This window comes from Ornithinibacillus californiensis, assembly GCF_001038485.1.
Taxonomy (GTDB): Bacteria; Bacillota; Bacilli; order Bacillales; family Amphibacillaceae; genus Ornithinibacillus; species Ornithinibacillus californiensis.
This window is the reverse complement of record NZ_LDUE01000022.1, coordinates 1-57671: the sequence shown is the minus strand read 5'-3', so window position 1 is coordinate 57671 and position 57671 is coordinate 1. Positions and strand designations below refer to the sequence as shown.

Annotated in this window: 57 protein-coding genes and 1 riboswitch (1 of these 58 running past the window's edge); of the genes, 3 read left to right on the top strand and 54 right to left on the bottom strand. The window is 36.4% G+C overall.

Annotated elements, in window-relative coordinates; genetic code table 11:
- The 47 genes from TE34_RS06370 to TE34_RS06150 all read right to left on the bottom strand — a co-directional run.
- Positions 1 to 128, bottom strand: partial view of a lasso peptide biosynthesis PqqD family chaperone gene (locus TE34_RS06370; protein WP_047983999.1) — the 5' portion only. It extends 163 nt beyond the left edge of the window; only the first 128 of its 291 coding nucleotides appear in the window; the start codon lies at positions 126 to 128; the stop codon falls past the left edge of the window.
- A complete protein-coding gene (locus tag TE34_RS06365) occupies positions 109 to 1056 on the bottom strand; it encodes a phosphoenolpyruvate carboxykinase (ATP) (protein WP_236687115.1) in 948 nt (315 codons plus the stop codon). Before TE34_RS06365 ends, TE34_RS06370 begins: the two co-directional genes overlap by 20 nt.
- Positions 1057 to 1123: 67 nt before the next feature.
- Positions 1124 to 1282: a paeninodin family lasso peptide gene (locus TE34_RS21615; protein WP_157037594.1), complete on the bottom strand. Its 159-nt coding sequence runs from the start codon at positions 1280 to 1282 to the stop codon at positions 1124 to 1126.
- A 22-nt stretch (positions 1283 to 1304) separates the two neighbouring features.
- Complete coding sequence (locus TE34_RS06360) at positions 1305 to 3227, bottom strand: asparagine synthase-related protein (protein ID WP_047983998.1); 1923 nt, start codon at positions 3225 to 3227, stop codon at positions 1305 to 1307.
- 303 nt (positions 3228 to 3530) lie between these two features.
- Positions 3531 to 3662 carry a paeninodin family lasso peptide gene (locus TE34_RS20965; protein WP_047983997.1) on the bottom strand — a complete coding sequence of 44 codons (132 nt, stop codon included), beginning with the start codon at positions 3660 to 3662 and terminating at the stop codon, positions 3531 to 3533.
- Positions 3622 to 5592, bottom strand: coding sequence for an asparagine synthase-related protein (locus TE34_RS06350; RefSeq protein WP_064971725.1), 1971 nt, complete (start codon positions 5590 to 5592; stop codon positions 3622 to 3624). The genes TE34_RS20965 and TE34_RS06350 overlap by 41 nt, the downstream gene beginning before the upstream one ends.
- A gap of 12 nt (positions 5593 to 5604) precedes the next feature.
- Entirely contained in the window at positions 5605 to 6324 is a 720-nt protein-coding gene (locus TE34_RS06345; RefSeq protein ID WP_047983996.1) for a metallophosphoesterase family protein, read from the bottom strand.
- Positions 6321 to 7406 (bottom strand): acyltransferase family protein, encoded by a 1086-nt coding sequence (locus TE34_RS06340; protein ID WP_047983995.1) that lies wholly within the window; start codon positions 7404 to 7406, stop codon positions 6321 to 6323. Before TE34_RS06340 ends, TE34_RS06345 begins: the two co-directional genes overlap by 4 nt.
- 60 nt (positions 7407 to 7466) lie before the next feature.
- Positions 7467 to 8621 carry an NAD(P)-dependent oxidoreductase gene (locus TE34_RS06335; RefSeq protein WP_047983994.1) on the bottom strand — a complete coding sequence of 385 codons (1155 nt, stop codon included), beginning with the start codon at positions 8619 to 8621 and terminating at the stop codon, positions 7467 to 7469.
- A gap of 53 nt (positions 8622 to 8674) precedes the next feature.
- The gene (locus tag TE34_RS06330) at positions 8675 to 9730 is read right to left on the bottom strand and encodes an NAD-dependent epimerase/dehydratase family protein (RefSeq protein WP_047983993.1); all 1056 of its coding nucleotides are present in this window, start codon (positions 9728 to 9730) and stop codon (positions 8675 to 8677) included.
- A 10-nt stretch (positions 9731 to 9740) separates the two neighbouring features.
- On the bottom strand, positions 9741 to 10310 hold the full coding sequence (rfbC, locus tag TE34_RS06325; RefSeq protein ID WP_047983992.1) for a dTDP-4-dehydrorhamnose 3,5-epimerase: 570 nt from the start codon (positions 10308 to 10310) through the stop codon (positions 9741 to 9743).
- A gap of 24 nt (positions 10311 to 10334) precedes the next feature.
- Positions 10335 to 11234 carry a glucose-1-phosphate thymidylyltransferase RfbA gene (gene rfbA, locus TE34_RS06320; protein ID WP_047983991.1) on the bottom strand — a complete coding sequence of 300 codons (900 nt, stop codon included), beginning with the start codon at positions 11232 to 11234 and terminating at the stop codon, positions 10335 to 10337.
- A gap of 76 nt (positions 11235 to 11310) precedes the next feature.
- Positions 11311 to 12306, bottom strand: a complete 996-nt coding sequence (locus tag TE34_RS06315; RefSeq protein ID WP_053074986.1) for a glycosyltransferase family 2 protein — start codon at positions 12304 to 12306, stop codon at positions 11311 to 11313.
- 24 nt (positions 12307 to 12330) lie between these two features.
- The gene (locus TE34_RS06310; RefSeq protein WP_047983990.1) at positions 12331 to 13512 is read right to left on the bottom strand and encodes an acyltransferase family protein; all 1182 of its coding nucleotides are present in this window, start codon (positions 13510 to 13512) and stop codon (positions 12331 to 12333) included.
- A gap of 24 nt (positions 13513 to 13536) precedes the next feature.
- Positions 13537 to 14646: a polysaccharide deacetylase family protein gene (locus tag TE34_RS06305; protein ID WP_047983989.1), complete on the bottom strand. Its 1110-nt coding sequence runs from the start codon at positions 14644 to 14646 to the stop codon at positions 13537 to 13539.
- Between the two features lie 22 nt (positions 14647 to 14668).
- Positions 14669 to 15751 (bottom strand): ATP-grasp domain-containing protein, encoded by a 1083-nt coding sequence (locus tag TE34_RS06300; RefSeq protein ID WP_047983988.1) that lies wholly within the window; start codon positions 15749 to 15751, stop codon positions 14669 to 14671.
- A 32-nt stretch (positions 15752 to 15783) separates the two neighbouring features.
- A complete protein-coding gene (locus TE34_RS06295) occupies positions 15784 to 16374 on the bottom strand; it encodes a sugar transferase (protein ID WP_047983987.1) in 591 nt (196 codons plus the stop codon).
- 14 nt (positions 16375 to 16388) lie between these two features.
- Positions 16389 to 17192 carry a tyrosine-protein phosphatase gene (locus tag TE34_RS06290; protein ID WP_053074985.1) on the bottom strand — a complete coding sequence of 268 codons (804 nt, stop codon included), beginning with the start codon at positions 17190 to 17192 and terminating at the stop codon, positions 16389 to 16391.
- A gap of 25 nt (positions 17193 to 17217) precedes the next feature.
- Positions 17218 to 18273, bottom strand: coding sequence for a lipid II:glycine glycyltransferase FemX (locus tag TE34_RS06285; RefSeq protein WP_047983986.1), 1056 nt, complete (start codon positions 18271 to 18273; stop codon positions 17218 to 17220).
- 28 nt (positions 18274 to 18301) lie between these two features.
- Positions 18302 to 20083 carry an ABC transporter ATP-binding protein gene (locus tag TE34_RS06280; protein WP_236687114.1) on the bottom strand — a complete coding sequence of 594 codons (1782 nt, stop codon included), beginning with the start codon at positions 20081 to 20083 and terminating at the stop codon, positions 18302 to 18304.
- Positions 20084 to 20094: 11 nt separating this feature from the next.
- Positions 20095 to 21042 (bottom strand): glycosyltransferase family 2 protein, encoded by a 948-nt coding sequence (locus TE34_RS06275; protein WP_047983984.1) that lies wholly within the window; start codon positions 21040 to 21042, stop codon positions 20095 to 20097.
- A gap of 31 nt (positions 21043 to 21073) precedes the next feature.
- The gene (locus TE34_RS06270; RefSeq protein WP_047983983.1) at positions 21074 to 22078 is read right to left on the bottom strand and encodes a glycosyltransferase family 2 protein; all 1005 of its coding nucleotides are present in this window, start codon (positions 22076 to 22078) and stop codon (positions 21074 to 21076) included.
- Between the two features lie 44 nt (positions 22079 to 22122).
- On the bottom strand, positions 22123 to 23232 hold the full coding sequence (locus tag TE34_RS06265) for a glycosyltransferase (protein ID WP_047984009.1): 1110 nt from the start codon (positions 23230 to 23232) through the stop codon (positions 22123 to 22125).
- A gap of 23 nt (positions 23233 to 23255) precedes the next feature.
- Complete coding sequence (locus TE34_RS06260) at positions 23256 to 24446, bottom strand: glycosyltransferase (protein ID WP_047983982.1); 1191 nt, start codon at positions 24444 to 24446, stop codon at positions 23256 to 23258.
- A 16-nt stretch (positions 24447 to 24462) separates the two neighbouring features.
- Positions 24463 to 25455: a glycosyltransferase gene (locus tag TE34_RS06255; RefSeq protein ID WP_201777679.1), complete on the bottom strand. Its 993-nt coding sequence runs from the start codon at positions 25453 to 25455 to the stop codon at positions 24463 to 24465.
- Entirely contained in the window at positions 25452 to 25868 is a 417-nt protein-coding gene (locus tag TE34_RS06250) for an adenylyltransferase/cytidyltransferase family protein (RefSeq protein ID WP_047983981.1), read from the bottom strand. Before TE34_RS06250 ends, TE34_RS06255 begins: the two co-directional genes overlap by 4 nt.
- Entirely contained in the window at positions 25855 to 27030 is a 1176-nt protein-coding gene (locus TE34_RS06245; RefSeq protein ID WP_047983980.1) for a CDP-glycerol glycerophosphotransferase family protein, read from the bottom strand. Before TE34_RS06245 ends, TE34_RS06250 begins: the two co-directional genes overlap by 14 nt.
- A 12-nt stretch (positions 27031 to 27042) precedes the next feature.
- On the bottom strand, positions 27043 to 28074 hold the full coding sequence (locus TE34_RS06240; protein ID WP_047983979.1) for a glycosyltransferase family 2 protein: 1032 nt from the start codon (positions 28072 to 28074) through the stop codon (positions 27043 to 27045).
- A 12-nt stretch (positions 28075 to 28086) separates the two neighbouring features.
- Complete coding sequence (locus TE34_RS06235) at positions 28087 to 29277, bottom strand: glycosyltransferase (protein ID WP_047983978.1); 1191 nt, start codon at positions 29275 to 29277, stop codon at positions 28087 to 28089.
- Positions 29249 to 30403 carry a glycosyltransferase family 1 protein gene (locus TE34_RS06230; protein WP_047983977.1) on the bottom strand — a complete coding sequence of 385 codons (1155 nt, stop codon included), beginning with the start codon at positions 30401 to 30403 and terminating at the stop codon, positions 29249 to 29251. Before TE34_RS06230 ends, TE34_RS06235 begins: the two co-directional genes overlap by 29 nt.
- 11 nt (positions 30404 to 30414) lie before the next feature.
- A complete protein-coding gene (locus tag TE34_RS06225) occupies positions 30415 to 30765 on the bottom strand; it encodes a helix-turn-helix domain-containing protein (RefSeq protein ID WP_047983976.1) in 351 nt (116 codons plus the stop codon).
- 4 nt (positions 30766 to 30769) lie between these two features.
- The gene (locus tag TE34_RS06220) at positions 30770 to 31924 is read right to left on the bottom strand and encodes a DegT/DnrJ/EryC1/StrS family aminotransferase (RefSeq protein WP_047984007.1); all 1155 of its coding nucleotides are present in this window, start codon (positions 31922 to 31924) and stop codon (positions 30770 to 30772) included.
- A gap of 57 nt (positions 31925 to 31981) precedes the next feature.
- Complete coding sequence (locus TE34_RS20955) at positions 31982 to 32134, bottom strand: hypothetical protein (RefSeq protein WP_157037592.1); 153 nt, start codon at positions 32132 to 32134, stop codon at positions 31982 to 31984.
- 2 nt (positions 32135 to 32136) lie between these two features.
- Entirely contained in the window at positions 32137 to 33225 is a 1089-nt protein-coding gene (gene galE / locus TE34_RS06215; protein WP_084710638.1) for a UDP-glucose 4-epimerase GalE, read from the bottom strand.
- A gap of 14 nt (positions 33226 to 33239) precedes the next feature.
- Positions 33240 to 34322: an EpsG family protein gene (locus TE34_RS06210; protein ID WP_047983975.1), complete on the bottom strand. Its 1083-nt coding sequence runs from the start codon at positions 34320 to 34322 to the stop codon at positions 33240 to 33242.
- Positions 34323 to 34343: 21 nt separating this feature from the next.
- Positions 34344 to 35234, bottom strand: coding sequence for a glycosyltransferase family 2 protein (locus TE34_RS06205; RefSeq protein WP_047983974.1), 891 nt, complete (start codon positions 35232 to 35234; stop codon positions 34344 to 34346).
- A gap of 1 nt (position 35235) precedes the next feature.
- Positions 35236 to 36348, bottom strand: coding sequence for a glycosyltransferase family 1 protein (locus TE34_RS06200; RefSeq protein WP_047983973.1), 1113 nt, complete (start codon positions 36346 to 36348; stop codon positions 35236 to 35238).
- Positions 36333 to 37487: a glycosyltransferase family 4 protein gene (locus TE34_RS06195; protein ID WP_047983972.1), complete on the bottom strand. Its 1155-nt coding sequence runs from the start codon at positions 37485 to 37487 to the stop codon at positions 36333 to 36335. Before TE34_RS06195 ends, TE34_RS06200 begins: the two co-directional genes overlap by 16 nt.
- 16 nt (positions 37488 to 37503) lie before the next feature.
- Positions 37504 to 38382, bottom strand: coding sequence for a UTP--glucose-1-phosphate uridylyltransferase GalU (galU, locus tag TE34_RS06190; protein ID WP_047983971.1), 879 nt, complete (start codon positions 38380 to 38382; stop codon positions 37504 to 37506).
- A gap of 17 nt (positions 38383 to 38399) precedes the next feature.
- Positions 38400 to 40220 carry a polysaccharide biosynthesis protein gene (locus TE34_RS06185; protein ID WP_047983970.1) on the bottom strand — a complete coding sequence of 607 codons (1821 nt, stop codon included), beginning with the start codon at positions 40218 to 40220 and terminating at the stop codon, positions 38400 to 38402.
- A 223-nt stretch (positions 40221 to 40443) separates the two neighbouring features.
- Positions 40444 to 41091: a CpsD/CapB family tyrosine-protein kinase gene (locus TE34_RS06180; RefSeq protein WP_047983969.1), complete on the bottom strand. Its 648-nt coding sequence runs from the start codon at positions 41089 to 41091 to the stop codon at positions 40444 to 40446.
- Entirely contained in the window at positions 41081 to 41827 is a 747-nt protein-coding gene (locus tag TE34_RS06175; RefSeq protein ID WP_047983968.1) for a YveK family protein, read from the bottom strand. Before TE34_RS06175 ends, TE34_RS06180 begins: the two co-directional genes overlap by 11 nt.
- 302 nt (positions 41828 to 42129) lie before the next feature.
- Positions 42130 to 43680, bottom strand: a complete 1551-nt coding sequence (locus tag TE34_RS06170) for a polyamine aminopropyltransferase (protein WP_047983967.1) — start codon at positions 43678 to 43680, stop codon at positions 42130 to 42132.
- A 210-nt stretch (positions 43681 to 43890) separates the two neighbouring features.
- Entirely contained in the window at positions 43891 to 44286 is a 396-nt protein-coding gene (locus TE34_RS06165; RefSeq protein ID WP_047983966.1) for a DUF350 domain-containing protein, read from the bottom strand.
- A gap of 19 nt (positions 44287 to 44305) precedes the next feature.
- Entirely contained in the window at positions 44306 to 44917 is a 612-nt protein-coding gene (locus tag TE34_RS06160; RefSeq protein ID WP_047983965.1) for a DUF4247 domain-containing protein, read from the bottom strand.
- Positions 44918 to 44981: 64 nt separating this feature from the next.
- Positions 44982 to 45653 carry a PspA/IM30 family protein gene (locus tag TE34_RS06155; protein WP_047983964.1) on the bottom strand — a complete coding sequence of 224 codons (672 nt, stop codon included), beginning with the start codon at positions 45651 to 45653 and terminating at the stop codon, positions 44982 to 44984.
- A gap of 67 nt (positions 45654 to 45720) precedes the next feature.
- Complete coding sequence (locus TE34_RS06150) at positions 45721 to 46233, bottom strand: DUF4178 domain-containing protein (protein ID WP_047983963.1); 513 nt, start codon at positions 46231 to 46233, stop codon at positions 45721 to 45723.
- Positions 46234 to 46461: 228 nt separating this feature from the next.
- Between TE34_RS06150 and speD the strand changes: the two genes are divergently transcribed.
- On the top strand, positions 46462 to 46857 hold the full coding sequence (gene speD, locus TE34_RS06145; RefSeq protein ID WP_047983962.1) for an adenosylmethionine decarboxylase: 396 nt from the start codon (positions 46462 to 46464) through the stop codon (positions 46855 to 46857).
- Between the two features lie 223 nt (positions 46858 to 47080).
- On the opposite strand, the gene TE34_RS06140 is transcribed toward speD, so the two are convergent.
- From TE34_RS06140 to TE34_RS06125, 4 genes are all read right to left on the bottom strand, one after another.
- The gene (locus TE34_RS06140; protein WP_047983961.1) at positions 47081 to 48244 is read right to left on the bottom strand and encodes a M20 metallopeptidase family protein; all 1164 of its coding nucleotides are present in this window, start codon (positions 48242 to 48244) and stop codon (positions 47081 to 47083) included.
- Between the two features lie 50 nt (positions 48245 to 48294).
- Positions 48295 to 49698, bottom strand: coding sequence for a YfcC family protein (locus tag TE34_RS06135; protein WP_047983960.1), 1404 nt, complete (start codon positions 49696 to 49698; stop codon positions 48295 to 48297).
- Between the two features lie 182 nt (positions 49699 to 49880).
- Positions 49881 to 50058, bottom strand: a riboswitch (Lysine riboswitch).
- 103 nt (positions 50059 to 50161) lie between these two features.
- Entirely contained in the window at positions 50162 to 50584 is a 423-nt protein-coding gene (locus tag TE34_RS06130) for a hypothetical protein (RefSeq protein WP_047983959.1), read from the bottom strand.
- Positions 50585 to 50642: 58 nt separating this feature from the next.
- Positions 50643 to 51230, bottom strand: a complete 588-nt coding sequence (locus tag TE34_RS06125) for a vWA domain-containing protein (RefSeq protein WP_236687113.1) — start codon at positions 51228 to 51230, stop codon at positions 50643 to 50645.
- 98 nt (positions 51231 to 51328) lie between these two features.
- Between TE34_RS06125 and TE34_RS06120 the strand changes: the two genes are divergently transcribed.
- The gene (locus TE34_RS06120; RefSeq protein WP_084710637.1) at positions 51329 to 51802 is read left to right on the top strand and encodes a hypothetical protein; all 474 of its coding nucleotides are present in this window, start codon (positions 51329 to 51331) and stop codon (positions 51800 to 51802) included.
- Positions 51803 to 51887: 85 nt separating this feature from the next.
- Here the strand turns inward: TE34_RS06120 and TE34_RS06115 are convergent, their stop codons facing one another.
- The 3 genes from TE34_RS06115 to TE34_RS06105 all read right to left on the bottom strand — a co-directional run bounded on the left by TE34_RS06115 (position 51888) and on the right by TE34_RS06105 (position 56395).
- Positions 51888 to 52331: a hypothetical protein gene (locus TE34_RS06115; RefSeq protein ID WP_047983956.1), complete on the bottom strand. Its 444-nt coding sequence runs from the start codon at positions 52329 to 52331 to the stop codon at positions 51888 to 51890.
- Positions 52332 to 52576: 245 nt separating this feature from the next.
- Positions 52577 to 52966, bottom strand: a complete 390-nt coding sequence (locus TE34_RS06110) for a TcaA NTF2-like domain-containing protein (RefSeq protein ID WP_047983955.1) — start codon at positions 52964 to 52966, stop codon at positions 52577 to 52579.
- Positions 52967 to 53002: 36 nt separating this feature from the next.
- Positions 53003 to 56395, bottom strand: coding sequence for a phosphodiester glycosidase family protein (locus TE34_RS06105; protein ID WP_047983954.1), 3393 nt, complete (start codon positions 56393 to 56395; stop codon positions 53003 to 53005).
- 364 nt (positions 56396 to 56759) lie between these two features.
- Between TE34_RS06105 and TE34_RS06100 the strand changes: the two genes are divergently transcribed.
- Positions 56760 to 57407, top strand: a complete 648-nt coding sequence (locus TE34_RS06100; RefSeq protein WP_047983953.1) for a hypothetical protein — start codon at positions 56760 to 56762, stop codon at positions 57405 to 57407.
- The last annotated feature ends 264 nt before the right edge of the window (positions 57408 to 57671 follow it).

Here is a 57671-nt window from a genome sequence, read left to right as displayed (position 1 = left end):
CCAACTTCACCAAGGTTATAATATTTTCCGTTAGTAATGCTTAACATAACCTTCTCTCCTGCCATATCACTAGTGATATTTCCAGTTACCTGACTTACCACTTTAAATCTAGAAATGGTTTGTATCATTTGGTTCACTCCTCTTTTGGTACTCTAACAGTAAATCTACAATTTCAAATGCTGTAAAACGGGAACTTGGCCTTTCAATCTGATAAAAATCTAATTTCCTAGCAATAGTAGTCGTCAAATGAAAGTGCCATTCCATTAAACCGGAACGAGGGACTAAAAAGTTTCGATAGGTATGATAGTAGAGCTTGTGTAGGCGTTCAAGCTTAGAAATAGGTGTTACTTGAATAGCATTACAATCTCCTTTTGTTAGCTCTAATACTCCCGCCAGTGGAACTTGACTACTAATAAACTGATTTCTCACAGAAATTGCATATTTATCCTCTCTATCAATAATTGGACGTAGATGTTTTGAATTCATTCCAAAGTGATTTAAACTCTCTATCCATAATTTTTGTTGTGGATACCCAGGTATTACCATGGGATAACCATCATCCGAAAGAGTCACTGGAACAATGTCATCCGTTAATAATTGATACCCTCTTTGCAAAAAGGCTGATGCAAGTGTTGATTTTCCTGCTCCAGAATCGCCAACTATGGCATATGCCTTTCCATCGATTACAACAGCACTCCCGTGTAAAGGAAGAACCTTACGTTGAAATAGCAAGGCTCCCATACAAGTACCTAACAGGTATAACCGAATTTGATCTTCCTTAGCTCCTGGCATCGGTGAAATAGTAATTGTAGAACCTTTTTCAACCATGTATATGGCTACGTTGGGAATTTCAAACATGCAGAAGTCTTCTTTTACAGTGAAATATCGGTTAGGTTCAGCTGTTATTGACCATAGCCGTGATAAGTCTTCAATTTTTATATAAACCTCTGCAGTACTAGAACCCTCTCCTTTTTGAAGCTCCGGTAGAATAGCATCACTAAGAATGGAAAGGCCAAATGCTTTATATAAGGTTCTTTTTAACGCTTTTATACTCAACCTGTTCACCTACTTTTTTATAAAAAAGGCCCTTTCATTATCATAGAAGGGCCGAGTTATTAATAATCTAGCTACCGCCTAGACAACTTGCATTTGACCTTCCCTCATGAGTTTCTTCCTTCCCATCTGAAACATCAAAACAATCGGCATTTGCATTTCCTGGTCCGTTCATCGTCATTCTAATATCTAGTGTTTCTAAGATAGGTATTTTCCAGGATTTCTTCATTTTCGGTTCACCTCCTTCTGTTTTATATAGATTTCAAAAACCGCTGAACAATAAGACACCGATTTAATATCTTAAAATCATCCGAAAACAATAACTCTGGTTCTGGTCCATTTCTTACTTTATTGAAGGCCATTCTAATAACCCCATAATCAACATAATCCTCTAGTATTTTGCTATCTAACATTTCTTGTATTTCACTAAGATAGGAACCCCAGTCTGAACTCATCCGTTGAACTACATCAGCTCCCTGTAATCCTCTAGTTTTATGGTTAAGTCTTACTTTATCTGGGAGATACCCTTTCATTGCCCTCCTAATAATCGATCTATCCATCCCACTTGTTACATACTGTTCTTTCGGTATAGATAAACAAAAACGAATGACATTTATATCATTAGTTGGATCTCTGTCCCATAGACCATATCGTAATGATAACTTTGTACCTGCTACACCGCTTTTATTCCATACGTATAACTGTTTGTAATAGAGGTTTCTATAGTCATTTAGATTAGTTGGCTTAGAGATATCCCGAAACCCATAAACCTCCATTTTTTCGTAAACATTAGTTTTTTCAGCAAAGCTAGGATTAATAATCGGTTGATCTTGATAGGGCTGTTGTTGCTTACTTTTCATTATTTTATTAACCAGAAATGGCACCACTACCCGTTTACCTGTATGATAATTAGTACAGTAATTATTCAATTCCCTATTCAAAGAGATCCATCTCAACTTTTTCATTAACTCCATATAATACGTATACGTAAGGTTTAGTGACCCCCATGAGATTGAATGGTTTCCTCTTGCACCATTTAATAAAACTTTAATACCTTTCTTACTAGCAACTTCACTAATCCCTTTTAACCAAAATGAGTTTTCAAAGAACTTATACGGCATCTCCATTATTTCAAGAAACTCTTCTACATCATTTAATGGACTTTTATCAGGAAAACGTAAACAGTTATCTTTAATATTTCCTACATAATTAACGATTTCTTTGATAAGCGGACCCTCATCCGCAACATAATAATATGGTGTCCAATCTTGAAAACTTTCAAGGGGAACATAACTAAAAGTATGTAGAACTTTATCTTGTTTTCGTAATTCCTTTGAAGCCAAACTAACGACAGAACCTGAATCTAGTCCTCCACTCAAATGAGAGCCAACATTCCCATTGGTTCTAAGCCGAACTTTTATTGCCTTCCCAAGTACATCACGAAATGCCTCTTCATATTCTTCATTGGAACCTAATTTCAACTTTTCCTTCACTTCCATAGTGAAGTAACGCTTTAACTTAACTCTTCCATCATGAACAGTAATACTGTGAGATGGAGGTAATTGACTAATTCCTTTATAGACTGTTGACCCCATATCCACCGCTTCAACCATAGAAGGAATCGCTAGAAATTCAGCTAACCACTCTTCGTTGATCTGCTTTTTAATATACGGTAACGTAAAAAGAGGTTCAATAATTGTAGAAAAGGTAAAGCGTCGATAATCGTGATAGTAATATAATGTCCTTGTTCCAGAAAAGTCCCTTGCCCCAAACAGTTTTTCTTCCTTTTCATCCCAAATCATGAATGCAAAATCACCTTGCAAGTATTTAGGAGTATCCTCGCCCCATTTTGCGTATGCCAGCAATATCAGTAGACTATCTGGCAGACAATTCTTTTCCTTGGGAATGTTAAGAATCTGGAATAATTCTTCTCTATTATCAATTATGGCATCAGCAGTAATAGCGAGCTTCTTTTCTGCATCGTAATAAGGCAGCTTTTCCTCGATTGATTCTGGGGTTATCCATTGGGCGTGACACCCCATAAATATTTGATGTTCATGCCAAATTGCTCGCTCATCAGAAGGAAACCTGGTCAATGATTCCATTAAACTATTGCTATGTTCTAAAGGAACTAAATCCTTATCTAAACAATAAATACCTACAATTGCACTCATCATACCCTCCTAAACGAACAACAAAACGCAGTAACAGTTCTAAATAAAGAACAATTAAGGCATAACCAATCATTTAACAAGAAAAGAATCACCTTGTTAATCTTTATAAAGTATTGATTCGGACTTTATAAAGAACGATTACAGTTAAAATACCACCTTTTCTACTATGTGTCAATTGTATTTACTAATTTAAAAAAGTTTTATTTTGAATTATTTATATATGATTGCTAAACTAAAATCTTACCAACATACAAAAAAATTAGCCCTTATACTAGGTAAGCATAAGGGCAATTTGAAGCGAATTTAGCTTTTATGAAGATGTGCTACCTCATCCTCATCTTCGTAAGTAAAATCAACATCTCTTATTCCAGGACCCATTAATGTATAACGAAAATCAAGGATTTCTAATGCCGGCTGCTTCCATTCTTTCTTCAACGATTCCACCTCCTTTCAGATCAATGTTTTTTAAGAATCGATAAAGAATTATGATTCGCATTAAAATCCTCAACTCAGGATTAGATGCTTGATTGTTACTCGGTTCCATTCTATATTTATCAGCTATTTGTTTTACTACCTTTGTATCTAGATAATTACTTACAACTGGATCTTGTATTAGTTCTTGCACTTCAGCCTGAAGCTTCCCCCATTCAGGTATCACACGTTGTACCCAATCGACACCTTGAATTCCGCGTACACGCTGGTTCAACCTCACTTTATCAGGCAAGAATCCCATTGTAGCTCTTCGAATCAATGCACGATCAAGACCTTGTTGGACAAATTGTTCTTCTGGAAGAGATAAACAATATTGGATTACCCGATAATCATTAGTAGGATCTCTGTGCCATAAAGAATATTTCATGGATAACTTTGTATTCGAAGTTCCCGTTGCATTCCACATATATGGCTCTCGAAAGTGTTGCTTACGTAATTCGCCCATACCTTTGGGCTTATTATAGAAGTCATACTGTTCGAGCTTCCGATAAATATCAGTACGTCTAGCAAATTTAGCATTAATTATTTCAGGTAAGCGATAACCTTCTAATCTAGCATTTCGAAAAGCCTTATTAAAAATGATAGAAAAAACACGCGAATTGTCTACATCCATATTTTTGCTGTAGCTAGTCATTTCGCGATACAACGTCATCCACTTAACTCGCCTTAATAGATTCGCGTGGTAATCTAAAGCTCTCCCCCAAGAAATACCAAAGTTTCCTCTCGCGCCATTTAACATGACCCGTATTCCACTCTCCTGTGCTTTCTCACTAAATCCTTTAACCCACACGGAGTTCTCAAAAAACTTATAAGGCATTTCCATCATCTCTAACCAGCCATCTATTTCAGAGTAAGGATTTTTTCCATTAAAGCTTAAATAGTTAGCATGGATATTCCCCACATATTTTTCTGTTTCCTTCATAAATGGTCTTTCATCCGCCATGCGGTGCCTCGGTGTCCAATCCTCAAATCCCTCTTCAGGAATCGAACTAAATGTATGTAATATCTTATTTTCCTTACGCAACGAATGAGCAGCAAAACTAACCACTGATCCGGAGTCCAACCCTCCACTTAATTGTGCTCCAACTGGAAAGGCTGAACGTAACCTTGCATCTACAGCTTCCTTGAATATTTCTTGAAAAGCCTCTACATAATCGGAATCTTTCTTATACCGAATTGTACGCTCCGCTTCGAGTGTACAGTATCTAGAAATAGTGACCCTGCCATTCTTTACAGTTATCGAATGTGCTGGAGGAACCTGATTGATGTCTTCAAAAACACTCTGTGAAACATCTATCGCATCAATCATATTGGGTATCGCTAGATATTCTGCTAGCCACATATCATTTATTTTTTTACTCACGTTGGGTAATAGAAATAATGGGTGTATGACAGTACAAAAGGCAAATTGTGTTGAGTTGTTCGTATAATATAGTGTTCTAGCCCCAGAGAAATCCCTGGCCCCAAATAGCCTTTGTTCTTTTTCATCCCAGATCATAAAAGCAAAATCACCAACAAGGTGCTTAGGTAGTTCTTCCTTCCACTTATCATAGCCCAGTAAAAGCAACTGACTGTCGGTTATATATTTTCTATCAGCCATTTCAATCTGCAATTTTTCGAACAATTCACTACGGTTATCAATTATCGCATCAGCTGTAATAGCTAACTGTCTATCGCCATCAACATAAGGTAATCTCTCACCAATAGATTCAGGAGTAATCCATTGGTGATGGCAACCTAAAAAAACATGATTCCCCGTCCAAACCTGACTATCATCGGATGGATACTTTTGGAGGTCTTCCATCATTTTATGAACTACCTCACATGAAATGGATCTCTTATCACTTTGTAAAACACCAACAATTGCACTCATAATATCGACCCATTACCCATTCGAAGATCTTTTCAATAATGAATTTAATAGAGTTTTGTTTGGATAATCAGAATTCCGCAGTTGATTTAAAACATCCTCTATGTTGTAGTTAACCCTTCGAATCGAAACTTCAAATTCATCCTCCCCAAGCTCTACTAATGCATAGGATGCTTTACCTAGCCCATCAAATGGTAGCCCAACACTGCCTGTATTAATAAAACATTTTCCATTTATGTATCGAACAAATGCCTTATGTATATGTGCGTAAATATAAATATCTGAATCTGATTTCACCAATTTTTCTCTAAGTGTTTGATCACTTTCAAAAGGCTGAACAACATCAAACAAATCATTAGGAGTTGCGTGAAATGCATGGATCCTAGTTCCGCTAAACTCTAAACGCAACTCAGTTGGAAGTGAACGAAGATACTCTATGTCATTTTGTGTAAGCTTGGATACACCCCACTCACGTTCCGTATTCATCATGTCCAGTGCGTCAACTGGGACCTCTCCCTCAAGCACACCACGTACAATCCATTCATCTGCATTGCCCTTAATAACTTCTGCATCCAGTCCTTTAACCAACTCTAACGATTCCTTTGGTTGTATCCCACGATAACAGAGGTCCCCTAAAACCATTATTTTATCTACATTTAATTTTTGAATATCATGAAGAACTGCTTTTAGAGCAATTGAGTTCCCATGTATATCGGATAGAAATGCAAGTTTCACAACGTAACCTCTTTTCTGTTCATTAATAAATTTTTAAAATGGAACAAGAAAGTATTTATCAGTATATAGGTGTAATAAGAGATGTATATTACTATCAGTACTAACACAAGATTGACGATATAATTTTCTCTCCAATGATCAATGTTTAAAAACTGCATAAGTAAGATAACCGTACTGAGGATTACCATGTGAGCAACATAAATCCCTACTGCAGCCCCTCCCAGATCAGCAATAATATTATTTTTACCCAAGTAACGATATTTCAGTACAAGAATAAAAAGACTGACCGTCATCGGTATAGTAGAAAGATAGTATTCGCCTATTCCGTCAGTTGCTGCAAACCAATGATAAATGGAAACTTTTTCTGTTACTTGCATGATAGAAGATAAGATAAAGATTAGAATTAAATACCGCGATTTCACCTTTTCACACTTATTTATTATTGCATCGTTGTTGCTACCTATGTAATATCCAAGTGTAATATAAAACAGTCCAAAGAACAGGGCATCTCTAGTATCAAAAGACACCTGAAAAATACTTCCATATGTCTGGCCAAATAGGCCAATGATATTTAATAGAAAGCCTAATAACAGAATAAAATGCACTCTATCAAGATAAATAAAAATATATAAAATTAAAATGGACCATATAAGTGCAGTTAAGAACCAAAGATGGAAACCTGTTCCTATAACACCATCGTATAGGAGAGTAACCCTAAAGAAGTCATGAAAATAATTCATTATCTCTAACCAAATATTCTTATCAAAATATATGGAGTATACAACACGATTCATGAGATCAAAGAGTACATATATAAAGAACCACGTAACGAATAATTTAACTAACTTAAACAAGTACTGATTTAAATAGTCTTTTCTCTGCTTTAAAAAAGAGATTTTCACCCCTAATAGATACCCTGAAACTATAAAAAAATAGGGAATAACCCATCTTGGAAAGTAATGTATTAATCCATAAATAAACAGATTATCTTGCCAGTTTATGTTGTAAGTAAACGTATGAACACCAACCACTAATACCACAGCAATGAACTTTACATAGTCTATTGTATAGTTTCTTTCCAAGATGGTCCCCCTCCGAATCTGTTTCTTTCTTTGTTTCCCCCTTGTTTTGACTACTGCCAATCAAATATTTAGTGGTGCTTTTTCCACTATCTCAAGCCAAGCCTGTAATGCTAGACTTTCTGGCAATTCGACATCTTCAAATGAAATGATTTCACCTGCTTCCACTTTGTTCTTCATCATCGCACCAACTAATAATCCAATTGGGACATGGTCTTTATTAGAACCAATCTTTACAGCCTCTCCCCTTACTTGGAAGCTACCAATTCCCTTATCGATTTTCTCCCCTGGTAGAAGTGTCTGCTTTGCAATTGCAGCAACACTTATCTTTGGATACTTTCCGTTATTCAATAACACTCCCCCACCATGAATAACTCGCTTAATAGTCTTCACTACCTCTAGGTGGCAAAGGTGATAGTTTTGGAGAATCGTATAATAAGGACCTTCACCCATCTTAAAATATCTCAAGGCATCCTTTTGACGCTCGTCATGCTCAGCTGTAATAAACACACCAGGAGGAGCCTTCGGTGCTAGAACAAACTCTGAGATTGGATGTCTCAATCGTTTTGCCACTTCCGCCAGTTCTTCTCCAGTTTTATTTAAATCATCAGAGCTTGGTGCAATCAACCCATCCTTCGCAATACCCACTCCTAACCCATTAGCAACTAACGCCTGTTCGACATGAACCTTTGTACCATCAGTAAAAGAAGTAGTCATATCGATTCGCACTCCGTTTCTATTCGACCAATATTCCATATCCTCCGGAGTTGGATCTAGATTTAAAAAGCCCTTAATATTCCCATAAACTAACGGTTTAAATCCCATTGCAATTACGTTTTCATGTAAAGAAGCTAAACATCCTGGTTGGTCTCCTTCAGCCTCCGTTATAAATCCTTTCCGGGCGAAATAAGAGCCAGTAGTCACTTGTAACTCAGCATTCATTGTAATAATAGGTATGGAATGATTCATCGCTCTATCAATAATCTCTGTTCCATAAAGTACATCACCACTGCATTCGACTAGTAAATCAATATCTACTAAAAACTCTTTAATTGAGTTAGTCAAAACATCTTGAAAAGGATAGTCACTCATCTTCCCAATATCCCGACGAGTTAGAACCTTCGCTAACCTCATTTCAGGTTGTTTACTAACCTCAATTGCTATTCCTTTCCCAATAAGCCCAGTTCCAACAATTCCAATTCGAGCTGTCTTTGTCATATGAATTCCCCCAGTTCATTGAAGACAAAATAAAAAGTCCGAAGTCATTCGTTTTAGACGAATTGCTCCGAGACCCTTTTATTGTCTATTTCCAATAAGCCACCATACATATTTGTTTCTTGAATGATTCTCTCCCATTCAATTAACTTCTTATACCAGTTCAACGTAATCGTTTCCTCCGTCTTTTGGAGCATACCACTCTCTAATTTTTCAAAGATTTGCATTGCTCCGTCCGCTGCAGTATAACGCGCTTCCCAGTTCAGCGCTTCTTCTATCTTGTCAAAACTCACTCGGTAGGACCGATGATCTGGATCGCCATACCATTCAATTTGGACATCCTTTGGTAAGGATTCTGCAATCTCATTGGCGAGTGCTCCTAATTGATAATTATTCCGATTTGAACCCACATTATAAATCTCACCATTTATAACGAATGGGTCTGCTTTTAACAACAAACACATTACATCCGTAGTATCATCTACATGAACCATAGGTCTCCATTGGTCACCATTTCGCATAAGTGGAATCACACCATTCTCCCAAGCACCGTAGGTCATGCCATTGATAGCTAAATCAAAACGCATCCGCGGAGAAAAACCATATACAGTCGCTTGGCGCATGACAGTAACAGAGAACGATTCATCCGCTAGGGGAAGAACTCCCTGTTCAGCTTTTTCATTAGCTTTTGCATAAACTGTTAGTGGATTAGTTTTTGACTTTTCATCTACAACAGTATCCATATCCTGGAACCCATAAATGCTACAAGAAGATGGCAGAATATATCGTTTTACACCCATCCGTTTCGCTAATTCAGCTGTATTCACTCTTGCTAAATGATTTATTTCATAGGTTACCTGTTGAAATAGCTCTCCACTTGGGTCATTAGAGATTGCAACTAAGTCAATTACCGCTTCAACATCTCTGAAGTGTGCTTCTGTTAAACGACGGCAATCTTCTTGAACAATAGTTAAATGTGGATGTGGCTTAATTTTATCTCTTCCAAAGAAGAAACGATCTACAGCTATTACCCAATAACCCTCTTCAAGTAGTTTTGGTACTAATACACTCCCGATATAACCACCAGCACCCGTAACTAATACACGTTTCATAAAAAGCCCCCTAAGAAATAAATTCTTTTACAAACGAAAAATTAATCTCGGCTTCCTTTAAGAATGGCTGTTTTTGATCTTTCTCAGATAATATTGGTGTAGTTGTTGGCCAATCAATTGCTAGCTCTGGGTCATTCCACCTTATCCCTTTGTCATGCTCTACCGAATAATAATCATCCACTTTATATTGGACATGGGTATTATTGGTTAGAGTGCAGAAACCGTGGGCAAAGCCTTTCGGTACCAGAAGCATTCGATGATTAGCAGCACTAAGTGTTACTCCAACCCATTTCCCAAATGTAGGAGATCCTACTCGGATATCTACCGCAACATCATAGATTGCACCTGTAATAACACGTACTAACTTAGTCTGTGCTTTTGGTTCCAATTGATAATGTAGACCACGTATGACGTCTTTATCTACAGACAAGGAATGATTATCTTGGATAAAATCGAACCTTAATCCTAGGTCTGAAAATCGTTCAAGATTATAACTCTCCATGAAGAAGCCACGATTATCTTCAAATACTTGTGGTTCAATAATTCTCACTTCAGGTAATTCTGTATCAATAACTCTCATTGTATCCCTCCTCGGAACTTGGTATTAACCATTAATTAAGGCTGCTTCTTTTCCTTTCTTCATCTCTACAATTCGATTTAAGTATTTTCCGTAGTCACTCTTTTTTAATGGCTTTGCAAGCTCTAGTAACTTTTTCTCCGAAATATACCCTCGGTTAAAAGCAATCTCTTCTAAACAGGCAACCTTTAAACGCGTTCGCTTCTCAATGATTTCAATAAATTGAGATGCTTCTAGAAGTGATTCATGTGTCCCTGTATCTAACCACGCGAATCCTCTTCCCATAAGCTCAACTTTCAACTGATTCCTCGCCACATACTCATTTAATATGTCTGTAATTTCTAATTCTCCCCTAGTAGACGGTTTCACCCTTTTAGCTATATCTATTACTTGGTTATCGAAGAAATACAAGCCTGTGATAGCAAAGTTAGATTTTGGCACAATAGGTTTTTCCTCAATAGATAACACCTTACGTCTTTCATCAAATTCTACTACCCCAAATCTTTCAGGATCATTGACGTTGTACCCCAAAATTGTTGCACCTGTTAACTCTCTCCTTACTCTCTCAAGAAGAGATATAAAGTCATGCCCATAGAAGATGTTATCTCCTAGTATAAGAGAGACATCATCTTCCCCAATAAACTCTTCCCCAATGATAAATGCTTCTGCCAATCCATTAGGTTTTTCCTGAACTGCATAAGATAATTGAATCCCGAGCTCTTCTCCGCTTCCTAGTAATTGCTCAAATCTCGGCAAATCTGTAGGAGTTGTAATTATAAGAATTTCCTTTATACCAGCAAGCATGAGAACGGATAAAGGATAGTAGATCATTGGTTTATCGTAGATCGGTAGCATTTGTTTAGAAATAGATCTTGTTAAGGGGTATAGTCGGGTTCCACTTCCGCCTGCTAAAATAATGCCTTTCATTGGATCACCTCTTTGCAATATGATAAAAAAACAAAAAAATAAAGCTCCATTTAAGGACCCTTTTATTTTTGAACTATTACACACTTTGTTGTCGTGCTTTACTTCTATCTCCTACGTTTTTAATAAATCCAAATAATGTAGGACTTACCCTGAATACAAATAACATAATTTTATGCTTAAAACTAATTTCTCGAAGCTTTAATAAATGGATTAAACTTTGATCAAACGTTCTTTTTAACTCTCTTAATTCTTTCTTTGCCCCTTCTATGCCCGTTCCCTTAAAGTAATACCAGAAAAATATTTCCATATAATGTTTCAGTGCTTTTTGTTGTAAGTCCATCAACTTATTTTTACGAAAAAACTCTTCCCTGTCCTTAAGTGCATAAACCCTACCAAATTTTTTCGTACTAAAATTTGAATTAACCATGCTTCCTTTACGTGTCACATAATAATATAGTGGCAATTTGATATACGTTATTTTCGTAGATTTAAACAATATCTTGTGAACTACTGACTCGTCGTCGAACGGATTTCCATGTTCATAAACAACATTGTTAAAAACTTCTTTTCGGTAAAGTTTATTCCACGGATAAATGAAAGTACCAGCGTTTTGATAATAGATCTCATTTAATGCTTCCAAATTATTATAATGTTGTACATCATAATCTTGATTGTACTTTTCTGTGTCTATATACTCTTCTTCTGGTATTCTTTGATAATCACAAACAACAATTTCCGAGGAAAACTTTATAGCATTCTCGAATAATAACTCAAACATATATTTATTAATATAATCATCATTGTCTACAAACCCTATATAGTTACCTCTAGCAATTTCTATACCTGTATTTCTACAGGATGCAACTCCTCCATTTTCCTTATGTATCACTACTATCCTATTATCCTCTTTAGCATATTCATCACAAATTTCCCCACTATTATCTGTAGAACCATCATTAACCAGGATTAGTTCAAAGTTAGAGTAGGATTGAGCTAAAATAGAATTAATACATTTGGGTAGCAAGTACTCCAGATTATATATCGGGACGATAATACTAATTTCTGGTTTCATGTTGAATGTCCTCCCTAAGCACTTTTACACTGTTCTTTTCTTAAACTTTGCATTTAATGTAAGTTGTCTACCTTTAACTTTCTTTGCTAGAAATCTTCCAAAAGTGATGCTTGGTCTCTCAACTAAATACCAAGCAATGGAAGAAATAATAACACTCATTGGCACAGCAATCATGCAGATTATCCATAAAGGTAGTACAGAATGAAATAAATAGATACACGTTAATATGACTGGTAGGTGATATAGATATAAACTATAGGATATTTTCCCTAAAAACCTAAAAGGCCTTAGTAATAGAATTCTTTCAACTCTGGATGAACCCATCGCACTTATCATAAATCCAACTGACCCAAACGCGATGCCATATTCCATTATTATGAAAAAATAGACTGATATTATTTCAATATTAGTTAAAATATATAAATACCCTGTAAAAATCTCTGAGAAGTTATATAAAATAAAAGAAGTCATCAGAAAAATATATTTGGTACTTGTTTCTAGTTTTCTATAGTTGGTAATGATATCCTTACGATGTTTAGCTAATAGAGCACCTAATATAAATAGGGATGTATAATGTAATGTGTGAAAGTATGTTATATCATTGCCATTTGAAGTCTGAAAATCAAAAATGTTATTCAAACCCGAAATAGCTGAAAGTATCATGCATAATAGTACAGAAATCTTCCAATCAAACCGCTTAACAAATAAAACAACAAATGGAAATATAATAGAAATTCTCAACTCATGAATTAAGGACCAAATTACTCCATTAAAAGCATTTGAATGAATGTTCCCTAAAAAATATATATGTTCAACAATTAATTGCAAGTCTAATGGAGTTGACCACAACATATGCTCATAAGTTCCCACTACTTCTACCTTTTCTGTCCAGAATAATTGTGAGAGAGCAATAGCGAATAATATCCCAACTATATAAGGAATATAAATCCTACAATAGCGTTTGACTACATATGGAAAATACCTATTTCCCTCCCATCTCTTTTCCAGAAAAGGTATAGACAAAACAAATCCACTTAATACGAAAAACAACATAACAGGCCCGTGACCATAGTTAATTCCCGTCAATCTTAATAAGCTTACATAAAAGGCCGGTAATGCAAAAGCAACCAGTGGTAGGTGATGCAGAACAACTGCAAAAGCAGCAATACCTCTTAGAGAATCCAACTGCTCAATCCGTTTATTCATTGTTATCTCCCCCAAACTATGTTATCAGCTCATACTTTTTACCAATTTATCTATAATACCACTAGAGGGGAGCTGATTATCCTTTAGATATAATTTTTTTAGTTTAGAAAAATACTGTATCCCACCATAATGTGATATATCTATTTTTCTTAAATCTAATTCCGTGATTGCATCTAATTCCGAAATCAATATCCACTCATTCTCACTTTTAGATAAAAGCTTTCTAACCTCCCTTTCAAAACCTCGATCAATAAATGTGGCTACTCCAGCAATTTCAGCAGTAGTATAAAAAGTCATATTATTCTTCCTTGCCTCGCTGATAATACTTTCTATTATCTTTGGAGATGTTTTCCATCTTTTCTCATGTTCAGCCATTTCCCAACCGAACATGTTAAAACTTACATCGTCAGGTAATAAAGAATGGCATGTAATGATTAAATTACAATGATACTTCTCGGCAAATTTTATTATTTTTTTTATATTTGCAGGATTTGACAAATAAAGACTGTCTATACAGATAGAAGGAGCAAAACCAGTATGGCAAAATGGAACCAAATTAGAACCAGCTAAATGACCCCTTAAAAGTTTAAAATACTTAGGAACTATTTCATTCACTATCTCAGTGCTAGTTTGAAAATGTGGAAAAGCAAAAGTAACAGGCCTTTTAAATTTTTCACCAGTTTTAGAATGGGCTTGATTTTCCATCCAATCAAATAAGGGTTCTATTTCATCGTCAATCCATTTTTTCATTCCAAATCTCTCTGTATATTCAAATGCGTTCTTGTGTTTATAACCATGATGAGCAATCTCATGTCCTTGAGATTGAAGATCGATAAGCATATCTATTTCTTCCTGATTATGCTCTCTTCTATTTTCATAGTGGTGGAAAGCGTTAATGTTAAATGTAACTTTAACATTATTATCTTCGAATATTTTTTTCCCATATGTATACCAGTCGTTTACACGGAAACTATCATCGAAAGAGAATACAATACCAGGTTTAGAAAAATAGTTGAAATCTTTTTTTTCAAATGGCGGCAATTCTACTTGATTCTTTTTCATATTACGGTAGATATTATCCCATGTTCTCCAATCAAAATAGTTCTTTTTCAAATAATTTACTAAAGAAGCCAAGCATTATAACCCCCTCCTAAATTTATATAGTAGATAAGTTGTTAATTAAATATTGATTTATTCCAGACTCCTTCGTTAGAATAGGCTCTCGGTCCATGTCCCTAATCCACAATAAACCATCAGGCAATGGATTCACTTTTGTTTCGAGTTTAGGTATATTCTCATAAATAGCAATGTCTTTATAAATCTCCGCCATATTTAATCCAGCTTCTGTAAAAAAATGTGAAGTAGTAAAAAAACGCATATTTATCTCTGTTGGATTAGGAATATTATTCTTGTCGTAAGTCATGTCTACCCCATATACACCATGTGGTTTATCATCGATAGCGAAAATCGTTTCCTTAGCTATTTGGTCAACTATTTCACTAGAAAATGTTTCTCCTACACCCGTAATCCCAGTTACACCAGACAATGTTCGATTACCAAACCCCCAAGATTTCCTGCGCCTAGTTTGAGCGACAACTAGCTCTCCCTCATTCCAAATAGAAAGCCACGTCACAGTATTATTGGATTCTAGTAATTCAGAAGCTGTAAAGCTCCCCCAACCGTCATAAGCGTTTATCCAGTTTCTAGCAAACTCAAAATCATTGGTAGGTAGAGCACCTTTCCCACCTGCCCCAACTGTTGCCCTGATCCAGATCTTCCCTTCATTATCTCCTAGTAAATTAAAAGCATCTTGAAGATCCTTTTCGTTATTGATTGGTACAGTATTAGGAACCTTTATCCCTGCTTCTTTCCACCGTTCATAAGATTTAAATTTATCGGTACAAATATCGATGACTTCATGTCTTGGCATAAATAACTTAGTACCTGTAGCCAATATATCTTCCCGAAACTTAGAAACCTCTAAGATTTCCCTATCACTCATAAAAACTGCTAAACTTGGTTTCTCTTTTTCTATAATGGTAAGTAAGGCATTCTTGTATTGATAATCAAAACCAAACTCATATGGAATATAATGTTTAATATCTGCTCGTGAACAATGCAGATTAAAAGGATTTCTAGAAAGACCAATTATTTCATCCTTGATTTTTGCTTTTTTCCAAGATTTAATCAGGTTTTCTGCAGGCGATACACCGACGTCTGTTATAAGTATTTTGCTCATCCAAACACCTCTTTATAGTTATTAACCTTCCTTTAGGGAGTACCTTTATATTTTTCCATACTGTAATGGTTATTTGCACTTACACCCTCCCTAACAAAGACTTTTTTCATTGTGAATGCTAGAATCTTTATGTCCAACCAAAATGAATGGTTATCAACATACCAAACATCTAGACTGAATTTTTGGTTCCAACTGATTGCATTTCTCCCATTCACTTGAGCCCATCCTGTTATTCCAGGCTTTACCTCATGCCTTCGAAACTGTTCCTTTGTGTACAATGAAAGATATTCCATTAAAAGTGGCCTTGGTCCTACTAGGCTTATGTCACCCTTAAACACATTGAACAATTGAGGCAATTCATCTAGGCTATATTTACGAAGTAAAACACCTAGCCTAGTTAGACGATATTTACCCGGAAGCATGTTTCCAGTTGTATCTCTTTTATCCACCATAGTTCTAAATTTATAAATAAAAAAAGGCCTACCGTATAGACCTGGTCTTTCCTGTTTAAATATGATTGGCGAACCCATATTAAAATAGATAGCAAGGGCTACAGCTAGCATTATTGGCAAAAGTAAAATAATCAATATACTAGACCCAATTATATCTACTACTCTTTTCACTTCCTAACACCTTCTCACTTTATATTTAACGGATGGTTGTAAAAGAAAAAGTACTGCCTTCGCTTCCCGATTTCATGTGGATCCCTTATTGAAATCACCTCTCCTTTTAGTACAAGTTCTGCATTGGAAATAAAATATTCCGAGTAATCTCTTGAATAATTTTCTTCTAAATATTGATAAGCATTGTTTAGTTCAAATCTTCTCCTCAAATGATGATGTGCATCGGATGCTATAAGATGTACTAGATTGTGTTCCAATAGATGATGAGAAAAATTCTTCAATCTCTTTCCTGTACCAATAATGCTTGCAGCTGTAACTTGTATTAATGCACCTCGTTTAACTAAATTGAAGATCTTCTCCGGTTCCCTTCTTAGGATTCGATTTCTCTCGGGATGAGCAAGTATAGGTGTATAGCCCTTTTCCTGTAGCCTTAAAAAAACCTCCTCAGTATTCTCAGGAAAATATTTTGATGGTGGTTCCATTAATAAGAATCGTGTATGATTCAATGGCAAGAATGTTTCCATCGATTTCATATCCTCCAGAATATCAGGATGAATATGAAATTCGATTCCAGGGTGTATCGTTAACGGTATTTGATTTTCCTTTAGTATTAAATTTGCTTGATTCACTAAAGATTGAATGATTATAGGATCATTCTCGTAATAGTGCTCACCATGTTGATGTTTATGATGTGGTGTTGCAATTACATCGGTAATTCCTACCTCAACGGCCTGATTTGCCAAAAGGATCATTTCATCCCAATCCTTTGGTCCATCATCTACCCCTGGCAAAATGTGATTATGTATATCAACTATCAACTATACTCCTCCTAGATTTATAAGCCTATTTCCTTACTTCTTCAACTTTTGGTCCTACAATTCCTCGATATATCGGAAAATAATTTTCATTAACATCATATTTATCCCTAACCTCTGAAGCTATCTTATTATATTTCTCCTGATTAAAAATTCGTGTACCAATGTAATAATCAAATAAGAGATTATTTGTAAATGATGTTTTAAATTGAAAAAGACCATCATTTTCTTCATAGCCACCGCCTAAATGAAGTAATGATGATCCTTTTTCTTTACAGAATTGAATCATGTAATCAAATAATATATTATTTGGTCTTAAATGTAGATATTCTGTTTTTGATGCTCCGAGGTGGTAATGTGCAAATTCTTTTCCTACGATTATCATGACACCAGCTATTATTTCCTCATCATATGAAGAAAATAATAAATAAGAATTACTTATATTTGTGGTTTCCATTTGTCTAAAAAAGTATTCTTTGTTAAAGTAATAATAGTTGCTGGCTTGATTTCTATCCATTGTCTCTTTGTACAAGTTGATAAATGTATTAATATTCTCCGATGTTGGATTTGCAACCCAACAGGATATACCTTCTTTTTTTGCCTTCTTGATGTTTCGTTTATTCATAGAGGTATAGACTTCCTGAATATCTTGAATAGAATTATGAAGGTCTACCGCTGTTGTATGACGTATATATCGTGTTTCTATATAGCTTCCTAAATCAAGATAATTCTTGGCCAGCGGATGGAAACGGATTGTCTCGGTAATGATATTATTCATCTTACAAAAAGTACCGAACCTATTAAAAAATTCTTCAATCAAACTTCTATTTTCCCCTTCAATATGAGGGCCTCCGTACCCATAAGGTGTTACAATGTCATGTAGTTCTTCTTCTCCCCATTGTAGTTTTCGTTGAATAAAAGGATAAAAGACTTTGGTATTATCCTTTTTATAGTAGACAGCTCGTAATAATCCTTTTTCTTCATTGGCAAATAACTGTCCATATTCATATGAATAATAGACATCAATACTATTAAATTGATCTAGTATATGATTCCAGTCATCATGGTTTTCTACTATTTTCATGTTACACCTCACTATTATATGAACCAGACTACATTACTGATTCATCAAGCTTCCTCTCAATAGCTACTAATCTACCGTTGTTTATCCTGAATACAATATCACAGTTTTCGATCGTACTTAACCGATGGGCAATGATAATCAGTGTCTTTTCACCCTTTAAACCATCTATTGCTTTCATAATTTCTTTTTCGGTCTCATTATCCAATGCTGAGGTTGCTTCATCCATAAATAAAATCTCCGGATTATGATATAACGCACGTGCTATACCTATTCTTTGTCTTTGGCCGCCAGATAGTCTAACTCCTTGTTCACCTACAGTTGTTTCTAACTTTTCTGGGAGTGACTTAACATATTCCTTTAGTTGAGCCTGTTCGAGTGCTCTCCAAACTTCTTTATCATCTATATCGCCAGATTTAATACCAAATGCTACATTGCCACGTATAGTATCATCTGTTAAAAATATCGATTGCGGTATATACCCAATCTTCTTCTGCCATAATGTTCTAATTTGATGAATACTTATTCCATCAACTAAAACTTTTCCTTTTTCTGGGTTTAGAATACCTAGAATAATATCTACAAGTGTTGTCTTACCGGCACCTGATTCCCCAACAAATGCTACTGAATAACCAATAGGTATTGCTAGTGAAATATCTTTTGCAGAATAATCCTTCTGGTTAGGATATCGAAAACATATCTGCATTAGTTGAATTGACTCTCTAAATGCTCTTTCCTCTTTATGAGTTATCTCAGGTTTAGAAGTGAGTTCCGCTGGGACAGTTTCTTTATTAACATGTAAATCTTCGTAAACCACTTCTAGTGCAGGTAAACTGTAGCGAATCCCTGTAATAAGACCAACAATCCTATTTATAGAAGGCATTAATCGAAACGCCGCCATAGTAAACAGTGCCATTGTTGTTACGAGTTCAGTGGTACTAGCATTACTGGTAATAATTATAAGCATTGTTACCAACACTATGGCTACCACAAGAGTCTCAATAAACAATCTTGGAACTTGTTCAAGCATTTTCATATAGCGACTATTATTTGCATTAATTTGTCCTTGACTAGCATAAGCATTAATAAAAAAGGCTTCCTTTCCAGAAACTTTAACTTCTTTACTAGCCCCAAGTCCTTGATTTACCCATTTAATCATATTTCCACTTACTTCTTGTTGTTCTTTTCCTAATGAGCTAATTTTCTTTTTAAATATTGTAAAGAAAACAAAAATACTACCTCCTAATAATAGAGTGGCAGTTATTGTAGCAATTGGGGAAGTAATTAATAACAATGTTAAAATACAAACAATCACAAGTACTTCTGTTAACAAATGAAATAATGCCAAGATTATCCCCTGAAGAACTCGTGGAACCTCACCATTTACATTTCTTAGTAAATCTGCCGAATTCCTATGCAAGTGAAAAATATAAGGTTTTGTTAAATATTCCCTAAACAATATTTTAGATAGTTTTACTTGCTGATTTAAAATTATCTTAAATTGGATATTATAAAAAAAAAGTAGATATAAATTTTTCATGATAAAGATGAATAGTAATATAAACACTAACCCCACGATGAATGATGTAGTCGATTGAAAGTTAAGTAATTTATAAAAAGATAAAAAAATATCCTGTTCTTGGATAAGTTTAGGATTTGTCACAATCCCAACAAATGGAGCAATTAAACCAATTCCCAGGGTCTCAAATAGAGCTGCTACTATCATCATGAAAAAAATAATTAATAGTTTTTTCTTTTCATTTTTGCTGAATAGAATTAGCAATTTTTTTAATGTATCATTCAAACTATTCACACCTCTTTATATCATTTACTTTTAAAAAGTGGTTTTGAAAATTGACCTCTTATAAGCGAAAAAGTCCTTCTAATTTTAAATTTTATATGTTTTGCTAATAACTTATAAAAGTTTTCCACTCCAAGGCCACCTATTTTATTAAATTCTAAATTTATTGATTTCATATTTCTGAGTAGAAACATAGTTGAATAGTCATAGAGTATATTTATATAATACTTTTTAAAATATGAAAGGCTTTTTTCGAAATCCTCCGAATATATTTCATATAAATTTTCCTTTATAAGATATTTTTTTATCTTTACATACGCCCTTAAATTATCAATAATTTTATCATCTCTTGTTGTTGTAGTTGAGAATGGTCTCTTGACGTAGTTATAAGAAATCTTTGTTACTTTCGAAACTTTATTTGCCTTAACAAACAGTTTTGGGATTAATTCAAGATCTTCATAAAATATACCTTCCTCGAATAATAAATTATTGTTAATAAATAAATCCTTTTTAAATAATTTATTACATGGATAAGCCCGTTTAAGTATTTCACTAAGATCCACACTGTTAGGTATATAATCCCTTATCTTTTCTCCTTTATCTGTAATTTCCCTCAGTCCAATAACGGCTATGTCAGCATTTTTACTTATACAAGTGTAATATAGGTCTGCATACATTGTTTCCTCTATCCAGTCATCGCTATCTACAAATCCCAAGTACTGACCACTCGATAAGGCTATTCCTTTGTTCCTTGCAGTGGCAGGTCCATTATTCTCTGTATGTATAACTTTTATCCTCTTATCTCTTTTTACAAAGTCATCGCAGATAGAACCACTTCTGTCTGTAGATCCATCATCAATGATTATAATTTCTATGCACTTTATTGTTTGATTAATAATTGATAACAAGCACTTCTCTAAATACTGCTCTGTATTATAAACTGGGACAATAATAGATATATATGGGTCCATGATAAAACAACTCCAAAATAAATTTTGAGAATTAAAAATTAACTATTAAGGACTTTTTAATGAATAATACAAACTTAATTAATTTCAACATTAATCTCGCTTTGATGTTGAGGTGCTTACTGTTGGAATGTTGAAGGCAATCAAGAAAATAATGCTCATGTAATAGTTTATTAACTTCCTTAAACTTTACGTTTATATTTACATCAGACTTTAATTTGTTTGCAATTTTTTTTAAATACTCCGCTGCAGTCTTGCAATTTTCATACTCTATACATTTATACAGAACTTCATTACTTATTCCTATTGCTCTGTAGATACGAACTATTTCATCTCTAGCGATTAAATGTTGGTAGAATAAGTCATAACTTTTAGTCATTAAACTTTCGTTATTCACATTTCTGTATGAGTATAACGGCTCATTAACTGCACTTATACAACTAGCCTTATTTAGTACTAATAGGTTAAAACAAAGGTCTTCAGCTATATGAATTCTCTCGTTGATAAATAATTTGTTATTAATTATCAAGCTTTTCTTATACAATTTGTTGCAAAGACTTGCGTAGGTTAATATTTTATTTTGAATCAACAGTTTTTCTAAGTCTTCCTTTATCTCTAGACCTTTGATGATAAGTTTACCGTCTATAGGATTCACGTGACTTTTATTGGTACTATTATCATGAAAACCACAGGCAACCAAATCCGCATCATCCCTTAGAGCAACCTTATAAAGTATCTTATACATGTTTGAATTAATAATATCATCGCTATCTACAAAACCAATATAATCTCCTTTTGCCTGAGTAATTCCAATATTTCTTGCAGAACCGGGCCCACCATTCTCTTTATTTATTATTTTCACTCTATTATCTTTATCCCTATAGTTTTCACATATTCTCCATGTATCATCAGTCGAACCATCATTAACAATAATCAACTCGAAATTTTTAAAACTCTGCATTAATATTGAATCAATACACTCAGCAAGAAAATTCTCACCATTATATACTGGTACTATTAAACTAATATTTGGACACACCTCAACACCTACTCTTTGATATTAAATACTATTTTTCTCTTATTTTAAATTTTTCTTTTATCAGTAATTTGCTTAATAGATTGGTATAGTTGTATCTTATTATATTCCACTATGTATCCCTGGCTATAGTTAACCAACTGTTCCCTTGCACCTGTAAATTCAGTGCAAATAATTGGTATTCCGAAACACTTTGCTTCCGATAGTGTAATACAGAAACCTTCATATTTAGATGGCTGAACATATAAATTGCATTGTCTCATATATGGATAAGGATTAGGATTTGCACCTAATAGAATAAAATCTTCAGTGAGACTTCTTTCTTTAATGCTTTTCTCATATTCTTCTCTTGCTTTACCTTCACCAATACAATACCATCTAATTTTCAGTCCATCTCTCTTAAGCAACTCTAATACAGATATCGCTAGTTCTTGCCCTTTCTCCTTGCTAAGCCTACCTACTGTTAAAATTCGTATTCCATCAAAATTATCCTGAAAACCGATCCCTTGATTTGCCATATTTAAAATATGATTTGATGATACCGTATTCGCATATGTGCTAATCTTCTCTTTGTACATCGGGAGGAGACTTACTAACTTTTCCTTACCTTCACTCGATACCACATTTATTCGATAAAAATGCTTATAAATTCTACCTGCAAACCTCTTATTAAAACCAATCCTATTAACATCAAAATGAATCCACTGAATCTTCTTATCAGCCTTGACCTTATAAACAATAAAATAGCTTATGAAATCCATTGGACCAGCATAAGCTACAGCAATATCATACTCATCATTTATTTGTGGAACTTTTCTAAGTAAGTATTTATAAAAAGCAATATTATTTCTAGTAACCTTCGAAATAATGGTAATCAAACCTAGATAGAATCCTTTCAACAACTTCCCCTTTTTGAAAAGGTTGATCACATTCTGTTTTGGCGGATTATTGATTAATCCTTTTAACATCGGATAATCCTCTAAGTATTTAACATTTACTCTTTCCGGTATATACTCTAGAAAGCCGCCATACTTTTCTAACATTAGTATAGTTATATCATACTGTTCTTCTGGCATTTCTTCTATCAAGTTAAGTAAAGCTTTTTCCGTACCACCAATATTCATGTTTATAACCATGAATAATATTTTTTTCTTCATTACCTCATCGCCACTTTCCAAGATCATCCTATCAACTGGTAAAACTTTTCAACCTCTTCTATATTTCCTTTTTTCTCTTTTGTAAGAAATTTAATAATCTGGTTACGTAGTCTTACGTTAGAAATCAATTCAAATAGCGCGTTACATACATTTTTTGCATCACGTTTAACAACAATACCATTTTTTCCATGGATCATCTGATTAAAGACTGCATCAAATTCCGTCGTAACTACTGGAGTATTTAGCAAACGAGCTTCAGCAATAGCTAGACCAAATCCTTCAAACCTAGAAGTTTGAACATAAATATCCGACTGTTTAATAAGTGGATATGGATTGGATGTAACACCTAGTAGAATAAAGTGATTGGTTAAATCCTTACTTTTAATTTCTTCTTCTATCTCTTCCTTTAATGGTCCTTTACCAAGTACATACCAGCGAAAATTCAATCCCTTTTCCTTAAGTAATCTACAAGTCTCTAATGCTACATCATAACCCTTTTGATATGCTAGCCTTCCTATAGTAAGGATGCGTATACCATCAAATGAGTCATGATAGCCCTCCCCATTATTAGCAAGGTTGTTAATAAGCTGGGGATTATTTATATCGTAGATAACCTCCATTTTAGTTTTATATTCAGGATATGTCTGAACAAAAACATCTCTTGTCGAATCTGAAACCGCAATTACCTTATCAAACTGGTTATAGTAATCTTTTTGAAAGGACTTTTCTTTTTCATCCAGTTTGTAGCTAACATTGACCCAGGCATATTTCTTCTTTGCTTTCACTTTACTAGCAACATAGAACGTCGGGACTCCTTGGGCATAACTAATTGCAATATCATACGTTTTCTTACTTTCGTCAATAACCTTAGAAATACTTTGCCAATACAATCTAGCTTTTTGTGGATTAGAATAATTTCTACTTCTAAGTTTAGCGGAGTAAACTAATCTAGAGTAAAGCATCCGATATTCATGATGTTTTATTGCGTATAGCATAGAGTTGCCCACTTCCAAATTACTAAAGCGAGAATATCGAAGTGGTTCCAGAACCCTAACTTGTTTAGGTACTAATTCTTCTAGTGGATAACCATGGGCAAATAACTGAAGATCCACATCATATTTTGAATAATCAAGGAGCCCTAATAGTGAAACTAAACTTTTTTCCGCACCAGCAGTATCCAAAGAGTCTATCACAAAAAGCAAGCTTTTCTTCATATCATCACTTCACTTCTTAAGTACTTTTTCCAATGATCTTCATTTGTTTAAAAAGAATAAGAAACTGGATATTATATCGAATGATTAATGTTATTATCTTATGCTGTATTCCTAGTCCCGCTTCTTTCCGTATTCTTCTGTAATACTTTCGCACATAATATCGAATCACATCTAAATACCTGTCTCGATTTTGTTTATCTTGAACCTGATTCAACACATAATAAACATGATCTACACTATTATAAGCAAAGCATGCATTTACTTCTTTTGCTAACTGCGGGTAATATTCTTCCATAAAAGGAATAATTTCATCCCAACCAATAAACGCATCCAACCTTTTTTCATAATAGTTGGATGTCAAAATACTCTGCATCCGTTTTACATAAATGTACCCGGTAAAATTACGAAACACAACTCGTTGTGCTTTTGCAAAAAATTTATAGGTTGTAGCAAGATCCTCATGAATTCTCCCTTCAGGAAATCGAATTCCCTCAAAGCAATCCCTATGAAATAACTTATTACATAAGGAGAAACGATATAATTCTCCCTTAAAAAGTTCTCGCAAGGCTTCCACATTGTCCATTACTTTTGTAAAGTCATTTGGAGCTTTATTAATGAGTATTCCATCAATTTCCCTTCCGAGATGACAAATAGCAATATCACTTTCCGATTCTTGAATTAAGTCAAAAAGTACTTGATACATACCTTTATCAATATAGTCATCTCCATCAACAAATCCTATATATTCACCAACAGCTGCATCTAAGCCAGTATTTCTAGCGACACTAACTCCCCGATAACCTTGGTGTATAACCTTGATTCGTTCATCCCAAGCTGCATAGACTTCACAAACATCTCCACTCTTATCAGTTGACCCATCGTTTACCAGAATAACTTCAAAGTTGTTGAACTCCTGGGAGAGAATACTATCCAAGCATTTAGGTAGATGTTCCTCAAGATTATGGACTGGTACAATAATACTAATTAGTGGATTTGTCATTTTACTCATGTACGAATCTTTTCCTTCACCATCGTAGTAGAAACACCTCTTGTATAAGGAAAATACACAACCTCTACCCCTACCTGATTAAACCTCTTCTCCACTTCACTAAAAAGAGCATCTCCTTTCCAATCGTCACCAACAAACATGACATCAAAAAGTAAATGCTCCCAAGCAGCAATCTTATCTCTATTCAATTGTGGAACTACCTTATCAACATAGCGTATCCCTTCTACGATTAGCTTTCGTTCTTCATATGGGATTACAGGTAACCGTTGTTTGTATTCTAATACCAACTCATCCGTACTAACGCCAACAATTAATAAGTCACATTCAGCCTTTGCTTTCCTTAAAATATTTAAGTGACCGACATGAAACAAATCAAAAACACCGGTAGTATAACCAACTTTATACGGCTTCATACGCCTCACCCCTTTTCTCCTCATGACAGACCTCATAAATTCTTTTAAATAAAAAATCACAAGCGTTACCTGCTTCAAATGTACCAACTTTATGTAAAAACTTCTGTAGATCATTTCTATATGCTATCTGTTGGAAAGAGTTAATCCTTTTTTCTAGATCATCATTACTATAGGCAGTAATAAAAGGAAGTTCCTCTAAGTCAAAATAAAGCTCTCTATCCTGCTTTATATACGAATCCACATCGGGAATATACAAAAAGCAGGGTCTTCCTGTTATTGCAAAATCAAAAATTAAAGAGGAATAATCTGAAATTAAGATATCTGTACAAACTAGCAACTCTTGAATATCATCATAAGTAGTTACATTCATTACATTTTCCCCATCTGTAAGTTCACGAGAAATATTTTGCAGATGTGGATGCAATCTAACGAGCACAACCCAATCTCCACTAAATTTCTCCTGTAAGCTATTTCTTAATCTTTTATAGTCAACATCGTATACATCTAAAGAGTTATCTTTTCGAAAGGTAGGAGCATACAGTACCACTTTAAGATTTGGATGAAGCCTTAAACGTTGCATAATTTCCTTTCTCTTCCGTTCATCCCGCTGGAACAATAAGTCATTTCTCGGAGTACCTTTTTCAAATATTTCTCCCTTATACCAAAAGCTCCTACGAAAGATCTCAGTACTATATCGACTACCTGAAATTAACAAATCACACTTAGCCGAGTCTTTTTTCGCCATTTCAATATAATGGTTAGGGAGTACAGCCTCTGCATCCTTTTCTATTTGCTTAAGCCTTAAGGAACTGTGCCATGTCTGTATGTAGTATTGATTTTTTCTTTTCTTGAAATGTGTTGTTGTTCGGTAGTTTGTGATAATGACTTTGGAGGTGCACATCTCATAAAAATATCGTAGGGACATAGTTCTTACCGTTCGAACACCTAAATGACTGTAAGTTTCGGGATTATTAAAAGCCCAAACAACATCAAAACCCTCCCCATCCTCATGTCCCAATATATATTCTGTTATGTATTTGGGATTACATCCGAATTGGCTACCATAATAACTCATTAAAAATATCTTATTCCGTTTGATTGGAATGTAATTAAAAATAGAAATGAGGGCAAAGATTACGAAATCCTTTAGCTTTGAATTCATTTTAATACTCCTCTATAGCTTTACTTGCTCTACCCCTGTATGTCGTGGCAGAAAATGAATTATCCTCAACCCCTTCTTAGCAGCTAAATACAATACATTTACCATTGGATGAAACATAAATAAGGTTAATTGTTTATGCAACTCATGATCATCGCCCGATGCTTCTCTTAACTCTCGATGATAAGCATGAATATAGTCCTTAATTTCTTTTCGATGTTTTCCATCCTTATCCTTTTGTCGATTTTGAAGAAGCAAATTATAGTGAATCAAGCTCATTTTCAAAATAGTCTTATACGATTCTTCGACTAAATCTTGGTAATGCATCTCAATAAATCGATGTCTTTCTCTTAACCCTTTAATGAAATCTAAATTTCTTGGTGAATAGGTTGCCACTATACTGTCCTCTCGTTGTAAATAAAAATAAAATGGCTGTGGAATTAATACAAACTTATTTACCAAATGCATAACCTGATGCGCCCAAAACACATCCTCAAATAGAACACCCTTTTTAAATGGAATATCCCGTATCAACTCTGTTCTATAAAGCTTCCCCCAAGCAAAATTCTTCACCCGCTCATTCACAACCAACTCATACATAACTTTATCTCTATCCATAACAATTGGTTCAGCTACCTCATCATAATAACGACTATCAAAATACAATCTATCTTCATAGGCATAATAAAAAGCTGATTGCACAATATCAGCTTGGTACTTCAAACTATACTTCATCATTTCCTCAATCATGTTAGGCTGTAACCAATCATCACTATCAACAAACATTGTGTATTCTCCAGTAACATATTGCATTCCATAATTTCTCGCATCCGATAGTCCGCCATTCTCCTTATGAAAAACTCTAACCCGGTAGTCCTTCTTACCATATTCATCCGCGATCGCTCCACAATTATCAGGTGAGCCATCATCCACTAGTATTATCTCTAAGTTAGTATAGGTTTGGTTTAATATGCTTTCCATACATCGATGAATATATTTTTCTACTTTATAAATAGGAACTACGATACTAACTTTAATGTTATTCAACCTATACACCACCTAAACTAACTGATATAGTTTGCGAAGCTCCTCACCATTATTGTATTGACTAGATGCACAATTACTTGCAAGGTTATTGCGTAACAAAGCATCATGATATAGTCTTTCAATCCCATCTACTATCCCATCAACTGAAAGCTCACATATCAAACCATCATCCCCATCCCTTACCTGACTACCTGCTGTTGGATAATTGGTAATCAAAACAGGCTTTGATAATATTTGTGCTTCCCCTACAGTAACAGCTTTCCCCTCATAACGAGATGGCTGGACGTATAAGTCCGCTGCTTTAATGTATGGATAAGGATTAGTTCGTTTTCCAAGGAGAAAGAAATGTTCTTCCAAATTTCTAGAAGCTATCATCTCTTTTAATTTTCCCTCATCACCACCATAACCAACCACATACCAAGCAATATCCGTATAACCCTTTTCTATTAATTGACGCATAGCTTGAACTGCTAAGTCTATTCCCTTCGCATGGGATAGTCTCGCAACAGTGATAATCTTAAACCGATTATCTTCTAGCATCGGATTAATCTCTTCCGTTTCAGCCAATTCCCTTATCGTATCCGGAAACAAAATATTTTCCACTACAATAACTCGATCTCTCAATTGCTCGTATCTTTGAAGAAAAGACTCCTTACATGACTCCGATACAGCAACAATATAGTCAAAACGTTTCCACATATCCAAATCTAGATTAGGATCCGCTTCTACAGTTCCATAATCGGTATGAATCCAGGCTATCTTTGTTTTGGCATCTACCTTTTCTGCGACAAAATAATGTGGCCATAAATAACTGATAGCAATATCATATTGTTTCTTCAGCTTAGGAAGAAAAGGTAAGCTATATCGCCACATCAGCTGCATCTGATAATATCCAGGCTCTGCCAAGTTCATTTGCCTTCCTCTCAACTCCGCTCTTACTTTTGCAAGCAATCTAGTCATCCCAATAAGAATATGCCCCTCTTTTATGGTCGTACTAACTGACTTTCTAACAGTAGAATAGATTGGAACTTCAGGAAGCAGATTCACCTTTTCGGTTAATAGATTCATAAAATCACCATGATGATGGTACAGCATTAAATCTACCGCATACCGCTCATAGTCAAAGCTCTGTAACATACTAATTAAACTTCTCTCCACACCGCCAACTTCTAAATCATAAGAGGCGATTAGCATATTTTTCATGTTCATCACCATTATTCGTCTTATATAGATACATCAGCCTACTTAAAGCACCTTGTAAGGTGTATCCTTTTCTCTCAAAGCCCCTAATAATCTTCTGTTTATTTCTTTCTTTTTTGCCAATCTGTTCAAGTATTTTAGAAGCCCAAACCTCAGTGCCTTCTTCTAGTGATAGCTTCGTCATTAATCCAATACCCAAATCCGCTTCTGGTTGAATGGCTTGCGAAACGACACAAGGTATCCCGCCCGCTTGTGCTTCTAGTAATACCATTCCCAGACCCTCATACGTGGATGGAAAAACAAACACATCCATGGCATGGATCATCGTAGGGATATCATCACGAATGCCAACAAAGGAAACATTCTCTTCAAAGCCCAATTGCTTAACCTGCTTCTCTATAAAACTTTTATTATCCCCATCCCCTACTAAGAGCAGCTTCATAGATGGATCTTTAGCTAGTAAACAATTCATAATCTCCAACAAAAAACGATGATTCTTTGCATCAATAAATCTCCCTATGTGCCCAATCACAACCCGCTTTCCTAACCCTTCCTCCAGTTTAAACGTGTTCAACTGTGAAGTTGGTTCATCTAGAAATTGCTTGTAATCTATAACATTAGGAAAAAACGAATAGTCTCCCCCACTAATCCCTTTCCTACCAAATAAGTATCGACCAGCCTCTTCACTACAAGCTAACAGATTAGTAGAAAACATCCTGATTACATATCTCATGAAGGATATATAGAGCTTGCGAACTAACCCATTTTCATCGTCTAACGTTGTATGAGCATGGGCAATTCTCACTTTCACTCCCGCTAAAAAAGCAGCAAGAAAAGCGATACCGGAATGATATAGGGTATGTGCATGAACCACATCATATGGGCCAAATTCTTTCATTGTACGAACCAGTTCGCTTATCGAATTGGTTTTAGTAAGTTGAATTACTCTCCCCCCAAGTTCTCTAATCTCTGAATCATAATGTGCCTCATCTCTGTAATAAGAAATAAAGTCAAATTGAACTTTCCGCCTATCAATATTCCGATAAATATTCATCAACATCGTTTCCGTACCGGCCCTATTCATTCCACCGACAACCTGAAGGACTCTTATTGGCTTTTCATTGTCCATACATCTCCCCACTAACTATTACAATTTAACTTTTCGTTCTGCCACTTAACAAATTCAATCACAGTCTTGTATTCACCTAATCTCTCTTTATCGATGCCAGTTTCCTTAAGTTGATTAACAAACTCTAACCATTCACTCTCCGGCAAAGTAAGGTCCGCCGATGATTCCACACCTAAAATGAGATCCAAATCTACCTCTAACACATTAGCAATCTTTTGTATAACGAGGACGGATGGATTTTTCGTTATATTTCGTTCGATATTACTCAAATAAGATTTCGATATATTTGCCCTCTCTGCACACTCAGAAAGTGTAAGGCCCTTCGATTTTCGGATCTCTTGAACTGTTGTCCCTATGGTCATGGCATCATACCTCATATTCCTTTAACAGAGACATATCTTTAATTTCGTAACTCCGTTCAAATTGATCTCGTATACATCGGATGACACGTAATTGGTCTTCTGTTGAAAGACTAGAACCTGATGGTAAACATATTCCGGTATGGAATAACTGTTCCGCGATATGCACATGATCTTGGTGAGAGTAATAGTCCGTATTAGCAAATAAAGGCTGTAAATGTAGCGGTTTCCAAACCGGTCTAGACTCAATGTGTTCCTCATGAAGTGCTTGAATTAATTGATCGACGGAAACACCAGCTTCTTCTTCGTTCAAAGTCATGACCGTTAGCCAATGATTGCTTATAAGACCATCCAATTCAGGCAAAAATTGAACTCCTGGTAATTCTCCTAACAATAGGCGATATAGTTCAGAGATAACTTTTCGTTTTTCAATTCTTTCTGGAAGTACTTGTAGTTGTGCCCTTCCAACACCAGCAAGAAGATTGCTGAGTCGATAATTGTACCCCATTACACTGTGCTGATAATGAGGTGCAGGATCACGAGCTTGTGTTGCTAAGAAGCGAGCTTTTTCAATTGCTTCTGCATCGTCAGATACAAGCATTCCGCCACCCGAAGTTGTTATTATTTTATTTCCATTAAATGAATAGACTCCAAATTTTCCAAATGTACCACTTTGCTTCCCTCTATATGTTGCTCCAAGTGACTCTGCGGCGTCTTCTATGATAGGAACATTGTAGCTGTCACAGATAGACACAATTTCATCCATCTTAGAACTTTGCCCATATAGGTTCACTACGATCACAGCTTTTGGTAAATGGTTTGCTGTATACGCATCTTCTAATGCACGTTCCAATGCTTCTGGTGACATATTCCATGTTTCTGGTTCAGAGTCAATAAATACTGGCTCTGCCCCTTGATAGAGTATTGGATTTGCGCTGGCTATAAACGTTAGTGTGGAACAGAATACCTTATCTCCTACTCCTACACCAAGTAAATTCAGAGCTAAGTGTATCGCTGCTGTACCGGAACTAACCGCAAGAGCACCTTTAACTCCTACGTATTCCGCTAACTCTTTTTCGAAAGCATCTACATTAGGGCCAAGAGGAGCAATCCAATTGGATTGGAATGCTTCTTCAATGTATTTTTGTTCCATCCCGCTCATGTGCGGTGGAGAAAGATAAATTTTTGATTTGCTCAATATAATCACTACCTTCAATAATTAGATGGTTTTATGTCTTTCATATGTAATAAGGAGTTTCTGTTTCATTTCTTCAATAATTTCTGTTACAGTAGCGTCATTCATTTCTGTACCTTTTTGATAAACGAATTGTAATATTTCTCTTAATTCTTGTTCAGTTAATGTGTTATTCATTGCTATACCTCTTTTTCTATTGCATAATAAAAATCCGCTACACTATGTACCGGATCAGTTGACTCCATATTCTCATTTGTATCCCTGTAACCATATGGGTTATTCCTCTGCCAGTTCCAAGTATCTACACACATTCTCTCTAGATCACGCAACGCTTCCCACTTTAGTAGGACTCTAGCCTTTGTAGGATCTGCATAACAAATACTAGCATCACCAGACCTTCTATCTACAAACTTATAAGGAATTTTCTTACCTGTAGCTTTTTCAAAAGCTTCTACCACTTCAAGAACACTATAACCTCTTCCAGTGCCTAAATTATAAGCTTCGATACCTTTTGATTGATTAATTCTCTCCAGAGCTCGGATATGACCAATTGCTAAGTCAACCACATGGATATAATCCCGTATACCGGTACCATCTTTCGTAGGATAGTCCTTGCCAAATATCTGAAGTTGCTTCCTTTTTCCAACAGCTACCTGAGCAATATACGGCATTAAATTGTTAGGCACCCCATTAGGGTCCTCACCAATCAAGCCACTATCATGCGCTCCAATCGGATTAAAATAACGTAAGATAGCAACACTCCATTCGGGATCTGAAAAGGCAATATCACGTAAAATCTCCTCAATCATCTGTTTCGTTCGGCCGTAAGGATTAATCGCCCCTAGACTTTCACCTTCCGTAATCGGTATTCTCTCCGTTTGACCGTAAACTGTTGCGGAGGAACTAAATACCAATTTCTTCACGCCAAATTCCTGCATCACCTCACACAGAGCAAGTGTCCCAGCAATATTATTCTGGTAATACTTCAATGGGACAGATACAGATTCACCTACTGCTTTTAGACCTGCAAAATGGATGACAGCCTCAATATCATTTTCCTGAAATACCTTTCGAAGGCTATGCCTATCGAGTAAGTCCACATCATAAGATACAAATTGCCTCCCGGTAATTGCCTCAACTCGGTTTAGAGATACCGGACTACTATTCGAATAATTATCTATCACAACAATTTCATATCCTGCTTGTAAAAGTTCAACACAAGTGTGACTTCCTATATATCCAGCCCCACCTGTAACGAGAATCGCCATATCTATCCTCCTTTCTATAACATTAAATAGTCACTTCTATATTGAATATTCAGCGTAATAACACTGTCGTAAAAATAGTAAAGAAGATAACATAGGATTATTCCGAAGTAGATCAGTTTTTGATCCTTCTCACGAAATACCTTAACAATCCATGAAATAAGGATAAGTTGGTACAGTTCAAAATAAAGAGAAAATCTAGCGAAAATCCAGTTTTGTGTAGCAATTACCATGAATACAAATCCGATTAGAGACATATTGACAATATAATCACTATCCGGAAAAATTTTTCTTAACTTATCTCTTCCAAGGAACGCAATAGCTAAAGGAACAGCGCCAACTGTTACTCTAATTAAGTTTGCTCCACCTTCTTCAAAATCTGCATAGCCACCGTACTGTGTATCCTCAATCGCACTAAAAAGAAGCGATGAAAATTGATCAAACCCAGCAACTATTACTACTGCTACTACAAGAAGAAGCAGCGTAGCCCTAGACCAAGCCTTAAATCGAACAATAAAATAAATCGGTAGTAAAACCAGTGCACTTTGGTGAAATAGGGATGCAAATACAACTATCAATGCATAAGGGATAAACTTTCCTTTAATAAGAAAATGGGTAGCTGTAAAAAAGATAGCTGCAGCAAGCATTTGCCTAATTCCGTTCATCGACACTAAAAATAATCCGCCAGTTATATACACATATAGACTTACTTCAATTAGCCTGGAATATTTGTATAAAACCGTAACAATTAAAATATTAGTAATTAATGCTGTAGTAAATATGAGAACTTGCGGATCATCGGAAACGTAATTCTTAAGAAGCATTTGTAAAACACCAAACCCATAATCCTTTTGACTTAATATAAACTCCCAATCGATCACGTTTATTTCATAGATTCGTTTATAAAAGAATGTGTCTCCTATATTTGCTCGAAGTCCGGAGATTACAACTAATGTAGCTACCGAAATAAGTAATAACACCTTATTAGGTTTCACATTAAAAACCAAATTCTGATGGCCGACTAAAACAGGGGTTGAAAAGTATCTTGCAATTAACGCAAACAAAAAAACCACCGCAAGATTAATCCAAAGAAATGTCATTTTTCTATCCCTTTCAAAAACCTATACATTTAATTCTCTCGTCTTAAACGAAATATAAGCATATAATAAAAAACCTAACGGAATAGCTAATACCGTTAGAACTTTACTAGGAGATTCCATTACAAACCTCTTATTCCTACTCAATAGACTACTAGATACATAATGAATCGCTTGCCTAAATTTAAATATTTCACTTACAAACGGCAGCTTCATTAATTCCGTCCGATAAAACGAAAACCCTAATGGATTTGTACGGTATTGTTTCAACATATTTAAGGACGAGCCATCCGGTTGATACTCCACACAACATAGAACCTCATTCAATAAGAGCATCTCATAGTCTCGATCGAGAAGATAATATTTATAAGCCAAACCGACATACTTTTCTCCAGCAAATAGCGGATACGGATATTTTCTTGTTAATTCCGTCCGATACACCAATTTTTTATCTCCTGTTACACCATGCTTAGCATATAAATCAAATAGAGTTGATCGAATCAGATTAACTGGAAGTGAAGTACCAATTACTTTGTTTTGAGTATTTGCATCAAGTCCTATGATTCCACTGACCTCGTCACTTCCATACTTACTCCAAAACGAGAGAATTTTTTCTACTGCATCGCTTGGCATATAATCATCGGAATCAATGCAAACATTCAACTCTGTCGTTATTAACTCATAAGCAGTGTTATGTGCTCCATGCATCCCTTGATTAGTCTGCCAGTGATAAACAATATCAATCTTATCTTCACTTAGCCATCTTTTAACTAATTCTTTAGTATTATCTGTAGAACCGTCATCGATAATAAGCCAGATAAAGTCTTGATTGGTTTGACTGACTAGACTTTCGTAACAGCGATGGAGACAATACGCCCGATTATATGTCGGAGTAAAAATCGTCAACAGTTTCAATTTATATCCCCCCTAAAGAAACATAGGAAGTTTGTAACCGCTCCGCAGTACCATGAATGTCATAGCCTTTTTGAGCTAAAATTCCATTATTAATATTTCTAGACACCCTATTTTTCGATAATCGAACAATTTTTTCAGACCAGGCTGTTCGATCATCTATTGGAAGATACTCGATTAACCCCATCCCCATATCCACTTCTCTAGTAATGGCCTTGGAAATTACACACGGTAACCCTGCCCCTTGTGCTTCAATCAAAGTTACCGGTAACCCTTCGTGAAGTGATGGAAAAACAAATAAATCAAAAGCTTGGAGCAAGTCTGTAATGTCATCTCGAATCCCAAGAAACAAGACATTTTTATGTAGACCTAGCTCATTAGCTCTTTTCTCCATAGCCTCACGCAGAGATCCATCCCCTACTAAAATTAAATATGATTGGTCAATTTTGGAAGATACTTCAGCAAATACATCCAGTAAAAAGGTGTGATTTTTCTGCCGGTTAAATCTTCCTATATGCCCTAACACGAATGCATCATCATCAATCATTAATTCATGTCGCATTCTCTTTCTTATCTCATCAGAGTACTTAAACCTTTCAGACTCAATCCCGTTCTTTACGATAGTTGATTCTTTTGCTTTCTTTTTATACAGCCAATCGGAAGCTGCTTGAGAACATGCAAATAAATGACTAGCATTCGGAATAATGTGCTTCCCTGCATACCATTTATATAACTTAGAAGCAAGCCCACCTTCACTCTGCGTGTTATGACTATGAGCAATTCGAACTGGAACACCAGCCTTTTTCGCAGCCTTCAAAACCAGTCCGCTCATCTTATCCATATGGGAATGAATAATTTTATACTCCTTATGCCCTGCAAAGAATTGAGTCAATTCACGTTGATAACCAAAATGCCCAACATCCGTCACATAAGGTATCCGGTGCACAACGCCTCCCATTTCCCTTATCTCTTCATCAAATACCCCTTCTTTACTGGTTAAAAAGTCGAACTGTACTTTTCTGCGATCCATATTTCTGTAGAGGTTCATAATTAACGTTTCTGCTCCACCACGATTCATATTAACCACTGCATGTAAGACTCTTACTGGACCGCCCATACGGATTCCTCCTGTTCGGTCATTAGAGATTGATAGAGTTGCTTTTTCTGGGCTAGCACCTTATGAATACTATATTTATCTACTATATCTTTTCTCCCATTGGAACCTAATTCCTTCCCAACGTGACTCTCTCTTGCTAAGAATAATAATTTGGAAGCAAAAAGTTCTATGTTCTCCCCAGCAACCACCCAACCATGACGATCATTAGTAATCAATTCATTATGTCCCCGGTTTTCAAGGGCCACAACAGGCACTCCACATGCCATAGCTTCCATAATATTAACCGGCAATCCCTCACGTAAACTTGAGGCAACAACGACATCACACATAGGCAATATTTGATTAATATCCTTTCGTAGCCCTAGAAAGTCAATCATATGACTAACTCCAAGTTCCTCCGCTAATGCCTTACATTCATTCAACAATGGACCATCGCCAGCTAAGATTAATACTGCATTTGGGACATCATCTTTAATCTGTGCTAACACCCTAATTAAAAATTCTTGATTTTTATTCCGATTAAACTCTGCAGCATAAAATAACAAAAAATCATCCACTAAATAACCAGAGATTTTTTTCATATCAATCTGTTCAAAATCACTAATTGGTTTAAATTTGTTAGTATCGACTCCGACTCCATGAACATGTTTAATTGATTTCGCTTTAAAGTTATGCGTTGTAGCCAAGTTAAAATCCTCATGATTAATCGTAATTAATGTATCTGTATATCTAGCAAGCAACCTCTCCATCGGATAGTAAAGTAACCAATTCGCTAGCGGCGCACCTTTGCAAAAGTGGAATCCATGTGCTGTATAAACTACTTTTGTACCATACTTCCTTGCTTTTCTCGCTGCAAGTCTAGTTAACACGCCACCTAAAGGAGTGTGACAGTGAATAATATCATACTCATTGCTGTCAATAATCCGCTTCAGTTGTCGATAAGCTTTTAGATTACTTCGATGAAAGGGTGACCGTTCAATCGAAATATTATATTTGTGATCGGTATAAGGCAATTGAATTGTTCCAGCAGCTGCAACGTCCACTTGCCAGCCCTGTTCCTTAAACCATTTCATATATGGCAAGTGAAAAGCTTTGAAGTGATAATCTACGGTTGCACAAAATAGTACGCTATTGGCCATCCTTTCTACCCTCCTATTACGTAGTCAATTCCGTCTCTACAATATTTGCTAGATAATCTAGTAATTCTTTTCTTAATTCCTCACGTTTTAAGGCAAATTCAATCGTTGTCTTAATGAATCCCATTTTTTCACCAACATCATAGCGTTCCCCTTCAAAATCATAGGCATAGATTGCTTCATGTTTATTCAATTCTGCGATTGCATCCGTTAATTGTATTTCCCCACCTGCACCCGGCTCAAGATTCTCTAGCATGTCAAATATTCTCGGACTTAAAATATACCTTCCTAAGATTGCTAGATTAGAAGGCGCTTCTTCTTTTTTAGGCTTTTCAACTAAATGGGTAACGTTATATAAATCTTTAGCAACCATACTTCCATCCACAATTCCATAGCGAGATACTTCATCCGGTTTAACCGTCTGCACTCCAAGAATCGAAGTTTTATAATGATTATATTGATCCATTAATTGCTGTAAACATGGTTTTTCCGCTTGAACGATATCATCCCCAAGTAATACAGCAAAAGGCTCATTCCCAATAAACTTTCGAGCACACCAAATTGCATGACCTAACCCCTTAGCTTCCTTTTGACGAATATAATGGATATCTACTAATTTGGATGATTTTTGCACCTCGGTTAATAAATCAAATTTCCCTTTTTCCAACAGGTTCTGTTCCAACTCAAACGAATGATCAAAATGGTCCTCTATTGCTCTTTTACCTTTACCTGTCACAATAATAATGTCCTCAATACCAGAAGCTATTGCTTCTTCGATAATGTATTGGATCGTTGGTTTATCTACAATCGGTAGCATTTCTTTCGGCATTGCCTTCGTTGCAGGAAGAAATCTAGTTCCAAGTCCAGCTGCTGGTATAATGGCTTTTTTTACTTTCATGTTTTCCCCTCCTTCACCTAACCAATTTGACTAATTAGCGAATCAACTTTTCGATTGGCAAGACTAACTAATTTTTCTCTTAATGTAATAGAATCCATCGTTTGATAGGATGTAATAATCTCATTAATTTCCTCGATAAATAGCTCTGTAGTTCTTCCAACATATATTTTAGGATAGACCTGTTCCTCTGACACTTCTTCGTCCTTCAGTAATTCTTCAAATAGTTTTTCGCCAGGTCTTATTCCAGTAAATTCAATACCAATTTCGTCTATAGAATATCCAGATAATTTGATGATATTTTTGGCTAGATCCACTATTTTCACTGGATCCCCCATATCTAACACAAATATTTCGCCACCTTTAGCAAGTGCACCAGCCTGAATAACTAGCCTTGAAGCCTCTGGTATGGTCATAAAATAACGAACCATTTTTGGATCAGTGACTGTAACGGGACCACCTTTTGCTATTTGCTTTTGAAATAATGGAATCACACTTCCTCTACTGCCAAGCACATTCCCAAATCGAACGGCAACAAACTTAGTATTATTTTGTTGATTCATATGTTGAACAATCATTTCAGCTAACCGTTTAGAAGCCCCCATCACACTAGTAGGGTTAACGGCCTTATCCGTCGATACCATCACAAATATTTCTACATTATTCCAACTTGCTGCATTGGCTATGTTTAACGTGCCAATTATATTATTTTTCACTGCTTCTTCAGGATTTCGCTCCATTAATGGGACATGCTTATGTGCCGCAGCATGGTACACGACATCTGGACGATATTTTTCCATGACCGCATTCATTTTTGCTGCGTCTTGGATATCTGCAATTTCTGTTATAATTTCTATCTTCTCATCTCGATATTTCTCTTGGAGTTCAATATCGATGGTATAAATGCTATTTTCACCATGTCCAAGCAATATTAGTTTCTCAGGCATAAACATGGCTATTTGGCGGGAGATTTCTGATCCAATTGATCCCCCTGCACCAGTGACCAGTACGACTTTGTCCGTTACATACTCGGAGATACTATGTATATCCATATCCACTGGGTCCCTACCTAATAAATCTTCAACATGGACATCACGCAGCTGGTTGACTTCAATTCTCCCTGTTATTAGGTCTTCCAGTAAAGGTAGTATTTTCGTTTCTGCTTTTGTTTTCGCACATTCTTTGAAAATGATATTTAGTTTTTTCCTACTTAAAGATGGGATAGATATGATGATGTTATTGATTTGGAGATCTTTCACAGTAGATGCTATTTCCTCAATTCCACCGATTACGGGTAACCCTAAAATTTCTAAATGATGTTTCTTGGGATCATCGTCTATGAATGCTACAGGGAGTAAATTTCCTTCATTATTTTTCAACAGCTGTCTTGCAACCATTGTTCCTGCTGACCCAGCTCCAATTATTAGTGTTCGTATTTTGTCGTCATTTTCATTCAAAATCGAGTTTCGATAAATTCTCCAGACAAACCTAGAGCCACCAATGAGAAACATATGGAGCAGCCACGTTACAAGAAGCATTTTATATTCAATCTTTTGTGTAAAAATTAATTGAACAAGAATTGCTGATATAATAGAAAAAGAGACCACTTTAAATATGATGATCAATTCTTGAACACTCGCATACTCCCATACCTTCCTATAAAGCTTTAACTTTATAGAGAATACATGATGACAAATTAATATTGCGGCTAGACTAATAAAGATTGGTAGGGATACGCTGGGGATAATATCATTTACTAGAAATTGACTAATAAAAATTGCGGTAAGTACAATGCAAGAGTCTATAAATATAAATGCTGAAATCCGCTGTCTATATGTCACTTAACTGTTTACCTCCTTTCAAAAGATTTAAAGAAATATGTAAAAAAATGGGCATCTAACCCGCCCTCACACCACACTATCGACGACAACTTGCGTCTAAGGTTTATCTCAACCCACAGCATGACCGAGTGCCTACATTAATAGTGGTAAGTAGGCATCACCAATACGTTATACCGCTAATTATGTGCTCAATAAAGAACAATAAAATTAAAAAAATATGTGCTTATTTCTCATTAAAAATGACACCCATTAGATTCGCATTTGCTAATTCTAATACTTTCTTTGTTTCTATTACGTCATCTACAACCGTCTTTCCACGATTGATAACCAACACGACACCCGCACATTGATTGGCAAGCACTCGAGTATCTGTAGACTCTAAAACGGAAGGAGAATCAATCAACACCATATCGTACATAGAAGCTGCACTTAATAACAACTCCTTCATCCCTTCACTTCCAAGTAACTCAGTTGGATTAGTAACCGGTATACCTGCTGTTAGTATATCGAGTGCTTGAATATCGGTATGCGAAATGGCCTGCTCGAGAGTGGTATAACCTTTTAGGACATTTGTTAACCCCTTATCATTGCTTATCTTAAAAATATCGTGAACCAATGGCTCCCGTAAGTTAGCGTCAATTAGCAATACTTTTGATTGCTGTTGAACAATAGAGACAGTCAAATTCGAAATGACCGTTGACTTTCCTTCCTTTTGCCTGGTTGAAGTTAGTAGGTATACTTTATTTTGCATGTTGTTCGTTAAAAACTTTATATTCGTGCGTATCTTTCTGAATTGGTCCGAGATAACAGAGTCACTATTGGTATACGTAGTGAGATGGACTTTCTGATTTCCTTTTATTTTATTTAACATCAGCTGTCTCACTCCTTACGGTTAGCTCTTTCTTTTTCTGTTTTTTTAATGTGTACTTCTTTTTATTCATATTTGAAACTACCCCTAATACTGGTACTCCAAGGATCTTTTCAACCTCTTGCTCTCTTCGAACTTTTTCATCTAGTGAATCCAATAGAAAAATTAACCCCAGACCAGTTACCACTCCAAAAATAAACGCAATAATAATAGTTCTTTTTCCACCGCTAGAATTGATTGGTTCCATATTAACTCTTGCATCGGACAATAATTGGACATTTCTAAAGCCAAGAATATTAACAATTTCTTCTTTAAAAGCAACTGCAGTAGTATTAGCAATTGCCGCTGCAAGCTCAGGGTTACTATCGACTACTGAAATACTTACTACGTGCGAGTTATCAATTCGAGTTACTGTAATTTGGTTTGATATCGAATCCGATGATCTAGTTAGGGATAAATCTTCTTTTACCCGTTCCATAATGATGGGGTCCTTAATCATGACCATAAGTGTACTCATGTCATTCGTTCCAGGCTCAATAATCATTCTTGTTGAGGTCTGATAAAGTGGTGTAAAGTTACTACTCGCAAAATAGCTATACAAAAAGCCAGCAATCGTAGTAATGAACGTGATTAATAGGACAATCCAAAACCGTCTCTTAATAACTTCAAAGTATTCTTTTAGGTTTATTTCACGAACTCGCTTTTCATGAGTTTGCTTTTGTTGGTAATCGTAGTTCATTAACATCACCTTATCTTCACTATTTTATCGTTCTGCTACTATCATACTAGTTTTATTCTTTATAAAGAACAATGATTCTAAAAAAATAAACATTTAATAAATAAATATTACTATAAAAACTATCCGCCTTAATATTATTATCATTTTAGTTCTTTATAATGAACATGTCAATATGTTTTTTGAAAAAAGTGTAAATTAATTTCGGGACAGAGGGACAGGTTTGTTGTCCCAGTCCTTTCACTCTGATCTGGGACACCTTTACTGACCCTTTGTCCCTCCATTAATGTAGCAAAACCCCACACCTAATAATTCTCCCAAGATTGCTCGTATATCTCTATCAAATGAGGATCAATTAACGTATTCGGCTTCAATTCAACCAGTTCGCCTTTCTTATCATGGATTTCCTTGTCTTCATCCTTCCCAAATACTCCTAACGTTGGAAGCAAGTCCGTAGTTAAAAATTCCGTATCTACTAAAATATCTAGACCAGATAAATTAATTTCCTCACGGCTAGCCATGACAAAGCCCCAGTTTCCGAAACTTGGAACATCAACATGCAGGTTTTTTACAAATAGACCGGTGTCAGCAACCGTCTCGGAAATGGTCCAGTATACTTCTGTAGCAAACACAGGACTTGTCGCCTGAATCATCGCCGCACCTCCAGGCTTTAAATGATTTCGGACTAACGAATAGAATTCCCGTGTATATAATTTATTTAGGCTTTCATTATTTGGATCAGGCAAATCCACGATAATGACATCAAACCATTCATCCGTTCCTTCTAAAAACTGAAAGGCATCGGTATTCTTCACATGAACTTTTTCATGCATCAAGGCTCCTTCATTCACCTCAAGTAACAGCTCATTCGTATTGGCCAATTTAATAACCGCTGGATCTAAGTCGACTAATGTTATGTTTTCAACCTCATCATACTTTAGGATTTCTCTTACAGCAATCCCATCTCCACCACCGAGGATCAATACATTTCGAGGTTGCTCAGCATAAGCCATCGTAGGATGAACGAGCACTTCATGATAACGGTGCTCATCAATTGAGCTGAATTGAAGCTGCCCATCTAAATACAACCGTACATCTTCTTGATCCCTCGTCAGCGTTATTTTTTGATAGCTTGTTTCTTCCGTATGAATAATGGGATCCTTATAAAGTTTTTGTTCAAAACTAAACGCCATCTCTTCCCCGAAAAATAAACCAATCAACAGAACGATCCCGATACTTACTCCAATAAACGCATGTACCAAGAAATAACGGATTTCTTTTCGGAATAAATACAATACGATTAAGGCAACAAGTAGATTAATACAGCCAACTAAAAATGCTGTTTTAACCATACCAAAATAAGGACGGAACAGAAACACGAACAGCACTCCACCAATTAATCCACCAGCATAATCAGAAAACAATACTCGTGCTGTACTTTTATTTAATGTTACTCCAATTTCGTTGGCTTTACGGATTAAAATTGGTAGTTCCACCCCTGTTAGAGCCCCCACAATCAACGTAATCGCATATAAAAACAGGGCATCTGTTCCTTCAGGTGCAAAGGCCGTAATCCCGAACATCGTAAAGCTGGAAAATCCACCAATTATTGCAACTCCAAACTCAATCCAGACAAACGTAATAATGAGATTTTTCAAGAACTTTTCGCTTAAACTAGCACCGATTCCCATACCTGTCAGGAATAGAGAAATCGTCAGGGTGTATTGCTTCACACCATCCCCTAATATGTAAGACCCTAAGGCCCCAAATAACACTTCAAAGACAATCCCACAAATGGACACAATCCCTGAAGACCAATAAATAATTTTACTTTGTCTCACTGCTGCTTCATTCAAACTCCATGCCCTCCAACACTTGCCACGTAAAGATTCCTTTTTTAAAGTTTTTTAAAATTTGAATGGTACTATTTGATTAGAAATATAATAGTTATGCACTGAGTGGCCAGAATACACGGACCAGGCTGTTAGCAAAAATATGATGACTAAAAGCTGTATTATCAAAAAAAACGAAAGACCAAGCAAAAGCTTGGCCGCATGCGTTGATTTTTACGTAATAGAAGCGCCGATTACTAATGCCAACCCAATCGATACACCTAAGGACATGAGTCCAACTGCAATATTATTTTTGGCTAGCTGCTCTTCAACGGAAAAATTCCTTGTGAAGAAGTCAAACAGAAAATAAGCAATCATTTGTAATACGACACCAAACACACCCCAGATAATTGTTTCCCAAATCACGTCACTACTGTAAATCGCAAAGGCTAAGATAATGCAGATCCCGATTATTTTCCCGATAATCGATAAAGAAACTGCCACATTACCATTTTTTACTTCTTCCAAATCCTTATATTTGCGCGTTAAGTTTTCAAAAAGGAATAAACCAGCTAGTACAATTACAATGGAAATTACAAAATAAACTAACGTTGAGATAAATGGTTCCAAACTTTTCGCCTCCCTTTAATTATTTACCTGAACCAGGACCGCCTCCACGGAATGTTGTATTCCCACGGCTAGGTGTGCCTAATCCACCCATACCTGAGTAAGTTCCGCGATGCTTTTTGCTCCAATCGTCTACATCTAACACATCGTCTAACAACCTAAGCGTAAAATATGTACTTAAGAAATTGGGTGAATAATTTCGTCTGACAAACTCATCACTCGCAACCTCAATCAAGAGCACACTAGAGTCTGCTTCACTTTCGCGTAATGTAATGAATTCATCAGTATATATTAAGATTTGCTGATTATCCTTTACCGCACTTATCTCAGTCGGTTTAATCGTTTCGGTTAAGAGTGAGCTAAGCTCTGTCAGATTAAAACGTGTGGTCGCAAAAATATCCGCATTACTGGAGTCTCCCTTGACGCTAGTAACTTTAGGAAAATTAGCCTCAATGACATCATCAATCTCATAGTTGGAGGAATTCCGAATCGTTGTAGTAATTTCTTCTTTGGGTGGTTCATCCGGTATATCCTCGGCTGTGATAGCTCCCCCATTCATTCCACGAGAAGAACAAGCGGATAAAATAATTACTAGGAACAATAACCCTATAAGTAATATCTTATTCTTACACAAATCAATCCCCCTCTCATCAGAAGGAGCAGTCTAATGAATAGTACTGCTCCGCATATGTTCCCCTTTACTGTTTGCCCATTTTTTCTTTCAGTTTTGCTAATTCATCATCAACTTCACTATTTTTACTTAACGCTTCAAACTCATCATCAAGCGTTCGGCTTGCGGAAGATAAATCCTCACTAGTTTCAGCCTCCGCTTCAAAACGTAGCACTTTTTCTTCCATTCTTTCAAAACCTTGACGCGATTTATCATTGCCAATACTAGACATGGAACGATTAATTTTCGTGCGAGTCTTCGCAGATTCAGCACGAGCTTTTAACGAATCCTTTTTCAGATTCATTTCTTGATATTCTTGTTTCATTTCATCTAGTTTAGTCTTTAATACTTCTGAATCCTGCTTCGCTCTTTCCCAAGACTCTGTTAAGGATGTCGCAGTGGACTCATGTTGTTTTTTGTCCTCTAGGGCACGACGAGCTAAATCATCATTTCCAGCAACAATCGCTTGTTCAGCTTGCTTCTGTCTTTTTTCCACCATTGCTTTAGCGTCATCCATTTTGCGCTTCAACATTTTTTCATTGGCAATTTGTTTCGCAACAGCCGCTTCCACCTCACGAATATCCTCTGCCATATCACGCATAAATTGATCCAGCATTTTCACCGGATCTTCCGCTTTGTCTAACATCGCATTCAACTCTGAACCGACAACTGTCTTTACTCGCTTGAAAAATTTAAACATGTTTTTTCCTCCTGTTTTGGGTGCCTGTCACTCCCCGATTTTTATCGAACTTCGTCGAAAATCACGATTAATTCGATCCTGCCATTATTTTAATTTCATAATTTTCAATTGGATAACCGACACTTATCTCAATCTCGCTTCCCCATCCCTCAATACTTAAGAAGCTTTCTTCATCCTCATCCGAATAATCTGCATAATCCACTAAAGAACCATGTATGTTCTTGCTTCTGCCTTCACCAATGACCCTAGCTGTACCTGACTCTTCCAGGTAATAGGCCTTCCCCTCCAACTCTAGTTGCTTCGGATAAGGTTTAGAAACGGGTAGTTGAACTTTTTTATAAATTCCTAACTCAAGCTCATCATCCATTTCTGCTGCTAACCAGATTGTATCATGCCCTTCGAGTAGCTGGTACCCATACCATTCATAATTCCCATCTCGGTAGGTAATTTTTCCCACTACCTCGTAATCGACAAGATCATAATTGATAATATCCCCAACTTTGATGGTTAACACTGTTCTCTCTTTTGGTGCTGGCTCGTTACTTTTATTTTTGGAGAAAATTTTTGAAAATAGCCCCATAACTTCACCTCACATCTAATAAATAAACTTACCCTAAATTAAGTGTATCATAAGCCCCCCGTAGTCATGCTAGCCTTAGCTAGTAATACGAGAAATACCCATAATAGGTTTCAATATATTTAAGTTTTGTTTTATATTTTAGCTTCAACTAAATGAGCACCCATATCCATAAATATATGTTATGCTAAATTTAAGAGTAACAGTATACCTTTTAAGGAGTTTTCATTGATGGAAGTAATGGGTAGACACATAATCGCTGAACTGTGGGAATGTAATATAGATACTTTAAATAATATCGAATTAATCAAGCAAATTTTTGTAGATGCCGCACTCGAAGCAGGCGCGGAAATTCGAGAGGTTGTCTTTCATCAATTTGCACCATATGGCATAAGTGGCGTAGTGATTATTTCGGAATCGCACTTAACGATTCATAGTTTTCCAGAAAAAGGATATGCGAGTATTGATGTGTATACGTGTGGAAAGAATGTGGATCCTAGGGTTGCAGTCAATTATATTATAGAATCTTTAGAGGCAAAAACAAGTGAGATAATGGAGATTCCTCGTGGGATGGGTCCTGTTCGGCCTAGGTTACTTGGAACAGAGGGAGAGGTTCCGAGTAATTAGCTACCTAGCATTTATTTTTGCTTTTATATAGCTTCCACTATATCTTTCTCCTTCTATAATCGATATAGAAGGAGAAAGGTAAGCAGATGTTTATTAACTGCTCCTTTTAAGCCATTTGTTTCGATTATATAGATAAATAAGAAGAGAGGGGTGGCCCCAATAGGCACTTACCCAACCTCCCCTCTATTACATGATTTGGTGAAATGGAGTTTTTTTATAGATTTTATTTAGTTACCAATGAAACAAACATCTTCCCAATATTCACAATCGCACGCTCATCAATGTTAAACTTCGGATGATGATGCGGGTAAACGGCATTTAATTCTTCACTTCGGCCCCCAACAGTAAAGTAAACAGCTGGAATTTCCTTCGTGTAATAAGCAAAATCCTCACTTCCCATCATCGGAGCATCTGTGAACAAGTTTTCCTCACCGAATAACCCTTTTGCTACTTCCAGTACTTGCTTGGTTTCTTCTGGGTTATTGTAAATGGATGGACAGTCTTTAACGTATTCTAAATTAACTCCAGCACCATTTGCTGCGCAAGTGGACTCGGTGACACTCTTCAATGCTTCTTCAATAACAGTTCGAGCTTCTTCATCAAACGTACGAACCGTTCCTCTGATCACCGCAGTATCTGGAATAACATTATTTCCTTCCCCACTATGAAAAGATCCAACTGTTAACGCCGCGCCTTGCAATGGATTAACACGGCGACTAACGATTTGCTGTAGACTAACCACCAATTGACTTCCCGTTACAATTGGATCAATGGTTAAATGTGGCTGATTTCCATGTCCACCTTTTCCATAAATCGTAATATTGAAGTCATCCTGTGCCGCAGAAAAATATCCCTCTTTAACACTTAAAGTTCCAAACTCTTCCGTTGACATGACATGGGCACCATAAATGACATCAACACCATCTAGCGCTCCATCTTTAATCATCGGCTCAGCTCCACCTGGCGTAACCTCTTCAGCAAATTGATGAATGAACTTCACGGTTCCAGGAATGTCATCTCGGTGCTCTGTAAGAACTTTAGCAACCCCAAGAAGTGCCGCAGTATGCAAATCATGGCCACATGCATGCATCACACCAGGTACACGAGATTTAAACGGTACATCCGTTTCCTCATGAATCGGTAACGCGTCAAAGTCTGCTCGTAAAGCAACCGCTCTACCAGGCTTGCCACCTTTTAATGTAGCGACAACACCTCGGCCACCTACTCCAGTCCGCACTTCCAAACCAAGCTTTTCTAAATACGCAGCAATCTTTTTAGGCGTTTCTACCTCCGTATTCGAAAGCTCCGGATACATATGAAAATCACGTCGAAGCTCTACTAACTCCGGATAAATCTCTTCTAATCTAGCAAACATATTCTCTAACATAAACTATTCCTCCGCTTATTCTATGATGACGGAAGGAGGGACTGTCCCTCCTACCAAATAAACAAATGCGCTACAGTTACAAATATCGCACCTAATGCATATTGAATTAATACCAATGGAAGAATCCATTTCATCCACTTTATCCAAGGAATTTTCGCAAGTGCTAAGGCTGCCATTAACACGCCCGCAGTTGGTGTGAATACATTCGAAATACCGTCACCATATTGAAACGCAAGTACTGCAGTTTGACGGCTAACCCCGATTAAATCACCAAGTGGAGCCATAATTGGCATACTGATTGCAGCTTGTCCACTTCCTGAAGGAACAATAAAGTTTAATAGACTCTGAACAACGAACATACCAATCGCCGCTAGGGCAGTCGGTAAATCAGCAACTAGATTGGAAACATAGTATAGAATTGTATCAATTGTATTCGAATCTTGTAATATCCGTAAGATCCCATAAGCAAAACCAACGATTAATGCACCTTGAACCATCTCTTCGCAACCCTTAACAAAAGCATTAGCCATTTCATTCATTCTAAACTTAGCAATAATACCAACCACAATCCCCATAATAACAAATAGCGCGGCGATTTCAGTAATATACCAGCCTTGTAAAATAACTCCTAATGCAAGTCCAACAATTGTTAGAGCTAATACTACTAGAATAGCAATCTGTCTTTTCGATAATGATTGTTCACTATCTGTTTCTTCACTCACAGTACGTTGCTTATCCTCCGCATACATCAAGCTTGTCGTCGGATCTTTTTTCACTTTTCTTGCATAAATCATGACATAGGCAATTGTTACCCCAACAAAAATAGCCCAGAATACCAATCGAACACCCATACCAGAGAAAGTAGGAAGTCCTGCGATTCCTTGAGCAACCCCTACGGTAAATGGGTTCATAAATGCTGATCCAAATCCAGCATATACACCAACGATAATCATCGCAGTGCCTGTCATGGAATCAAATCCCATTCGAAGAGCTAGTGGTACAGCGATTAAGATAAATGGAATAGCTTCCTCGGCCATACCCCAAGTAGCTCCACTAATTGCTAAAAACAGCATGATAACTGGGATTAATAAGATCTCTTTCCCATTTAATTTTTTCGTCAGTGATCCAAATGCAGATTCAAATGTTTTAGTGGCCGTTAAAATCCCAAACGCTCCACCTACAATAAAGATAAAAAATACAATCCCTGCAGCGTCCACCATTCCTAGATGCAAGGATTCAAATAATTGCATGAATCCTGTTGGGCTCGATTCAATTGTATGATACGTTCCATCGACAACTAAGGAACGACCATCCTCATTTACTGTCCGCTCATATTGACCGGCAGGAATCAGATACGTCGTGATTGCCGTGATAACCATTAATCCGAATAAAATAATAAAACTATGTGGAAACTCAAACCTTTTCTTTGTTTTTACTGTGTTTATTGTACTCATGATGCACATCCCTTTCTGTTTTTGGGTGTGCACAGAAAACTGCGGAGAGGTATGTATGTTAGTTATTTTTGTTGGAATAGATTTACACGGGCCCATGTATTTCTAGAAATCTAAACAACAAAAAAAGACAACGAAAGGAAAATAACCTAACATTGTCTTTGAACAATACGTTATCCTCCATCCTGATCAGTAGTTCTCCATGCACTTAACATTGCATGACAGTATGCTCCTTGTTCAGCAAGCATCCCAGCAATAATGAATTCGACCTTCATTACGCTTCGGCAACTAATCCTTTCAGCAATCCTCATCGATGTCATACTCCGACTGCTTACTTATACTAATCGCACCTCTACCTCATCGAATGACAAGGTTCAATATGAAATTGAAATATAGTAACTAATATTAACAGAATCTATGATTTTGTCAAGTAAGGATATTCTTAACTTCCAGACTATTCATTTCCTTATTTATTGTATAGCTCTTTATAGGCAATCACTTTCAATGCCATTATTTCTTCTTCCGATAAGTTGCTTTCCATTTCCTGCATGAGTTCTTCTTTTGTTAGTTGTCCTTGTTGAGCCTTGGATTGTATATCTTGTAGGCCAGTTACCCCTACTCTTTTCACCAACACTCTTGTCGCTTCTTCTTTCGTGTTAAAAGGTAACGTACTATTATCAATAGATTCGGCCTCTTCAATGAAAGCTTGTAACTCTGGGTCACTTTCAATAGCTTGTTTAATATTCTCTATCTCACCACTATTTTCCAATTCAGTTGTTAAAGCATCCATTAATTTATCCGATGCTATGTTCGTACCAAAATAGTAAACCCCGTACCCCAGAAGAACTAAAACAAAGATTACAACAATCAAATACTTAATAACTTTCATATTAATACTCCCCCCTGCAACTAACTATACAATAAATCGCCAGGTTGGAATACGAATTTTATCTGTTATTCACTCGCTTCTGAGACAGTTCCTCATGAATGATATCATACATTTTAATTACTCCTGTTTCATTTGCATCAAAATCAAATGAATATTCGACCTTAATACCTATGTTATCCGCTTCCGTAACAGCATCCATATTAGCCCCTAGAAAAATAAATTCCCAACCATGTATGTCCTGTTGCTTTTGAATCATAGACCTAATCCGATTAGAGCTATATTCCCGACTAGCATTTTCATGACCATCCGTGGTTATGACAAAAATAACGTTTGAAGGTTTTTTATCCTCTGCTGTATTCGAAAGTCGATAGCTAACATCCATTATCGTTCTACCGATGGCATCTAAGAGCGCGGTGGTCCCTCGAACAAAATACTGCTCATTCGTCAAAAGAACAGTATTTGCATCAACACCATTCCACAATAACTCGTAGTCATGATCAAACAGAACTGTAGTAAGAATCGTCTCACCTGGTAATTGACATTGCTTACGAATAAGCGAATTAAATCCTCCTATCGTATCACTCTCCAGTCCTCCCATAGAACCACTTCGATCCAATAAAAATATAATTTCAGTCTTATTCTTCATGTTCAAATCACCCTCCTATTATTTTACCCATGCTATAATAATAAGTAACAACAGAAGGAAAGTGGTCGCTTGTGAAGCGACATTTAGGAGGGGCTATGTTGGATACAAATTTCTTACGGGAATTAGAAGCGTTTATTGAATTTCAACAAAACAACTTAGTGCATGCAGATTACTCCTTATATAAAAGTGCAGACATTCTTGAAGCAGAAGTTGAATTAGAAAGCTTTATTAAAACAAATCGGAAGGCATCGTTTCAGGAGCTGTTACTATCCTTTATAGATGAGTCAGGAGCAACAGATCCCGAAATATACAAGAAGGCAGGATTGGACCGGAAGCATTTCTCTAAGATTCGCAAACCTACTTATCAGCCAAGTAAACCAACGGTACTTCTCCTCATACTAGCACTTGAACTTTCCTTAGAAGAAGCTGAGGAATTATTACAAGCAGCTGGATTCGCTTTATCTGATAGTGATATTACGGATCTTGTTATTCAATATTGTTTGGATAAAGCGGTATATGATATCGATGAAGTTAACATAGCGCTGGAGCATGTTGGATTAAGACCTTTATGATGAGGGAAAAGAAGGAAGGACACGCTAAAAAGGAGTGTACAACAAGATTAGTTACTCTCTCGTCCACTCACTCTTTAGTATTTATCTATTTATTTTTCTTACGTATTAGCAAAGTTGCTATAGCACCTGTGAGGATTCCACCAAGTACATTCATACCTGAGAATAAACGCAATAACCAATACCTACGCATGGAATTCAAATTAAATCGCAAATCAGCTATTTGGGTGAAAATGAATCGAATTTCCATCGGAGATAAATTATTATGCAATTGTTTTGATATTTGATCAATGCTATCTAGATAATACGCCTTCGCTTCATCAAGAATTTTAGGATTACTTTCCGTTAAATTTCGCAAATAATCCATGGATGAGGCTGCAAGCATTTCCCTATCACTTCTTAGAATTAGGGAACTAATATAGTTCTCACGTTTAACATCTTTCAACTTCCCTAGCCGTTCTACAACAACTTGTACCTCATTTTCATGTAGTCCCTTTTGATTTCCTGTTATTTGTCTCTCCTTCCGCCCCATTTTACCCCCCCAAACAAAATAGTCGGGTACCAATCTTCTATACGACTAATGATTGATTCCATTGTACTACAAAAGAACTATCATTTGGATAATATTTCCTAAATTTCCTAGAGAATTCATATGCTTAATAAGTATTATTGATGATTAGTCCTTTTAGCAAATAATCCTAGCCTGAATAAAAAAAGCTATTTAACTCCAATAATAGATGTCTCTCATTCATTGAAGTCAATAGCTATTTTTAACTCTTAGTCTTCCGTTGCAACCTTAAGATCTACTATATAAAAACTGTCATCAATTCTCTTCAACGTATAAGTAGTCGTCTGATTTACAGTTTCTTCCGTCGGATCTGACCAGTACTCATCGTAATAATAAATCGCATAACTCTCTTTCACAACAGCTTCGTACGTATCTTTATCAAGACTTTTTACGTCTTTAAATTCATAGTCCAATATTTCTTCTTCAATATAATTTTCATATAAATTCGTGATGAAATCAACTTGTTCTTGATAAAGAGCACTGTTTTCATCGATATAATATCCTAGGCTAGACGTTGATCCGTAATAAATTGCTTGGGTAAACTCCGCTAAATATTCACTGATTGTATATTTAATTTCTTCCACATCTTGTTGGTACAATAAACCTTTAATATACTTATCCGCCCAGCTACTCTCTTATTCTATTATGATGTTCTTCACCTGTTCAACACCGTTAGACATAACTTTTAACCAAATTTCGCCGCTCTTTAATGCTGTTAGCTTACCAGTTTTTATATCATATACAGCTTTATACTGTGCTGTTTTTATAGCACGTTCTAATTGATTACCTGTGCCAACAAACACATTCTTACTGCCTATCCAAGTAGTGGATGCTGGATATTGTAATGGGAAGTTTAGCCCTCCTGCCTGATGTCCATCAGCAGAAATAACTACGGTTTCTCCAATAGCCATGCTCTCAGGTGCATCCATACTAATCGATTCTAATATCGGCCGAACCTCTACTTGAATCCATTCCGATCCACTTGCATTTCCGTGAGCAGCTGCATTTTCTGGACCAAAAGCTTGTGCAGGAATTGGAGTAGGGTCAACCCCAAACATCGTCCAAGCATAAAATCCTCCATTGTTTGAGGAACCATAAGGTGCTTTCCCCGCTGAACCGGTAACCATATACGGCACACCTTCTACTCGCTCCAGATGTACGGTATGGGCATGGCCGCTAATATAGATAGCTCCTTTACCACCAGAAGTTTCTCGGAACTCTGTCAACCAATCTTCTAAAAGCACTGCTTCCTTCCGATCAGATAACTGACTATTATTAGTTGGAAGAGGATCCCTTGTTGGATGATGCCCTAATACAACCACATTGTTAATCGATGGATTCGCTGCTGCCTCATTCAGCGATTGCTTCAATTCTATTAATTGTTCAAAATCGCTCGTCCGGAAGCTACCTGTTGATGAATCTAGTAAAATAAAACGAGTGCCTTTATGGTCAAAACTATAGCGGTTCTCCCCGAAGACCTCTAAGAAATTATTTAGAGAACCACTACCTACTATCTCATGGTTTCCAGGCGTGTAATAGATTGGAAATGCATCTCCAACCTCTTCTTCTAATACTTGCTTGGCAAACGCAAAATCCTCTTCCCATGCTGTGTCAACAAGATCCCCATTAACCACTAAAAACTCTGGGTTTGCCGCAACAATTTCACGTAATGCTTTCCGAGCCATTTGCGCCTGTTGACTATTTGGTGACAACGCAACAAATTGCGAATCAGATAAGACTGCAAATTTCCAACGGTCTTCCCCAATCCCTTCATTCGGAACAATTAAAGGATCTGGTGTAGCTGTATCTACTTCTACCCCCGCTACAGTCGGAGGAACTTTTACGGTTAAATCATCAAATATTAAAGCCCCAGTATATTGATCATTACGATTCGTTTCTACCGGATAGATTCGCCATAATTTTACGGGATATTGAATTCCCTCTGGTAGTGTTGTCTCCACATATTTCCAACCAGTCCAATTCACCGAATTAGCAAGTGTTAATGTATATCTCGTCCCTGCAGCATCCTCTAGAACGGTACGAAGCCATGCACCATTTCCATCCCCATGTACCCAGAGACCAATATTTTGCACATCACCAGGTAATTCTATCATTGGAGAGGTTTGTAAATAAGCTGCACGAGTTGCTGTCGTGGTTGAAAAATCATAGCTTAATTGGATACCATTCCCTTGTCGACCATCTACTATTTCCATTGACGCACCAACTGCAGATGGATATTTCGTAAACGACCAACCTTCTGTACTTTCAAAACCAGAGATACTTACAGTTGAAAGTCCAACTGTAATAGGAAGTTGAACGACTTTATCTAATACGGTTATCGTAATAGTAGTTGAACCTCCATCTAATAAAGGGACCACAGTAAAACTCCCATCCGAATTCTCTTCTACCGTAATAACCTGATCATCATAATCCAATGTAATATCGCGTGCTTCAATCGGTGCGGTATAACCCTCCTGATCATAACCACTCACTGTAAAGCTTGCCGTTCTTCCCATTTCCAAACCAATGTAGGACTGAGAAGCTTCTATCCGATCAAGTTCACCAAGAATGACTATCTCTTGTGCTCCCTTAGCAGATTGTACCTGTGCTTCTGCAACTGCCTTTCCAGATTTTTTTGCATAAAAAATTCCACCATCATCGAAGGAACCTACATCTGCTGGAAGAGCTTGCCATTGAATACCATCTACTCCAACGGGAGAAAAATTTTCATCATATCCAAGACCGACGAAACTTCTACTTAAGCCTGGGAAAACACGGGAGCTTTTGTCATCCTTCATCACCGTTTCCACTGCAAAGTTTTTCAGTTCCCCACTACCGTCTTCTACAAAAATTCCAATTCCATTCGGTACAGAACGCTCCGAGCCATCAGAAGGACTGTTAACAACTTTCGCATCTCCATACCCTGGCATCCGTGCCACCATCGTTGAGGAACCGCCACCATCAATATTTAATGCTTGATAGGCACCATATTCCTTCATTAATTCTCCCATTTCCTGTAGAGTCATCCCGCGGCTATCGGTTTGCCGTCCATCAACTACAACTAGAATCATGGTTTGACCATCTTCCGTGAAACCTACTGCTGTCCGAGGTGCTGTAGTACTGTCATCTAAATTCCCACGAACGTTTCCATTCTCTACTAATTGCACATTCCCACCGATAGCAAATTTCATTAACGTATCTCCATCAACCCTAGGTGCATAGATTATACTAACTTCATCTCCAATGGATAACGCTTGTAAATGAGTTGCACCAGCATCACGACCAACTAGAATGAAGGTTCCCTCCTCAATCACACCACCTCCAGCCTGACTAGAAGTAGAGACTACTCTACCATCCTGGACAACCACCTCATATGTTGTTCCACTAGTTGGACGTTGCGCTTGTCCCCAAAGAGACGTATAAAGCCCAATTCCTCCCGTAGGAATACTAGACTGATTGAGTGCAGCAAGTTCTACTTCACCAGATGGTAATTGGACTCTTCCCTCCAAGAACATGTTAGAAATTTTACCAATTCCATTCTCATCCACACCTGCTGTTAATATATGAGAACCCTGTGGGCTTTTTAATAGATTTCCATCTTGAATCATTGCACCAGATGGCGCTTTTGTATTGTTAATATCAAAGAAGTCCCCATTCACTCCTGCAATAGCTCCATACTGTTTTGCCATCTCCGAAAGAGGCTTCGCACTAGTAATCACGCCTGGAAAAAGTAAGTCGGCAGAAACAGCCTCATGGTTCATGTTTACGCTCATTACTTCTCCATTCAACCAACCACGCACATCAAATCGTTCAAATGTCGTTAGCTCAATCCCTGGGCCAATCTGGGTTGTCTCTTCATTAGCTAAAATGGTCTTCCCGGCAGGACCTACTGTGACAATAGGTTCCGACTTATCAGAAGAAGCTGGACGAACATCTGAAATAGGGTTCCCCTCTGCTTGTACAACCGGAGAAATGGTAGAAACAGCAAGTACTCCAACTAAGAAACTACTAATCCATTTACGGTTCATCATAAATCCCTCCCTTTACTAGTTACATATCTTCCTTCCTATTGTACTAATAGCCTGAAAATAACTACACCGAACAATAGTACTAAATTCACTACAAAAAACGACAGTCCACTAGCCTTTGGGTTATCTTATCATCTAGCATGAGTAAATAGAGTGAAGCAATTACAAACGCTACCCTCCTTTTATTACCTTCTATCTTCTATGCTAGCAAAGGCATATTAACTAGATATTAGATGGCTGTGAACTTTTTTAGGAGAATAGTATGAATAATATTTACGTTGGTCCTAGGTTATTGGGCAAAAAGTTGGATAGTCATGTGGTATGATACTAGTAAACTAACTATTAAAATCTAGGAGTTCAAACTATGGGAGATGTACTATATCTTTTATTTACAAACGGGGCAATGCAGAAAGCAGAACTAGTGCAAAAGCTAATGATTACAAGTGGTGAATTCTATCCACTAGTATCTAAATTAAAATCAGAAAAGCTAATAGTTGAGGTCGCTCCAGACCTATTCAGTCTTTCTAGTACTGGTAGACAAGCCATACAACAAAAAAGGGAGGAAAAGGAATCTAAGCTGGAACACGAAAAGTTTTTGCTAGAAGAAAGACAAAAACTACTAAAGAGGAGCGCAATTGAAGAAAATATATATCTTAATCAAAAAATTAACCAGTTAGAGGGCCAAGTGGTATCTCTTGAAAAAGAGATTAAATATTTACTACATAAAAATAAACAGCTTACAAAATCTTTAGAGTCTGAAAAAGACCTCCGACTGAAAAAGGAAATTAGACTTCGTGAAGTTGTTCGATACCATCATCAAAGGGAAAGCAGAAGGAATAGTCCCTTCACTAATAACCCATTGGATCCCTTGATTGACAAGGCAATTATGGAGCATGAGGATCAAATAATCTCTGGGAAAGAAGATTACGACCCAACCCATGATCCTAACTCTCCGTTCTATATGGATGACATCGAAAGATATTTTCAAAGAGTGAGAGACGGGGAGGAGTAGAAGGAATAAGGAGACGATTCCCCTTTATTCTAAACTGATTGGACCTAGTACAACTGAGTGACATACTCTCCAAAAGTACAAACAATAAAAAAACATACTAAGATTAGTGGGTAAGATCATCGACGGATGATTTTGCCCACTATTTTTCTTTTTAGAGTTATAGTGAGAAGTGAAAGAAAGCTCGATCAGCCTCAGGGATCATTGAATCCGTATCAAAAACCGAGCTTCTTCACTTTCATTTTTGAATCAGGTTTAAGTATGTTG

Bases quoted from the DNA above. Each gene is read 5' to 3' on its own strand.
- TE34_RS06310 (WP_047983990.1), bottom strand. From the start codon at position 13,512: ATGAATAAACGGATTGAGCAGTTGGATTCTCTAAGAGGTATTGCTGCT.
- TE34_RS06220 (WP_047984007.1), bottom strand. From the start codon at position 31,924: ATGAGCGGGATGGAACAAAAATACATTGAAGAAGCATTCCAATCCAAT.
- TE34_RS06180 (WP_047983969.1), bottom strand. From the start codon at position 41,091: ATGTTAAATAAAATAAAAGGAAATCAGAAAGTCCATCTCACTACGTAT.
- TE34_RS06315 (WP_053074986.1), bottom strand. From the start codon at position 12,306: ATGAAACCAGAAATTAGTATTATCGTCCCGATATATAATCTGGAGTAC.
- TE34_RS06330 (WP_047983993.1), bottom strand. From the start codon at position 9,730: ATGAAACGTGTATTAGTTACGGGTGCTGGTGGTTATATCGGGAGTGTA.
- TE34_RS06300 (WP_047983988.1), bottom strand. From the start codon at position 15,751: ATGAGCAAAATACTTATAACAGACGTCGGTGTATCGCCTGCAGAAAAC.
- TE34_RS06335 (WP_047983994.1), bottom strand. From the start codon at position 8,621: ATGACAAAGACAGCTCGAATTGGAATTGTTGGAACTGGGCTTATTGGG.
- rfbA (WP_047983991.1), bottom strand. From the start codon at position 11,234: ATGAAAGGCATTATTTTAGCAGGCGGAAGTGGAACCCGACTATACCCC.
- TE34_RS06235 (WP_047983978.1), bottom strand. From the start codon at position 29,277: ATGAAAAATATGCTAATCGCCTCTTATGATTTAGAAGTTGGCGGTGTG.
- TE34_RS06100 (WP_047983953.1), top strand. From the start codon at position 56,760: ATGGGAGATGTACTATATCTTTTATTTACAAACGGGGCAATGCAGAAA.
- TE34_RS06135 (WP_047983960.1), bottom strand. From the start codon at position 49,698: ATGAGTACAATAAACACAGTAAAAACAAAGAAAAGGTTTGAGTTTCCA.
- TE34_RS06125 (WP_236687113.1), bottom strand. From the start codon at position 51,230: ATGAAGAATAAGACTGAAATTATATTTTTATTGGATCGAAGTGGTTCT.
- TE34_RS06210 (WP_047983975.1), bottom strand. From the start codon at position 34,322: ATGACATTTCTTTGGATTAATCTTGCGGTGGTTTTTTTGTTTGCGTTA.
- TE34_RS06140 (WP_047983961.1), bottom strand. From the start codon at position 48,244: ATGTTAGAGAATATGTTTGCTAGATTAGAAGAGATTTATCCGGAGTTA.
- TE34_RS06115 (WP_047983956.1), bottom strand. From the start codon at position 52,331: ATGGGGCGGAAGGAGAGACAAATAACAGGAAATCAAAAGGGACTACAT.
- TE34_RS06225 (WP_047983976.1), bottom strand. From the start codon at position 30,765: ATGACCATAGGGACAACAGTTCAAGAGATCCGAAAATCGAAGGGCCTT.
- TE34_RS06195 (WP_047983972.1), bottom strand. From the start codon at position 37,487: ATGGCCAATAGCGTACTATTTTGTGCAACCGTAGATTATCACTTCAAA.
- TE34_RS06260 (WP_047983982.1), bottom strand. From the start codon at position 24,446: ATGAAGAAAAGCTTGCTTTTTGTGATAGACTCTTTGGATACTGCTGGT.
- TE34_RS06105 (WP_047983954.1), bottom strand. From the start codon at position 56,395: ATGAACCGTAAATGGATTAGTAGTTTCTTAGTTGGAGTACTTGCTGTT.
- galE (WP_084710638.1), bottom strand. From the start codon at position 33,225: ATGGCGATTCTCGTTACAGGTGGGGCTGGATATATAGGAAGTCACACT.
- TE34_RS06155 (WP_047983964.1), bottom strand. From the start codon at position 45,653: ATGTTTAAATTTTTCAAGCGAGTAAAGACAGTTGTCGGTTCAGAGTTG.
- TE34_RS06175 (WP_047983968.1), bottom strand. From the start codon at position 41,827: ATGAACTACGATTACCAACAAAAGCAAACTCATGAAAAGCGAGTTCGT.
- speD (WP_047983962.1), top strand. From the start codon at position 46,462: ATGGAAGTAATGGGTAGACACATAATCGCTGAACTGTGGGAATGTAAT.
- TE34_RS06265 (WP_047984009.1), bottom strand. From the start codon at position 23,232: ATGAAGAAAAAAATATTATTCATGGTTATAAACATGAATATTGGTGGT.
- TE34_RS06255 (WP_201777679.1), bottom strand. From the start codon at position 25,455: ATGAGTAAAATGACAAATCCACTAATTAGTATTATTGTACCAGTCCAT.
- TE34_RS06150 (WP_047983963.1), bottom strand. From the start codon at position 46,233: ATGGGGCTATTTTCAAAAATTTTCTCCAAAAATAAAAGTAACGAGCCA.
- rfbC (WP_047983992.1), bottom strand. From the start codon at position 10,310: ATGAGAGTTATTGATACAGAATTACCTGAAGTGAGAATTATTGAACCA.
- TE34_RS06230 (WP_047983977.1), bottom strand. From the start codon at position 30,403: ATGGACAATGAAAAGCCAATAAGAGTCCTTCAGGTTGTCGGTGGAATG.
- TE34_RS06200 (WP_047983973.1), bottom strand. From the start codon at position 36,348: ATGGGCGGTCCAGTAAGAGTCTTACATGCAGTGGTTAATATGAATCGT.
- TE34_RS06250 (WP_047983981.1), bottom strand. From the start codon at position 25,868: ATGAAGCCGTATAAAGTTGGTTATACTACCGGTGTTTTTGATTTGTTT.
- TE34_RS20955 (WP_157037592.1), bottom strand. From the start codon at position 32,134: ATGAATAACACATTAACTGAACAAGAATTAAGAGAAATATTACAATTC.
- galU (WP_047983971.1), bottom strand. From the start codon at position 38,382: ATGAAAGTAAAAAAAGCCATTATACCAGCAGCTGGACTTGGAACTAGA.
- TE34_RS06360 (WP_047983998.1), bottom strand. From the start codon at position 3,227: ATGAGTGCAATTGTAGGTATTTATTGTTTAGATAAGGATTTAGTTCCT.
- TE34_RS06130 (WP_047983959.1), bottom strand. From the start codon at position 50,584: ATGAAAGTTATTAAGTATTTGATTGTTGTAATCTTTGTTTTAGTTCTT.
- TE34_RS06350 (WP_064971725.1), bottom strand. From the start codon at position 5,592: ATGAGTGCAATTGTTGGTGTTTTACAAAGTGATAAGAGATCCATTTCA.
- TE34_RS21615 (WP_157037594.1), bottom strand. From the start codon at position 1,282: ATGAAGAAATCCTGGAAAATACCTATCTTAGAAACACTAGATATTAGA.
- TE34_RS06275 (WP_047983984.1), bottom strand. From the start codon at position 21,042: ATGGACCCATATATATCTATTATTGTCCCAGTTTATAATACAGAGCAG.
- TE34_RS06285 (WP_047983986.1), bottom strand. From the start codon at position 18,273: ATGAAAATAGTAGAAAACCATGATGACTGGAATCATATACTAGATCAA.
- TE34_RS06245 (WP_047983980.1), bottom strand. From the start codon at position 27,030: ATGAATTCAAAGCTAAAGGATTTCGTAATCTTTGCCCTCATTTCTATT.